This is a genomic window from Agrobacterium tumefaciens (assembly GCF_013318015.2).
GTDB lineage: Bacteria > Pseudomonadota > Alphaproteobacteria > Rhizobiales > Rhizobiaceae > Agrobacterium > Agrobacterium tumefaciens.
The window spans coordinates 2667057-2723322 of sequence record NZ_CP115841.1 but is presented as its reverse complement, the minus strand read 5'-3'; the positions used below and the strand labels follow the sequence as shown (position 1 = coordinate 2723322).

58 protein-coding genes and 1 tRNA gene (2 of these 59 only partly in view) are annotated in these 56266 nt (G+C 58.1%); 36 read left to right on the top strand and 23 right to left on the bottom strand.

Annotated features, from left to right (window positions below):
- Positions 1-534, top strand: partial view of a DMT family transporter gene (locus tag G6L97_RS13220; protein ID WP_003514586.1) — the 3' portion only. It extends 342 nt beyond the left edge of the window; only the last 534 of its 876 coding nucleotides appear in the window; its start codon lies off the left edge, out of view; it ends in the stop codon at positions 532-534.
- A gap of 11 nt (positions 535-545) precedes the next feature.
- Here G6L97_RS13220 and G6L97_RS13215 read toward each other — a convergent pair whose 3' ends face one another.
- The 4 genes from G6L97_RS13215 to G6L97_RS13200 all read right to left on the bottom strand — a co-directional run bounded on the left by G6L97_RS13215 (position 546) and on the right by G6L97_RS13200 (position 3382).
- On the bottom strand, positions 546-1643 hold the full coding sequence (locus G6L97_RS13215) for a glycoside hydrolase family 25 protein (protein ID WP_174002567.1): 1098 nt from the start codon (positions 1641-1643) through the stop codon (positions 546-548).
- 177 nt (positions 1644-1820) lie between these two features.
- Complete coding sequence (locus G6L97_RS13210) at positions 1821-2009, bottom strand: YegP family protein (RefSeq protein ID WP_111782890.1); 189 nt, start codon at positions 2007-2009, stop codon at positions 1821-1823.
- Between the two features lie 86 nt (positions 2010-2095).
- A complete protein-coding gene (locus G6L97_RS13205) occupies positions 2096-2794 on the bottom strand; it encodes a type 1 glutamine amidotransferase (protein WP_162686707.1) in 699 nt (232 codons plus the stop codon).
- 138 nt (positions 2795-2932) lie between these two features.
- A complete protein-coding gene (locus G6L97_RS13200) occupies positions 2933-3382 on the bottom strand; it encodes a DoxX family protein (RefSeq protein ID WP_003514571.1) in 450 nt (149 codons plus the stop codon).
- Between the two features lie 145 nt (positions 3383-3527).
- Between G6L97_RS13200 and G6L97_RS13195 the strand changes: the two genes are divergently transcribed.
- Positions 3528-3833, top strand: coding sequence for a SelT/SelW/SelH family protein (locus G6L97_RS13195; RefSeq protein ID WP_003514570.1), 306 nt, complete (start codon positions 3528-3530; stop codon positions 3831-3833).
- A 120-nt stretch (positions 3834-3953) separates the two neighbouring features.
- A tRNA-Leu gene (locus tag G6L97_RS13190) sits at positions 3954-4040 on the top strand.
- Between the two features lie 240 nt (positions 4041-4280).
- Here the strand turns inward: G6L97_RS13190 and G6L97_RS13185 are convergent.
- A complete protein-coding gene (locus tag G6L97_RS13185) occupies positions 4281-4664 on the bottom strand; it encodes a pilus assembly protein N-terminal domain-containing protein (protein ID WP_046205577.1) in 384 nt (127 codons plus the stop codon).
- A 445-nt stretch (positions 4665-5109) separates the two neighbouring features.
- Between G6L97_RS13185 and G6L97_RS13180 the strand changes: the two genes are divergently transcribed.
- The 9 genes from G6L97_RS13180 to G6L97_RS13140 all read left to right on the top strand — a co-directional run bounded on the left by G6L97_RS13180 (position 5110) and on the right by G6L97_RS13140 (position 14127).
- Entirely contained in the window at positions 5110-5298 is a 189-nt protein-coding gene (locus G6L97_RS13180) for a Flp family type IVb pilin (protein WP_019564496.1), read from the top strand.
- Between the two features lie 102 nt (positions 5299-5400).
- Complete coding sequence (locus tag G6L97_RS13175; protein WP_111782950.1) at positions 5401-5913, top strand: A24 family peptidase; 513 nt, start codon at positions 5401-5403, stop codon at positions 5911-5913.
- Positions 5914-6038: 125 nt separating this feature from the next.
- The gene (gene cpaB, locus G6L97_RS13170) at positions 6039-6845 is read left to right on the top strand and encodes a Flp pilus assembly protein CpaB (protein WP_003514566.1); all 807 of its coding nucleotides are present in this window, start codon (positions 6039-6041) and stop codon (positions 6843-6845) included.
- Positions 6842-8425 carry a type II and III secretion system protein family protein gene (locus tag G6L97_RS13165; protein WP_080799768.1) on the top strand — a complete coding sequence of 528 codons (1584 nt, stop codon included), beginning with the start codon at positions 6842-6844 and terminating at the stop codon, positions 8423-8425. The genes cpaB and G6L97_RS13165 overlap by 4 nt, the downstream gene beginning before the upstream one ends.
- A gap of 56 nt (positions 8426-8481) precedes the next feature.
- Positions 8482-9180 carry a CpaD family pilus assembly protein gene (locus G6L97_RS13160; RefSeq protein ID WP_041694292.1) on the top strand — a complete coding sequence of 233 codons (699 nt, stop codon included), beginning with the start codon at positions 8482-8484 and terminating at the stop codon, positions 9178-9180.
- 34 nt (positions 9181-9214) lie between these two features.
- A complete protein-coding gene (locus G6L97_RS13155; RefSeq protein WP_013635296.1) occupies positions 9215-10501 on the top strand; it encodes an AAA family ATPase in 1287 nt (428 codons plus the stop codon).
- A gap of 33 nt (positions 10502-10534) precedes the next feature.
- Positions 10535-12007 (top strand): CpaF family protein, encoded by a 1473-nt coding sequence (locus tag G6L97_RS13150; RefSeq protein ID WP_003514561.1) that lies wholly within the window; start codon positions 10535-10537, stop codon positions 12005-12007.
- 118 nt (positions 12008-12125) lie between these two features.
- A complete protein-coding gene (locus G6L97_RS13145; RefSeq protein ID WP_111782891.1) occupies positions 12126-13130 on the top strand; it encodes a type II secretion system F family protein in 1005 nt (334 codons plus the stop codon).
- 10 nt (positions 13131-13140) lie between these two features.
- The gene (locus G6L97_RS13140) at positions 13141-14127 is read left to right on the top strand and encodes a type II secretion system F family protein (protein ID WP_013635294.1); all 987 of its coding nucleotides are present in this window, start codon (positions 13141-13143) and stop codon (positions 14125-14127) included.
- Between the two features lie 99 nt (positions 14128-14226).
- Here G6L97_RS13140 and G6L97_RS13135 read toward each other — a convergent pair whose 3' ends face one another.
- Positions 14227-15051, bottom strand: a complete 825-nt coding sequence (locus G6L97_RS13135) for a tetratricopeptide repeat protein (RefSeq protein WP_111782892.1) — start codon at positions 15049-15051, stop codon at positions 14227-14229.
- A gap of 142 nt (positions 15052-15193) precedes the next feature.
- Between G6L97_RS13135 and G6L97_RS13130 the strand changes: the two genes are divergently transcribed.
- The gene (locus G6L97_RS13130) at positions 15194-16588 is read left to right on the top strand and encodes a leucyl aminopeptidase (protein WP_013635292.1); all 1395 of its coding nucleotides are present in this window, start codon (positions 15194-15196) and stop codon (positions 16586-16588) included.
- A 64-nt stretch (positions 16589-16652) separates the two neighbouring features.
- Here G6L97_RS13130 and pncB read toward each other — a convergent pair whose 3' ends face one another.
- The 8 genes from pncB to G6L97_RS13090 form a co-directional block, all read right to left on the bottom strand.
- Positions 16653-17957 (bottom strand): nicotinate phosphoribosyltransferase, encoded by a 1305-nt coding sequence (gene pncB, locus G6L97_RS13125; protein ID WP_003514549.1) that lies wholly within the window; start codon positions 17955-17957, stop codon positions 16653-16655.
- 158 nt (positions 17958-18115) lie between these two features.
- Positions 18116-18475: a hypothetical protein gene (locus G6L97_RS13120; protein ID WP_065703647.1), complete on the bottom strand. Its 360-nt coding sequence runs from the start codon at positions 18473-18475 to the stop codon at positions 18116-18118.
- 94 nt (positions 18476-18569) lie between these two features.
- The gene (locus G6L97_RS13115; protein WP_065703646.1) at positions 18570-19421 is read right to left on the bottom strand and encodes a C40 family peptidase; all 852 of its coding nucleotides are present in this window, start codon (positions 19419-19421) and stop codon (positions 18570-18572) included.
- A 17-nt stretch (positions 19422-19438) separates the two neighbouring features.
- Complete coding sequence (locus G6L97_RS13110; RefSeq protein ID WP_003514544.1) at positions 19439-19783, bottom strand: MarR family winged helix-turn-helix transcriptional regulator; 345 nt, start codon at positions 19781-19783, stop codon at positions 19439-19441.
- Positions 19784-20151: 368 nt separating this feature from the next.
- Complete coding sequence (locus G6L97_RS13105) at positions 20152-21258, bottom strand: DUF475 domain-containing protein (protein ID WP_003514542.1); 1107 nt, start codon at positions 21256-21258, stop codon at positions 20152-20154.
- A gap of 307 nt (positions 21259-21565) precedes the next feature.
- The gene (locus G6L97_RS13100; protein ID WP_003514540.1) at positions 21566-22486 is read right to left on the bottom strand and encodes a DMT family transporter; all 921 of its coding nucleotides are present in this window, start codon (positions 22484-22486) and stop codon (positions 21566-21568) included.
- Positions 22487-22602: 116 nt separating this feature from the next.
- On the bottom strand, positions 22603-23484 hold the full coding sequence (locus tag G6L97_RS13095) for a LysR family transcriptional regulator (protein WP_003514539.1): 882 nt from the start codon (positions 23482-23484) through the stop codon (positions 22603-22605).
- Positions 23481-23795, bottom strand: coding sequence for a putative quinol monooxygenase (locus G6L97_RS13090; RefSeq protein WP_065661492.1), 315 nt, complete (start codon positions 23793-23795; stop codon positions 23481-23483). Before G6L97_RS13090 ends, G6L97_RS13095 begins: the two co-directional genes overlap by 4 nt.
- A 175-nt stretch (positions 23796-23970) precedes the next feature.
- On the opposite strand from G6L97_RS13090, the gene G6L97_RS13085 reads away from it, so the two are divergent.
- Complete coding sequence (locus G6L97_RS13085; RefSeq protein ID WP_003514535.1) at positions 23971-25467, top strand: CoA-acylating methylmalonate-semialdehyde dehydrogenase; 1497 nt, start codon at positions 23971-23973, stop codon at positions 25465-25467.
- Between the two features lie 78 nt (positions 25468-25545).
- On the opposite strand, the gene G6L97_RS13080 is transcribed toward G6L97_RS13085, so the two are convergent.
- The gene (locus G6L97_RS13080) at positions 25546-26595 is read right to left on the bottom strand and encodes a Fe(3+) ABC transporter substrate-binding protein (protein ID WP_025592125.1); all 1050 of its coding nucleotides are present in this window, start codon (positions 26593-26595) and stop codon (positions 25546-25548) included.
- A 173-nt stretch (positions 26596-26768) separates the two neighbouring features.
- Here G6L97_RS13080 and rirA point away from each other — a divergent pair, with 173 nt between their 5' ends.
- The 7 genes from rirA (at position 26769) to G6L97_RS13045 (ending at position 33031) form a co-directional block, all read left to right on the top strand.
- A complete protein-coding gene (gene rirA, locus G6L97_RS13075) occupies positions 26769-27239 on the top strand; it encodes an iron-responsive transcriptional regulator RirA (protein ID WP_003514531.1) in 471 nt (156 codons plus the stop codon).
- A gap of 170 nt (positions 27240-27409) precedes the next feature.
- Positions 27410-28456: an AbrB family transcriptional regulator gene (locus tag G6L97_RS13070; protein WP_003514529.1), complete on the top strand. Its 1047-nt coding sequence runs from the start codon at positions 27410-27412 to the stop codon at positions 28454-28456.
- A gap of 141 nt (positions 28457-28597) precedes the next feature.
- The gene (osmF, locus tag G6L97_RS13065; protein ID WP_111782893.1) at positions 28598-29509 is read left to right on the top strand and encodes a glycine betaine ABC transporter substrate-binding protein OsmF; all 912 of its coding nucleotides are present in this window, start codon (positions 28598-28600) and stop codon (positions 29507-29509) included.
- 86 nt (positions 29510-29595) lie between these two features.
- On the top strand, positions 29596-30762 hold the full coding sequence (locus G6L97_RS13060; RefSeq protein ID WP_162686706.1) for an ABC transporter permease: 1167 nt from the start codon (positions 29596-29598) through the stop codon (positions 30760-30762).
- Positions 30759-31697: an ABC transporter ATP-binding protein gene (locus G6L97_RS13055; protein WP_003514521.1), complete on the top strand. Its 939-nt coding sequence runs from the start codon at positions 30759-30761 to the stop codon at positions 31695-31697. The genes G6L97_RS13060 and G6L97_RS13055 overlap by 4 nt, the downstream gene beginning before the upstream one ends.
- On the top strand, positions 31694-32434 hold the full coding sequence (locus G6L97_RS13050) for an ABC transporter permease (protein WP_111782894.1): 741 nt from the start codon (positions 31694-31696) through the stop codon (positions 32432-32434). Before G6L97_RS13055 ends, G6L97_RS13050 begins: the two co-directional genes overlap by 4 nt.
- Before the next feature lie 108 nt (positions 32435-32542).
- Positions 32543-33031 carry a gluconokinase gene (locus tag G6L97_RS13045; RefSeq protein ID WP_003514519.1) on the top strand — a complete coding sequence of 163 codons (489 nt, stop codon included), beginning with the start codon at positions 32543-32545 and terminating at the stop codon, positions 33029-33031.
- On the opposite strand, the gene G6L97_RS13040 is transcribed toward G6L97_RS13045, so the two are convergent.
- The 7 genes from G6L97_RS13040 to G6L97_RS13010 all read right to left on the bottom strand — a co-directional run bounded on the left by G6L97_RS13040 (position 33028) and on the right by G6L97_RS13010 (position 43150).
- The gene (locus tag G6L97_RS13040; RefSeq protein WP_019564508.1) at positions 33028-34329 is read right to left on the bottom strand and encodes an NAD(P)/FAD-dependent oxidoreductase; all 1302 of its coding nucleotides are present in this window, start codon (positions 34327-34329) and stop codon (positions 33028-33030) included. The two genes, G6L97_RS13045 and G6L97_RS13040, sit on opposite strands and share 4 nt — an antisense overlap.
- Before the next feature lies 1 nt (position 34330).
- A complete protein-coding gene (locus tag G6L97_RS13035; RefSeq protein ID WP_003514517.1) occupies positions 34331-35692 on the bottom strand; it encodes a glutamine synthetase family protein in 1362 nt (453 codons plus the stop codon).
- 235 nt (positions 35693-35927) lie between these two features.
- A complete protein-coding gene (locus G6L97_RS13030) occupies positions 35928-37175 on the bottom strand; it encodes an NAD(P)/FAD-dependent oxidoreductase (protein ID WP_025592115.1) in 1248 nt (415 codons plus the stop codon).
- 102 nt (positions 37176-37277) lie between these two features.
- A complete protein-coding gene (locus G6L97_RS13025) occupies positions 37278-38915 on the bottom strand; it encodes an ABC transporter ATP-binding protein (RefSeq protein ID WP_162686724.1) in 1638 nt (545 codons plus the stop codon).
- Positions 38916-38923: 8 nt separating this feature from the next.
- Positions 38924-40069, bottom strand: coding sequence for an ABC transporter permease (locus G6L97_RS13020; RefSeq protein ID WP_003514514.1), 1146 nt, complete (start codon positions 40067-40069; stop codon positions 38924-38926).
- On the bottom strand, positions 40069-41163 hold the full coding sequence (locus G6L97_RS13015) for a microcin C ABC transporter permease YejB (protein WP_003514512.1): 1095 nt from the start codon (positions 41161-41163) through the stop codon (positions 40069-40071). The genes G6L97_RS13020 and G6L97_RS13015 overlap by 1 nt, the downstream gene beginning before the upstream one ends.
- 142 nt (positions 41164-41305) lie before the next feature.
- Entirely contained in the window at positions 41306-43150 is a 1845-nt protein-coding gene (locus tag G6L97_RS13010) for an extracellular solute-binding protein (protein ID WP_111782895.1), read from the bottom strand.
- Between the two features lie 206 nt (positions 43151-43356).
- Here G6L97_RS13010 and mepA point away from each other — a divergent pair, with 206 nt between their 5' ends.
- The 4 genes from mepA (at position 43357) to dapB (ending at position 46878) form a co-directional block, all read left to right on the top strand.
- On the top strand, positions 43357-44406 hold the full coding sequence (gene mepA, locus G6L97_RS13005; protein WP_013635279.1) for a penicillin-insensitive murein endopeptidase: 1050 nt from the start codon (positions 43357-43359) through the stop codon (positions 44404-44406).
- 101 nt (positions 44407-44507) lie between these two features.
- Complete coding sequence (locus tag G6L97_RS13000; RefSeq protein ID WP_019564515.1) at positions 44508-44891, top strand: methylglyoxal synthase; 384 nt, start codon at positions 44508-44510, stop codon at positions 44889-44891.
- Positions 44892-44912: 21 nt separating this feature from the next.
- Positions 44913-45935, top strand: coding sequence for a glucokinase (locus tag G6L97_RS12995; RefSeq protein ID WP_003514502.1), 1023 nt, complete (start codon positions 44913-44915; stop codon positions 45933-45935).
- Between the two features lie 115 nt (positions 45936-46050).
- Complete coding sequence (gene dapB, locus G6L97_RS12990) at positions 46051-46878, top strand: 4-hydroxy-tetrahydrodipicolinate reductase (protein WP_174002566.1); 828 nt, start codon at positions 46051-46053, stop codon at positions 46876-46878.
- Between the two features lie 22 nt (positions 46879-46900).
- On the opposite strand, the gene phnF is transcribed toward dapB, so the two are convergent.
- Positions 46901-47638, bottom strand: a complete 738-nt coding sequence (gene phnF / locus G6L97_RS12985; protein ID WP_174002564.1) for a phosphonate metabolism transcriptional regulator PhnF — start codon at positions 47636-47638, stop codon at positions 46901-46903.
- Between the two features lie 82 nt (positions 47639-47720).
- On the opposite strand from phnF, the gene phnG reads away from it, so the two are divergent.
- The 11 genes from phnG to phnE (G6L97_RS12930) all read left to right on the top strand — a co-directional run.
- Positions 47721-48182 carry a phosphonate C-P lyase system protein PhnG gene (gene phnG / locus G6L97_RS12980; protein WP_003514497.1) on the top strand — a complete coding sequence of 154 codons (462 nt, stop codon included), beginning with the start codon at positions 47721-47723 and terminating at the stop codon, positions 48180-48182.
- Complete coding sequence (gene phnH / locus G6L97_RS12975) at positions 48182-48790, top strand: phosphonate C-P lyase system protein PhnH (protein ID WP_019564519.1); 609 nt, start codon at positions 48182-48184, stop codon at positions 48788-48790. The genes phnG and phnH overlap by 1 nt, the downstream gene beginning before the upstream one ends.
- Before the next feature lies 1 nt (position 48791).
- Positions 48792-49901, top strand: a complete 1110-nt coding sequence (locus G6L97_RS12970; protein ID WP_111782897.1) for a carbon-phosphorus lyase complex subunit PhnI — start codon at positions 48792-48794, stop codon at positions 49899-49901.
- A 133-nt stretch (positions 49902-50034) separates the two neighbouring features.
- Entirely contained in the window at positions 50035-50937 is a 903-nt protein-coding gene (locus G6L97_RS12965) for an alpha-D-ribose 1-methylphosphonate 5-phosphate C-P-lyase PhnJ (RefSeq protein ID WP_003514490.1), read from the top strand.
- Positions 50934-51710, top strand: coding sequence for a phosphonate C-P lyase system protein PhnK (phnK, locus tag G6L97_RS12960; RefSeq protein ID WP_003514488.1), 777 nt, complete (start codon positions 50934-50936; stop codon positions 51708-51710). Before G6L97_RS12965 ends, phnK begins: the two co-directional genes overlap by 4 nt.
- Positions 51711-51714: 4 nt before the next feature.
- A complete protein-coding gene (phnL, locus tag G6L97_RS12955) occupies positions 51715-52422 on the top strand; it encodes a phosphonate C-P lyase system protein PhnL (protein WP_111782898.1) in 708 nt (235 codons plus the stop codon).
- Positions 52419-53036, top strand: a complete 618-nt coding sequence (locus tag G6L97_RS12950) for a transferase hexapeptide repeat family protein (RefSeq protein ID WP_003514484.1) — start codon at positions 52419-52421, stop codon at positions 53034-53036. The genes phnL and G6L97_RS12950 overlap by 4 nt, the downstream gene beginning before the upstream one ends.
- A 237-nt stretch (positions 53037-53273) precedes the next feature.
- Positions 53274-54134: a phosphonate ABC transporter ATP-binding protein gene (gene phnC / locus G6L97_RS12945; RefSeq protein WP_003514481.1), complete on the top strand. Its 861-nt coding sequence runs from the start codon at positions 53274-53276 to the stop codon at positions 54132-54134.
- Between the two features lie 85 nt (positions 54135-54219).
- Positions 54220-55125 carry a phosphonate ABC transporter substrate-binding protein gene (gene phnD, locus G6L97_RS12940; protein ID WP_003514479.1) on the top strand — a complete coding sequence of 302 codons (906 nt, stop codon included), beginning with the start codon at positions 54220-54222 and terminating at the stop codon, positions 55123-55125.
- Positions 55126-55194: 69 nt separating this feature from the next.
- Entirely contained in the window at positions 55195-56181 is a 987-nt protein-coding gene (gene phnE, locus G6L97_RS12935; protein ID WP_013635271.1) for a phosphonate ABC transporter, permease protein PhnE, read from the top strand.
- A protein-coding gene (gene phnE, locus G6L97_RS12930) for a phosphonate ABC transporter, permease protein PhnE (protein WP_025592096.1) crosses the window boundary here: on the top strand, positions 56181-56266 show its start. It continues 1264 nt past the right edge of the window; only the first 86 of its 1350 coding nucleotides appear in the window; the start codon lies at positions 56181-56183; the stop codon falls past the right edge of the window. The genes phnE (G6L97_RS12935) and phnE (G6L97_RS12930) overlap by 1 nt, the downstream gene beginning before the upstream one ends.

Sequence of the window (56266 nt, the reverse complement as noted above, 5' to 3'; positions counted from 1 at the left end):
GGGGGAGAACGCCCTCGGCCCGCCTTCTGGTTCTTTTCCTGCCTGGGCAGCGTTCTCGTTGCCGGCTTTTCATTGTCGAATTCGCTGGCCTCCGGGCTCGGAGCATCACTTGCCGGCGATCTCTTGATGCTGGGCGCGATTATCGTCTGTGGGCTGGGATATGCCGAGGGTGCTGCCCTTTCCCGCAAACTGGGGGGCTGGCAGGTCATCTCATGGGCACTGGTGCTCTCCCTGCCTCTGATGCTGCCGCTTGCCTTTTTCACAGGGCCGCAAACCCTCGCAGGCATCGACCCGCAGGCCTGGGGCGGCCTCGCCTATGTCTCGCTGTTCAGCATGCTGATCGGCTTCATCTTCTGGTATCGCGGGCTGGCGCTTGGCGGCATTGCCGCGGTGGGCCAGCTGCAATTGCTGCAGCCGTTCTTCGGGCTGGTGCTTGCAGCAACCCTGCTTCACGAGGAGGTCAGCCCTGCGATGATCGCCATCACGCTCGTGGTGGTGCTCTGCGTTGCCGGCGCGCGAAAATTTTCGCGCTGACGCCCGCCCCGTCAACTCGAGCGGCGGTCTACCCAGCGATGCCAGGCATCCTCGCTGCCGTTGAAGACATTGAGATCGATGCGTCCATCGACACCATGCGACAGGCCGGAGCCGGAATATTGCCAGAACAACCACTTGCGGCCGGGATAGACCACGGACGGATGCTGGGCAACGGCGCGCAGCCAGAAGGGATAGTCCTGGAACTCGCCGGTCAGATTGTCCTTATAAAAATCGGGCGCCGTATAGATAATCGGACGCTGGCCGTAATGGCGCTCCAGCTTATCCATGAACACGCGCATCTTTTCCAGAATACGCTCACGGGAATGGCGCATCTTGCAGCTCGATTCGCCGTTATATTCCACGTCGATCACCGGCGGCAGCGCATCCGGATCGCGCGGTACGTTGCGCATGAACCAATCCGCCTGCTCGCCGGCCGACCGGCACCAGTAGAAGAAATGGTAGGCGCCACGACGGATGCCCGCTTCCTTTGCACGCTGCCAGTTGGTGCGGAACATCGGGTCAAGATGATCGCCGCCATCCGTCGCCTTGATGAAGGCGAAGTTGGCGCCGCGTGTGCGCAGCTGCGGCCAGTCTATATTGGCCTGCCAGCGCGAGACATCCACCCCGTGGACCTGAAAATGGCGCGGCTGGACCCTGCCGAAATTGATGGGTTTGGCATCGCTGAAGCTGGAGCGGAAAATGCGCGAACGGATCTGCGCACCGGCACTGGCCGCCGGGGCTGCAGCCATGGCCAATTGTACCGGACGCTCCATCGGACGCTCTGCCGGTCGTACCATTCCAGCCTGTGACGGTGACGGCAAACGGGTTTCAAGCGCGTTCTGCGGCACGGGCGCTCGTGGGGTAACGGCTGAAAAGGCCTTTGGCTCTTCGGGCACCGGCCCGCCCCATGCCAGAACTTCCTGTCGCGGCTGGGCCGTGATGGGTTGGCTGCCCACGCTTGCCTGCGGCACCGGCGCGGATGGCGTAACCGAGCTCGTGGTTTCCTTCGACGGCAGGCCGGCCATCAGGCTTTCCGGCCCGGAACTGGACGTACAGCCACCAAGCAGAAGGCAACCGAAGAGAAGTGCTGGCACAGCCGATGAACGCATGAGAACCCGTACGCAAAACAATCCAGGGGCACTCTGACGCCGCCCGGGAACCTCGAAATACAATTGCTAACGGAAGATTATCAAAAAAGACTGAATCTTATCTTTACGCCGACACCTTCCAACGCGCCCGTCATTTCTGGCAGGAGAATGCCTCGAGGTTTCGCGAAACGGAGAGCTTCAGGCGGTCATCGTGCTCAGATCGACCGTATCGGCGCCGGGGGAATTTTTCTTGATCGATTCGATGGCGTGGATGGCCGATGCCTTGGCCTTGTATCCTTCGGAGGAAAACATCGTTTCCCCGTTGGATGCTTTGAAGCGGAAGCGATATACCCCGGCCCTGTCCTGATAGATTTCGAATTTATACATGATCTTGGTGCCTCCTTGGCAAACGTCGGTGAAACACACTCAATTCTGAGCGGCCTTGGCCATATTCGCAACCGATAATTGCCAGATCAGACAAGCCGTACCCAGGCACGGGCAATTTCCAGACCGGTCGCATCGGCCACATCTGCACGCCCGCCACGGTGATCGTGGTAATTGTTCATCCAGCCGGGCGCCATTTTTTCGACGGAAGCCGGGAATGCCTCACACCATCCGTCTACCACGGCCGTGGATGCCTCAAAATGAAATTGCGTGCCATAGGCAGCGCGGCCAACGCGAAAAGCCTGATTTCGCGTTGCACCATTGGTCGCAAGTCTCGTTGCCTCGGGCGGAAGCGTGAATGTGTCGCAATGCCACTGAAAAATGGGAAATGTCTTGTCGAGCCCCGCCAAGAGCGGATCGGACACGCCCTCTTCCGTGAGGGATACGTCTTCCCAGCCGAATTCGGGCGGGCCGGCCAGAATATTCTCTCCGCCATAGGCGCGCGCCAGCAACTGGCTGCCGAGACAGACGCCCATCACGGCCTTGTCCGCATCGCCAAACGCTTTCATCAAAAGTGCGAGGTCTGGAAGATAGGGATAAAGCACGTCGTCAAGAGCGTTCTGCTCCCCGCCCAAAACGACGAGCGCATCGTGTGCAGCTGCATCGAGAGGAAGAGGCTCACCCGCATAGGCGCGGATGACATGCACGTCAGCCCCTGCCTCTTCCAGAGCGACGCCGATCTGTCCATGCGGCGTGCCCGCCATGTTTTCGATAATTGCAACGCGCATGGGGCCTCTTGCCGACAACGGGGAATTCGATCGGCCGGTATCGCCGATCGAATTCAGCTTCACCACGAGAAAAACGGATTTTCAAGAGGCGCAATATCGTCAGCAAGGCAATAAGCGGACAAGCCGGCCTGTGGCACCTTAAAATTCCCGCGACAGCTTCGCGTCGACGGAATGCCGGTTGCCGCCGCGGACAGCGAAGAACAGGAAAATGGCTGCCCAGAGAACTGATTTTTCCGCGCCACCCAGACCTTCCGCCTTTACGATACCGTGAAAATAGACCGTTACTAAAAGCACGATCATTGCGGCAAAGGATGCCGGCCGCGTGAACAGCCCAATGGCCACGAGAATTCCACCGAAAAATTCGGTGGCGGCCAGGAGAGGTGACCAGAATACACCCGGATAAAAGCCGAGGCTCTCCACCATGCCGACAGCCCCGAACGGATTGGCGATCTTGCCGAAGCCGTGGGTGACAAGAAGAAGCCCGGCCACGACGCGCAGAACGGTCTCCACCAGATCATGTGTCGAATTATAAAGAGGTGCGACCGCCGGAACGAAAAGACGCTGACGATTATTGTCGAACTGGGCCATGGGATCTCCGCGTTTTAGCCTTCGATGGCTTATCTGTTCGCAAAGCAGCATGATAAGAACAAGCATGCCGCAGGTAAAAACATGAGTGTCATAGTTGACATTATCGTGAGCATTATTGTCATCGGGCGCTGAAGGAGACGTGATCATGGCCGAGACCAAGCCCCGCATAACCATCCGCTACTGCACACAATGCAACTGGCTGCTTCGTGCGGGATGGATGGCGCAGGAGATTTTGCAAACCTTCGCTTCTGACATCGGCGAAGTCAGCCTCATTCCCTCAACGGGTGGCCTGTTCGAGATCACCGTTGATGGTGAAACCATATGGGAGCGCAAGCGCGATGGCGGTTTCCCCGGTCCAAAAGAGCTCAAACAGAGAATCCGCGATGTCATCGACCCGGAACGGGACCTAGGTCACGTCGACAGGACGAAGCATGAAGGGCTCGACAATTGACGCGGCAACATGTTTCAACAGCGTCTAACCAAGTTTTTTCCCTTTAAAATCAATGATCGTCATAAAAGTTCAAAAAGTCTGTTGACACCGGGCGGCTGCCCTCGTACATCGCTCTCCGTCGCCCAGATGGCGGAATTGGTAGACGCGCCAGCTTCAGGTGCTGGTACTCGCAAGGGTGTGGAGGTTCGAGTCCTCTTCTGGGCACCATTCCATTTTTGATCTTAGCCAGATCAAACACTTAGACGAAAAAACAGCAACATTCAGTCCTCCTGCAAAACGCAGGGGAACATGTTGCGGTTTTTCGTTTTGCTGGCGATCAACCCCGATTTTTCCCATAAAAATACTGCCCAGGACGAGCGCTAAGCCTTTGTCACTTTGACAAAATGCCAGCCATTCCCGCGCGCGGAATTCCGATATATTCAGACCTGGTATTGGGTTGCAGTTCGCTTAAGGCTGGGCGTCTTTGTCGCCACTGTTTTGCGAATGCTGTTCGCAATTCGGCGTACAGGAAAGCACGGTCCGTTCCGTCTGTCGAAAAACGCGAACCGTATTGCCCTCATCGATGGAGACGAGAATGCGCTCATCGACGATTGGATTGCCCTCGGCATCGAGAAGAACAAGATTCGTCGTGCCGAAACTGCGCCCGGTCAACACGATCGTGGTGGCATCGGCAACCGTCGCATCGGCGACTTTCGAGTTGCCGACAATAACCTTACTCACGGGGCGGTCGAGGCGAAGGACACGGGCGTGGTTCATCGAAACGCGCAATATGTCTTCCTGAGCAAAAACAGGCTGTAACGAACCCGATAGGATGACGGACAAGCCGACCACGATTTTCGCCAGTTTTCCGGATGACACGCGTTTCGCCCCTGCTCACTACCCGCACTTACTGTGCAGCAGAATGCGTGTTTTTAGTGAATGAAGCGTTAAATGATAGAGGCCCCTAATGTGAACGGTAACCATGCCTGACATGGCAACATTTTCGAGGTTCTCGCTGTCCCGCACCAAAACTGAACATCTATGTCTCACCGGAAGGACACTTTGCCGGAAATAAGAAACTGACAGTCTCTGGAATATATTTGTTTATCAGCAACTATAAAAATAGAGACAATACTTTTTTGTTTTGTTTACCAAGAGAAACTCATCCTGTCGTTTACTTTGGATTAATCCTCTTCTTTAAGCGCTTGGAAATCGCTCACCTGTAATTTGAACGCAACCGAACAACGGAAAACAGTTGTCGGCGTGCTGAACACAACACAAGAGTTAGGAGAGACCCATGACCAAGATTTTCGCTCGCTTCCTGAAAGATGAGTCCGGCGCAACGGCAATTGAATACGGCCTGATTGCTGCGCTTATTTCTGTTGCCATCATCGGCGGCGCCACGACGGTGGGCACGAAGCTCAATACCGTGTTCTCCAACCTTGGCACCAGAATTGGCAACAATACACCTTCCGCCACGAACTAAGCCTAGACGCGTGTAAATTAGATGTAAGTACGCCGCCAATAAGGCGGCGTACTTTTATTAAAAAACTTACGGTCTTGAACAGAAATGCCTTGGGAGGCGACCATGGTAATAGCTGCAATTTTCCTGATCGTACCCCTTTGTCTCGCCTTTGCCGCTCTCAACGATCTTTTCAGTATGACTATCCCCAACAGGATACCGCTTCTACTGCTCCTATCCTTTGCTGTGGTTGCCCCCTTTTCCGGCATGGACTGGCAGACTTATGTAATGAGCCTTGTTGCGGGTATTGTTGTATTGTTTTCTTGCTTTGCGCTATTCGCTACCAATGTCATGGGTGGAGGAGACGCAAAGTTATTGACTGCTGCAGCGGTCTGGTACGGCTTCAACATCTCCCTTATAGAATTTCTACTTTCGGTCACCTTCATCGGCGGTGTTCTAACGCTTGGAATCCTGCTTCTGCGATCGCGCTCGCAGGAAATCATGGCGGCCGGCATTCCCATTCCGGATTCCCTGCTGGTTGCGAAGAAAATCCCCTATGGCATAGGCATCGCCATTGCCGGGCTTTTGACCTATGGCGAAACACCAATTGTGAAAGCCGCCATCGCAAGTCTTTCCTGAGAAATCTGCGTTCACTGCAGGTTAAAGGCCTGTTAACCAGAAATCCAAGCATAATATTAACCATAATTATACCAATGACGGGCCATCCTGACGGGAGAAGAATCTGATTCCCTCAAGGATCGAGCATGAAACCGTCGCGTATCGTCATTCTGTCCGTTGCCCTGGTCGCCGCCGGTCTTGCCGGCATCGTTGCCATGCAGATTTCCGGCGCGAAGCAGGTCATCGAAAAAGCGGAAACGATCATAGAGAAGGAACCGACGGTTAACGTTCTCGTTTCCTCGGTCAACCTACCCGTTGGCAGCCGCCTGAACGATAGTTCGGTACACTGGACGCCCTGGCCCACTGGTAACGTCATCGACAGCTTCATAACGGAAGCGAAAAACCCGAACGCCATAACCGAACTATCCGGCGCTGTCGTGCGGCTGCCTTTGTTTCAGGGCGAGCCGGTACGGCCTGAAAAAGTGGTAGATTCCAGCACCCGCATCATGTCCTCGCTTTTGCCAGCCGGCAAACGCGCCGTCGCCACGGAAATTTCCGTCTCGACAGGTGCTGGCGGTTTCGTGCTGCCGAATGACCGAGTCGATGTCATCATGGTCCGCAAGGGCGATTCAGGTCATTTTTTAACTGAAAATGTTTTGAACAATGTCCGTGTTCTGGCGATCGACCAGCAGATCAAGGAAGGCGAGGACGGCACCTCAGCCGTCGTGGGCGCAACCGCAACGCTCGAACTCACGCCCGAACAGGCCAAAATCATCACCGTGGCGCAACAGATGGCGGATCGCCTTACGCTGGCTTTGCGCTCAGTCGCCGATGCGCAGGAAAACGACACGCTTTCAGCAGGTTACCTTCTCAACGGCGGCTCCGGGCAGCCGGAGATTCAGGTGATCAAATCCGGTTCGATCGTCAAAGCCGGACAGGGAGCATCGCAATGACCGGGGGTTCCATGGCAAAGCGCATTAAACAACACCTGCGTTCCTCGATGGCGGGCAGCCTTGCATTTTGCCTGGCTTTTTCAGGTATTCCGGGTCAGCACTCACCCGCGTTTTTGCGTATCAGCGAAGCCGAGGCTCAAAGCGCGAGCATCGTGCGGATCACCGAAAGCGGTAGTGGCATTCGCAAGCGCCTGAAGCTCGGTCTCAACAAGGCACTGGTCATCGATCTGCCGGAGGATGCCCATGACATTCTTGTCGCCGATCCGAGCCTTGCCGATGCCGTAACCCGTACGTCCAAGCGCATCTACCTGTTCGGAAAAACGGTGGGCCAGACCAATATCTTCATTTTCGGAGATGGTGGGCGCGAAATCGTCAGTCTTGATCTTGAGGTCGAGCGCGATATCTCCGGGCTTGAGGCCAATATCCGCCGTTTCATTCCCGAATCGGACATCAAGGTAGAGATCGTTTCGGACAACATCGTTCTCACTGGGTCAGTGCGCACACCTCAGGATTCGGCACGCGCTGTCCAGCTTGCCGAAGCATTTCTGAAAGGCGGCGAAGCCACCACCCGCAACATATCGCTGACGGGCGGTGACAATGGCGGTGACGCGGCTATATTTGCCGAAAACCGCCAGACATCGCAGATCGTCAATATGCTGACGATTGAGGGCGAAGATCAGGTGACGCTGAAAGTCACCGTTGCTGAAGTTAGCCGGCAGGTGCTGAAACAGCTTGGCTTCAATGGTTCCATCAGCAGCTCGACAAGCAATAACGGTTTCGAATTTTCAAATCCGTCCAATCTCGGAAATGCAATTAGCGGTGCGTCGCGAATAGCCAGTGGCGCGATTGGCTCCGGCTCGCTCAACTTTGCTTCCTATCTCAACGCCATGGAACAGGCGGGTGTCGTGCGCACTCTGGCCGAACCAAGTCTTACCGCCATCTCCGGCGAACAGGCCAAGTTCTACGTGGGGGGCGATTTCCGTCTGCCTGCAGAGCAGGAAGTTACCATCGACAAGGAAACGGGCCAGCCAACCATAACGCGTACCACCAACACGGTCGACTACGGCATCACGTTGAACTTCAGGCCCGTCGTGCTTTCACCGGGACGGATCAGCCTTAAAATCGAGACCAATGTTTCCGAGCCGACATATGAAGGCAACGTTGTAACCGGAAATGCGGGCCGCACGATCCCAGGCTCCACCTACATGTCGATCCGCAAACGTGAAACCTCGACAACAGTCGAACTTCCATCCGGCGGCTCGATTGTGATCGCAGGTCTGGTCCAGGACAATATTCGCCAGGCCATGTCTGGACTTCCCGGCATTTCCAAAGTCCCGATCTTCGGCACGCTTTTCCGCAGCAAGGATTTCATCCGCAACGAGACAGAGCTTGTCATCATAGCAACGCCCTATCTGGTACGTCCTGTTGCGCGCAACCAGATCGCCCGGCCGGATGACAACTTCAACCCGGAAAACGATGCCGCCATGTATTTCATGAACCGTGTCAACAAGGTCTATGGCCGCAAGGACCAGGTTCAGGCGGCTCCGTATCAGGGATCAGTGGGGTTCATCTACAAATGACGACACACGCACGAAATCTCGTCCTCAGAGCAAGCCCGGTCCGGGCAGGAAACGTCATGCAGGAAAACCCTTCTTCCTTTTCCTCAAGCCTGCCGGGCAGACGGGCAGGTCTCGTCGCCATGGTGACGGTGACGCTTGCCGCCGGCCTGTTGCAGGGTTGCGCACGCGACCCGATGACGACCAACGCCATTCCTGACGACTACCGCACGCGCCATCCGATCACCCTGTCGGAAGCCGAGCATTCGCTGGATATTCCGGTGTCAGCAGGCGATAGCCGGCTGACCACGGCAATGGCGGATAATGTCCGTGGTTTCGCCCAGAATTACGCCTCGATGTCGACGGGAATCGTCAATATCCAGATGCCATCGGGATCAGCCAACTCGGCAGCGGCTTCAAAAATGGCGAGACAAATCCGCTCAGCGCTTTCCGGCGCTGGTGTGCCCTCTGGCAAGATCATGGAAACACGTTACGCTGCATCCCCGAATGGCGACGCTGCCCCCATCCGCCTGAGCTATGTGGCCGTTACCGCCATGACCGGGCAATGCGGCCAATGGCCCGAAGACCTTTCCGACAATACCTTTGCCAACAAGAACTGGTACAATTTCGGATGTGCCTCCCAGAGCAATCTCGCGGCACAGGTTGCCAACCCCATGGATCTGGTTGGCCCGCGTGGCATGAGTCCGATCGACGCGGAGCGCCGAGCAGTGGTGATTGACGCCTATCGCAGCGGCAAAAACACGGCGACGCCAAATTGACGCGGTTCCAACAATTGTCAGGGCAGGAAAGACGATGAGCGCTGTAGAATACGATATCAAGTCAAGCGGCGACGCGGAAGCCGAACAGCCGGCGCTGCGTGCCTCGGATATGGATCGCCTGCGGCCCCTGCCCCGCATATCCGTCCATGCCTTCTGCGTCAGCGAAAACATGCAGCGCGTGATAGATGCCTTATCCAGTGACAGGCGGATGAGCAAGGTCACCCTGCGGGTAACCAAGGGCGACATCAACGCGGCGGCGACGATGTTTTCCGCTTCACCCACGCCCAATCTCATCGTTCTCGAAACAGCAAGCTCACCGGCTTCGCTGCTGGATGATCTCGCTCCTCTGGCAGAGGTCTGCGACCCCACCACCCGTGTCATCATCGTTGGCCGGCACAACGACATAACGCTTTATCGCGATCTCATCCGCAACGGCATTTCCGAATATCTCGTCGCACCGATCAACATGGCCGATCTATTGGCCTCGATCGCGACGATCTTCGTTGATCCGGAAGCGGAGCCGCTCGGTCGCAACATCGCCTTCATCGGCGCCAAAGGCGGGGTGGGCTCGTCGACGATCGCGCATAATTGCGCCTTCGGCATCTCCACCCTCTTCTCCACCGAAACCATTCTGGCGGATATGGATCTTGCCTATGGCACGGCCAACATCGATTTCGATCAGGATCCCGCTCAAGGCATGGCGGAAGCGGTGTTTTCGCCGGAGCGGCTGGACGAGGTGTTCCTCGACCGTCTGCTGACGAAATGTTCCGACCACCTCTCACTTTTGGCCGCACCCTCTCTCCTCGACAGGACCTATGATTTCGATCGTCAGGCGTTTCTGCCGATTCTTGAGGTTCTGCAGCGCAGTGCGCCCGTCGCCGTTCTCGACCTTCCCCATCAATGGTGTGACTGGACGCGGGCGGTGCTTGCGGAAGCCGACGAGGTGGTCATTACGGCGGTTCCGGATCTCGCAAACCTGCGTAATACGAAGAACCTGTTCGACGCGCTGATAAAACTGAGACCCAACGACAAGTTACCGCATCTCGTTCTCAATCAGGTCGGCATGCCGAAACGCCCGGAGATCGCCCCTGCGGATTTTCTCGACCCACTGGAAATCGAGCCGGTCGCCATCATTCCGTTCGACACCCAGCTGTTCGGAAATGCAGCCAACAGCGGACGCATGATCAGCGAGATGGACGAAAAATCCCAGATCGCGGAAACGTTCTCGCAAATTGCCCATACCATTACAGGCCGTACCATTCTGCGCAAAAACAAGCGCGGCGGTCTGGACAAGCTCAAGAATATTCTCAAGCGCAAATAGGCTCCCTTTCTGGGCCTTTAGACGGAAACGCCGATGTTCGGAAAACGCGGGCCAGAAGGCCCAGCCAGAACCATAAAGCCGGATTTTGTCGCGCCTGCCATACAGCAGGTGAAGGCAACACCTGAGCCGCGATCTCTGGCGATCGACACTTTGGAGCCCGGCCAATCGCCTGCAACGCGGCAGGCACAATCTCCCATGCAATCGCCGCAGAAAAAGCGTGCCCGCACGGAAGATTATTACAATACCAAGGGCCAGGTCTTTTCCGCGCTCATCGATACGATCGACCTTTCGCAGCTCGCCAAGCTCGACGCGGAGAGCGCACGCGAGGAAATCCGTGATATCGTCAACGATATCATAACGATCAAGAATTTCGCCATGTCCATCGCCGAGCAGGAAGAGCTGCTCGAAGACATTTGCAACGACGTTCTTGGTTATGGGCCGCTGGAGCCGCTTCTCGCACGCGATGATATTGCCGATATCATGGTCAACGGTTCCGGCCAGACCTTCATCGAAGTCGGCGGCAAGACCATCGAATCCGACATTCGGTTCCGTGACAATGGTCAATTGCTTTCCATCTGCCAGCGCATCGTCAGCCAGGTGGGCCGACGCGTGGACGAATCGAGCCCGATATGCGACGCCCGCTTACCCGATGGATCGCGTGTCAACGTCATCGCACCACCGCTCGCCATCGATGGTCCGGCGCTTACGATCCGAAAATTCAAGAAGGACAAGCTCACGCTAGACCAGCTGGTGCGTTTCGGCGCGATCACGCCTGAAGGCGCGACCCTGCTCAAGATCATCGGCCGCGTCCGCTGTAATGTCGTCATCTCTGGTGGTACCGGCTCGGGCAAGACCACGCTTCTCAATTGCCTGACGAGCTTCATCGACAAGGATGAACGCGTCATCACCTGTGAGGACACCGCCGAACTGCAACTGCAGCAACCGCATGTGGTGAGGCTGGAAACGCGCCCGCCGAATATCGAAGGTGAAGGTGAGATCACCATGCGTGATCTGATCAAGAACTGCCTTCGTATGCGGCCTGAACGTATCATCGTCGGCGAAGTGCGTGGACCGGAGGTTTTCGACCTTCTTCAGGCGATGAACACCGGCCATGACGGATCGATGGGAACGCTCCACGCCAATACGCCGCGGGAATGCCTCAGCCGTATCGAATCGATGATCGCCATGGGCGGGTTTACCCTGCCGGCAAAGACGGTACGCGAAATCATCTCGGGCTCTATCGATATCGTCATTCAGGCCCAGCGCCTTCGCGACGGCTCACGCCGGATAACGCAGATCACCGAAGTGATCGGCATGGAAGGCGACGTCATCGTGACCCAGGATCTGATGCGATACGAAATCGACGGCGAAGACGCGCATGGCAAGCTGATCGGCAAGCACGTCTCCACGGGCATCAGCAAACCCCATTTCTGGGATCGCGCGCGCTATTATGGCGAGGAAAAACGCCTGGCCACCGCGCTCGACGAGATGGAAAAGACATCCTAGAGCAAGTCTTGTTTAAACGGAATCGTCTGACGTGCTCTAACCCTTTGTTTCTACGAATTTTCCGGACGGAAAACCACTACGCAATTTTACTGGAAATGCTCTAAGGAAGGCGACTGCCATGGACCCCACAATCCTGTTACTGGCCGCACTTGTCGCTATTTCGGCAGGGGCGCTTGCTTATGCCTTCCTCTTCCAGCAGATCGAGGTCGAGAAAAAGACCACTAGTCGCGTCAAGCGGGTCAAGGCCGCCGAAACGGATCACGCAAACATCAAGGCCGCGCGGGACCGGGTCCAGGAACTTGGCAAACGCCGCAAGTCCATGCAGGACAGCCTGCGGGAAATGGAAAAGAAACAAAGCGAAAAGGCGAAGAAAGCAAAGAATGTCGGTCTGCGCGAAAAGCTGGTTCAGGCGGGACTGCAACTTTCTGTCCGGCAGTTCCACCTTCTGAGCGCAGGCGCGGCTGCTTTCTCCGTCGTCATTGCGCTTCTTTATGGCCTGTCGTTGCTTATCGCTCTGCTCATAGGAGCCGTCGTGGCCTTGGGACTGCCGAGATGGGTATTGGGATTTATACTCAAGCGCCGGCAGAAAAAATTCCTCGAGGAATTTCCAAATGCGCTGGATGTCATGTGCCGGTCGATCAAATCCGGATTACCGTTGAACGACGCCGTGCGACTGATTGCTTCAGACGGTCAAGAACCAGTCAAGACGGAATTCCAGCGCGTCATCGACGCGCTACAGGTCGGCATCGGCATTCCGCAGGGGATCGAGCGCATGATGCTGACCGTGCCGCTTTTCGAAGTGAGCTTCTTCAGCACCGTGATCAACATTCAGGCGCAGGCAGGCGGCAATCTTTCGGAGGCTCTTTCCAACCTTTCGAAAGTTCTGCGTGAACGCAGGAAAATGCGTGCCAAAGTCAACGCGTTATCGATGGAGGCGAAGGCCTCGGCAGTTATTATTGGCGCGCTGCCTTTCATCGTCATGCTGCTGGTGCACTTCACCTCGCCCGACTATCTGTCGGTGCTCTTCACCGACATGCGTGGGCACATCATTCTGGGGGTGTCGGGATTATGGATGCTGATCGGGATTTTCATCATGCGCCAAATGATCAATTTCGACATATGAGGGCACGACCATGACAGGAAGCCTCTTTTCCAGCCTGACGGACCCGCAAACGATCATTGCCATTCTCGTCACCCTTGCGGTTTTCGCAACCCTCTATACGCTCATCATGCCGCTCTTTGAGCGAAAAGACTTCGCCAAGCGCATGAAAGCCGTGTCATCGGAGCGCGATCTCATTCGCAGCCGCGAGCGTGAGCGCCTGGCCGCCGCCACCAGGGACGGCAAGGCCTCCCTGCGTGGCAATAATAATAAATCGGCGCGCCGCATCGTCGAAAAATTCAACCTTCAGGAAGCGCTTGCCGACAAGAACACGATGAACAAGCTGCGCGCTGCGGGTTTTCGTTCACAGAATGCGCTCAACACATTTCTTGCCGCCCGGTTCGTGCTGCCATTCGTTTTTCTAGCCCTGGCCTTTACCTGGGTTTTCGTTCTCGGAAACCTCGCCGATAAGGCTTTCGTCGTCCGGCTGATGGCAGTGCTCATTTTCGGTTATCTGGGTTTTTATGCACCCAATATCTATGTTTCCAACGCCATGAACAAGCGGCAGGCCTCGATCAGGCGCGCTTGGCCGGATGCGCTGGATCTGATGCTGATCTGCATCGAATCCGGTGTGTCCATGGAGGCCGCCATGCGTCGTGTTGCGGAAGAAATGGGTGAGCAGTCGCCCGAACTGGCGGAGGAAATGATGCTGACGACAGCGGAGCTCTCCTTCCTTCAGGACCGGCGCATCGCACTTGAGAATTTTGGCATGCGCACGCAGCTAGACGGCGTCAAAAGCGTGGTGCAAGCGCTTATCCAGGCGGAACGATACGGCACGCCATTGGCTCAGGCGTTGCGCGTTCTGGCCCAGGAAGGCCGCGACGAGCGGATGAACGAAGCCGAAAAGAAGGCCGCCGCCCTGCCGCCAAAGCTGACCGTGCCGATGATCATATTTTTCCTGCCGGTGCTCATCGCAGTCATTCTCGGACCAGCCGGCATTCGCGTCGCCGATACGTTCTGACACGCTAAACGCGACCGCACTGTAGGCGGTAGCGTGTGATGAGACGGAGCTGTGAATATTATCTGCGATCTGGTGTTGATGGACGTGCCTGAACCCGCATCAGCCTGCTGGCTTGTTGTCCTTCTTCGCCAGTTGCTGCCAGGAATTCTGCTGCGACAGCATTCCACGCAGATAACCGAGATTTGCCTGTGCCTGCTGTGGCGAAAGTTCCTGAACCGCGATGCGCTCAGCCTCGGCAAACCGTCCCTGAAGACCCACCACGAGCGCGAGGTTTTGGCGAACGCGGCTGTCGGCGCCCGGCTGGGCGATGGCCGATTGCAGATACGTCTCGGCGGTACGGGGATCGCTCGACAGGACATAGGACATGCCAAGGTTCGAGAGCACACTTGGATCGTTCGGTTTGAGATCGAGTGCCTGCCTGTATTTGGTGCGGGCCTCGTTCGACCTGCCAAGCTGGTCGAGCACGGCACCTTCGGCAGAATACAGCCGCCAGTCTGGACGATCAGGCGTCTGTGCTCTCTGGATGGTTGAAAGGGCCTGTTCGAGCTGGCCTGATGCTGCCTGCGCCTTGCCATAGGCGGCAAGCACCTCGCGGTCGGCCGGATTGGCGATGGCGATCTGCTGCATGACCGCGAGCGCCTGTGTGTTCTTGCCGGTCATCATCAGCACGTTGGCATAATTCATGCCGACTGACCTGTCCTTGGGGCTGCGCTCATAGGCCTTGCCGGCCGTCTCTTCCGCCTGCCGGAGCTGGTCCATGTTCATGTGGTCATAGGAGCGTGTGGTCGCAGGAATGGAGCCGGTGGACATGCGATCCGGCTTGTTAGTGCTCGCGCATCCGGAAACGGCGAAAACCAGCGCTGCGAGACATGCTCCCCGCAGTAAGCCTGTCCGACCTGTCTCGCTCAAAGAAAAAGCAGTCATGGCAGTGCTCCCGCCCAAGAATTATCGATCTTGCGCCCGACATACGACAGACTCACATGACGCAACTTTCGCTTAAGCAATAATCTGTTAACCCTAACAGAGCGTTAATCGCACCGATTCTCGACAGTTACGAAAGCAGACCATGGCGCCCTATCAGTTCATCGAACGCCCGACACCTTTCAGCTCCAAGGCTGGCAGCACCCTGCCGGTTTTCGCCGTGACGCCAGCCCATATCGAACAGGGTGCCATCGATCCTGTTGCTCTGGACTGGGCGAAAAAAGCGGGTTTCAAGGCCGAAGCAGGCGCCGTATTGCTTGTTCCCTCTTCCGATGGTTCGCTGGGTGGCGTTCTTCTCGGCCTTGGCGGCAATCCCTCAGAAATCCCGTTCATAACCGGAAAACTGGCCCGCGAGCTGCCCGAAGGCGAGTGGCATATTGAAACCGCGCCATTGACGGCCAATCGGCTGGCTCTCGGTTTCGGCCTCGGCAGCTACCGCTTCGACAAATACAAGACAACCAAAACCAGCGGGGCCAAGCTTCTCATTCCGCAGGATGCCGAAGATGGCGAGATCAAGCGCGTTCTGGCCGGCGTCTTCCTCGCCCGCGATCTCATCAATGTTCCGGCCAACGATATGGGACCGGACGAGCTTGAGATCGCCTTCCGCAGCCTTGCCGCACACTACAAGGCAAAGGTGGGCGTCATTACCGGCGACGATCTGCTGAAGGAAAACTTCCCGCTCATCCATGCCGTCGGCCGCGCCAGCGAAAGCGCACCGCGCCTTCTGGAAATGAACTGGGGCAAGAAGGGAAATCCCCGCCTGACCCTCGTTGGCAAGGGTGTCTGCTTCGATACTGGTGGTCTCGATATCAAGCCAGCCGCCTCCATGGCGCTGATGAAGAAGGACATGGGTGGTGCGGCCAATGTTCTCGGTCTCGCGCTGATGATCATGGACGCGAAACTGCCGGTCAATCTTCGCGTCCTGGTGCCCGCCGTCGAAAACTCCATTTCCGCCAACGCCTTCCGTCCCGGTGACATCTACAGGAGCCGCAAGGGCCTGACGGTACAGATCGACAATACGGATGCGGAAGGCCGTCTCGTTCTGGCCGATGCGCTGGCCTATGCCGACGAGGATGCGCCGGACCTGATGATTGACATGGCAACGCTCACGGGTGCCGCCCGCGTTGCTCTCGGCCCGGATCTGCCGCCCTTCTATACCGATGACGACGATCTGGCCCACGATATCGCGGAAGCCAGCATCGATACCGACGATCCCCTTTGGCGCATGCCGCTCTACATGGGGTACGACAAGGATATCCGCTCACGCGCGGCCGATATCACCAACGCGCCATCAGGCGGCATGGCAGGATCGATCACCGCCGCTTTGTTCCTGAAGCGTTTCGTCACCAATACGAAAAAATGGGCACATTTCGATATTTACGGCTGGTCCTTGAGCGAAAGGCACCATTCATCGATCGGCGGCGAGGCTCAAGGTATCAGAGCACTCTTCCATTACATCACACACCAGTTTGCGAAGTAAATCGGTACCACGGTTGATCTGACTTGCCCACGGGCGCTTCGTTAAGCGGAGCGCCCGGCCTTAATCAAACCAGAACCTTCTGTTCCTTGAGATCTTCCTCACCAAAGAACTTCAGATAACGCTCCACCTCGGATCGTTCGCCTGTCGCTTTTTGCGGATTATCGGAGAGTTTCACGGCTGGCCGACCATTGGCGTCGCTGACCTTGCAGACAATGGAAATCGGCTTCAAACTGGCGATGGTCTTCGGCGCGCAACCGGCGAAATCATTGGTCAGATTGGTGCCCCAGCCGAAGCTCATGCGCACCCGGCCTTCGAAATGCCTGTATGTATCGACGATGGCATCGACATCGAGACCATCTGAGAAAATCAGCATCTTCTTGCGGGGGTCACGGCCCATCTTCTGCCACCACTCGATGATCTTTTCCCCGCCTTCGATCGGCGGCGCGCTGTCGGGACGGAAGCCCGTCCAGTCCGCCACCCATTCCGGCGCGTTGCGCAGAAAGGCCGCCGTGCCAAAAGCATCGGGTAGCACGATCAGCAGGTTGCCGCCGTAAAGCCGGTTCCAGTCCTTCAGAACCTGATAGGGTGCTGCGGCCAGTTCCTCGTTGGTTTGCGCCAGCGCCGCAACCACCATCGGCAATTCATGCGCGTTGGTGCCGACCGCCTCAAGGTCTGAATCCATGGCGAGAAGGACGTTGCTCGTGCCGGTGAAGGCAGGGCCGATGCCTTCCTTCAGCGCCTCGACGCACCAGCGCTGCCACAGAAAACTGTGGCGGCGACGGGTGCCGAAATCGGAAATTCGCAGGCCCGGCAGTTCCCGCAACCGTTCGACCTTTTCCCACATCTTGGCCTTTGCGCGGGCGTAGAGAACATCCAGCGTGAAATAACCAAGCGAGCGCATTGCGCTGCGCGAGCGTAGCTCATTGATGATCGCCAGTGCCGGGATTTCCCAGAGTGTCGTATCCATCCAGCGGCCGTGGAAATTCAGCTCATATTGCCCGTCGCGCTTGAAAAGCTCGTATTCGGGCAGTTGGTAGCTCGAAAGCCAGGAGAGGAATTCAGGCTCGAAGATTTGCGAGCGGCCGTAGAAGGTGTTACCCGCAAGCCAGATGTTTTCCTTCTTGGAGAGGCGCAGGGTACGCGCGTGATCGAGCTGCTCGCGCAGTTCCATCTCGTCGATCTCTTCCGCCAGCCGCACCGTCTTCGTGCGGTTGATGAGCGAAAACGTCGCGTCGACTTCCGGATAGAGTTTCCAGATCATCTGCAACATCAGCAGCTTGTAGAAATCCGTATCGATCAGGCTGCGGACGATCGGATCGAGTTTCCAGGTGTGATTGTGGACACGGGTTGCTATATCGGTCTTCGTCATGCTTGCATTCCCCAGCATCGGCCCAGAACATCGGCAGGGCCGACGTCACCCCGCACCTCGGCAGGTATTATCAACCTGTCATGTCAAAGATTTATCTGAAAAAGCAACAACAAGTCCAGAGTGCGGGCGGCGCAAACGCCGCTTTAAGTCATATTACTTCAGAAGGTCGGGTCGACTGGATTGATGCCGGGATACCAGTCCTTGGAGATGGGATTTCTGCCACCGAAGCTGGAGATGCCGTTCTCATCGGTGCAGCGATAGCCCTGAACCGGCAGACCGCGACTACCGAAAACATCCCGGTATGGGCCGCGGGCATATCCAGTTACACCAAGTTCGCTATGGCAATTGTAACGCACCTTGGGCTGTAGCGTTCGCGGGTCCTTGACACCCGGCAGGTTCGCATAGGCATCTGGAGCCGGAGCAAAACCATTCTGAAAAACGGTCTGCGCCTGCGCGGAAGCGCTCATTAAAAGCGCTGCCAGCATCGTTGCCAATCGTGTTGCCATTTTTGTGTTCATCGATGCCGGTCCCGTACCATCATTCAACCGATGTAGGCTTTCGGCTGTGGTCGCACAAAGGGCGAGGCAGGCACAATTTCGTGAAGCCGCCGCCTCAGCCTTCCAAACGCCGGAAAGCCGTCGGCTTTTCGTAAAGCCAGCCGATGCGCTCGATGGCCTCATTGAGATTTTCGCGTGCAACATTCATCGTGTGGCCATTGGCATGCAGCAGCGTCTCTTCGTTTTCCATGAGCCCGACATGGCCCTTCCAGAAAACCAGATCGCCGCGGCGCAATTCATCGCGTTCTATTTCCACGCCGAGCGATTTCACCTGCATGTCGGTATCGCGCAGAACCCGTCGGCCCGTCATCGCCATGGACAATTGCACGAGGCCCGAGCAATCGATGCCAAAGCCGGAGCGGCCGCCCCAGAGATAAGGTGTCTCGATAAAGCGCAAGGCCACCGCAACATAGTCCTCTTCAAGAGCGGCATCGGCTGGTCGGCAATGGGCGGCGATAATGCCTTCGCCTTTTTCGGTCAGCAGATAGCGGGTGCCGCGTGTCTCGGCCTCACCAACGATCCGGACCATGCTGCCCATGGAAATGGCTGCGACCGGCGGTTTGCGCAATTCGGCGGAAGGATAGAGGAAAGTGCGTGGCGCAACCACCTGGTGGGTAACGGCAACGACATCGCCGATTGCCGTCTCCGGCACGTAACCGGCATAACCATCCGCATCCGCCTGCACCCAGGCGAAGCCATTCGCCCGGTCGAAAATGCGCACGGTTTCACCAAACAGCAGCTCCGTATCGATGCCGGCGGCAAGGTCAGGCGTTGGCCGCAGGCCAATAACCGGCACCGCGATCTGGGCGGGCGAACCGCTGACGAAACGCTCGGCCTGAACCACGCCTTGCAGTTTCTCATCGGCCAGATCGGAGCGGAAGACATTCAGGCGGCGGTCGAGCATCATGGTTTCACATCCAGAGGTTAGATCTTGCGTGCCTGATCAATAATCAGATCGCCGAATTTTTCCAGATAGAGCGCACCTGCCACGGTGCGTTTTATCACGACATTGCGCTTGTCCCGTTCGTCCCGCACCCTGTCAACCAGCCCGAGCGCTCCCAGACTGTCGAGTGCGCGGGTGATGACCGGTTTGGTCACGCCCAGCAAGGCGGCGAGGCCCCGGACTGTATGTGGCGGCGGCACGAGGTATATCTGCAGCAGGATTGTAGTCTGGCGCAAGGTCAAATCCGGCGCATCGGCCGTGACCTGCGCAGCAGATACGCGATGCCAAAGCCCCAAGGCCTCCGTAGGCGAAAGTTCTGCAGGCAAACCGGTAACCTTCCAGTCGTTATCCCACCGTTTTCATTCAACGGAGCGGAAAACTCAAGAAGCATACCGCACAAACAGAACCGCCGCGCCTTCGCAGATCATAAAAGATCGCGCGGCGCGGCGGTGTTGTTTAAACCCGTTTTTCGGGCCTCTAATGTCCCCTCTGGACTTGCAAGATGAGATGCAGGAAGCGTGCCAGTTTTACTGCAGCGCACAAATACGAGCAAAAACAGGTGCTTGGGGTATAACTTCGATGTTATGTTCAAATTTTCCGCAAGGCGGAAATAGCAACAAAAACAGGCAATCAGCAATTCAGTGCTTAAAAACTGCCTTCCGCCGTAACAGCGGAAGGCTGGGATCGGGATGGATCAGATTTCCGCACCGCGTGCGGCATCGGTCGCATCTGCATTGTGCCGCCGGTTATGTCGGATCGACGACCAGAGCGAAATGCCGATCAGGGTCGCGCCACCAAGGCCGGTGATGACCTCCGGAATGTGGAACATCGTCTGCACGTACATGATGACGGACAGGATGAGGATCGCGTAGAAAGCGCCGTGTTCCAGATAGCGGTATTCGGCGAGCGTTCCCTTTTCCACCAGCATGATCGTCATCGAGCGCACGTACATGGCGCCGATACCGAGGCCGATGGCGATGATGAACAGGTTCTGCGTCAGCGCAAAAGCACCGATGACGCCATCGAAGGAGAAGCTTGCATCGAGCACCTCGAGATAGAGAAACGCACCGAAGCCGCCTTTTGCAGCGCCTTCGAGCACTTCCTGGCTACGATCGAGAATACCGCCGACGACTTCCACCAGCAGGAAGGTCAAAAGACCCCAGATTGCCGCATGGAAAAAGGTGTTGGCCGCAACCGGACCAAGCTCCGGATTGTCGCTGGCGCCGATGATACGAGAGAAGGCCAGCATGACGACCAGCACGAAGGCGATCTCGATACCCTTGACGGAGGAATAGACCGCAGCCTTTTCCTCGATCCAGCGCACCCAGTGCACGTCCTTCTCATGGTCGAAGAAGAAGTTGAGACCGACCATCATCAGGAAGGTACCGCCGAAAGCAGCGATCGGCAGATGGGCGTCACGCATGATTTCTGCATAACGTTCCGGCTGCGTGGCCGCCATGACGAGCGCCGTCCAGGGGCCGACATTGGCGGCAACGACCACGATCAGCAGCGGGAAGACGATACGCATGCCGAAAACGGCTATCAGAATACCCCAGGTCAGGAAGCGATGCTGCCAGACTGGCGTCATCTCTTTCAGCTTGTTGGCGTTGACGATGGCGTTGTCGAAGGAAAGCGAAATTTCCAGCACGGCAAGCACCGCACAAATGAAGAAGATCGTCGCTGTTCCACTGACAGTTCCGGTCATTTCCCAGCCGAGATAGCCGCCAAGGATCAGACCGACGATGGTGACGATAAAAGCCCACTTGAAGTAGGAAAGTGTGGTTTTCTGGGCGGCGCTCATGTCCGGTTACCTCCGGTAACGAGAGCGATTGCGGAACGACGCAGGACGTCGGGCCGCACGCAGAAAGCACGCGCGCGAAGCACATTCAGGTTTTTCATAGTTTTTAATCCGCCGGCCAATTTTTGCAGGCGGTACCGACATCACGAGAGCGCCGTAAAACTCTCGCCAGAGGGGCCCGGCACCTTTGTTTCCTCTGCCCTTGCGAGACATATGATCGCAGGACCTTCTCTTACTCCTCGAAGATCACCTCTTCGTCAAGTCCCGTGATGATTTCGGCGGCAACATCACGGGTAAACAGAGGAAATGTCTAGTCCGCAGCCAGTATATCCACCTTTTCGCGACCGCGTTTGAGCGTATTTTCACGGAAGAAAATATAAAGGCCGGAAAGAACGATCAGGCCCGCACCGACGACGATACTGGTCTGCGGCACATCACCAAAGAACAGCCAGCCAAAGACCACCGCCCAGAGCAGCAATGTGTATTGCAGCGGCGCGACGGTCGCGGCGTCCGCGAGCTTCAGAGCGCGGTTGACCAGCACATGCGCCGCCATGGCGACCACGCCGAGCAGGCCGAGGAAAGCGAGATCGAAACCGGACTGGACCGGCAACCAGCCAGACGGCGTGACGAACACCGCAACGAGGCCCGCAAGCCCCGCACCGATGATCTGCCAGAAAGCGAGCACCGTATCGGGCGTGTTGCGTAGCTGGCGTCCGGACAACATCATGAAGGCGAAGGCGGCGCTGCCGAGAATGGAAAACAGTGCGGCCGAGGTGAGGCTTGCCGAGCTTGGCTGCAAGGCAATGAGAACACCGACGAAACCAATGGCGATGGCCGTCCAGCGACGCCAGCCGACCTTTTCTCCCAGGAGAAACGGCGATAGAGCCGCCACATAAATGGGGGCGGCGAGCCAGTAGGTCATCACGTCTGCCAGCGGCAGAGCAGCGACTGCGAAATAGAAACAGAAAAGCTCGGCGGTGGAGAAGAATACGCGCGCCACCTGGAGAGACGGTCGCTCGATTTTCATGAGGCCGGAAAGACCGCCTTTCCACACGATCGGAACCAGAATGACAAGGGCAGCGACGCTGCGGATGAGGATCACCTGCCCCTGGCTGTAGGTCGAAACTAGCCATTTTCCCATAGCGTCGTTCAACGCGAAAAGCAGCATTCCAAGCAGCATGACGGCCACGCCGAGGCCAGTCGGCGAAAGCTTTCGTAATATATTCGGCATGTCAGGTTCCGTTCTCTCCCAATGGCTGCATTGGTCGTTCAGCCAGCCCTCGTTTGTCAAGCCCGAAGCGGGAGGAGTCGCGTATTAATAGTACTAATAAATCGGCAATTTCGATGTCACGCGAACATGCGCTTCTCTTCGGCAACGAGTTCCTGGAGAAAATCGACCACCGTGCGCACGCGGACCAACTGACGGGCGGATTCGTGATAGGCCGTCCAATAGGACCGGCTTATGCTCATATGCGGCATGATCCGCAGAAGTTCGGGATATTGTCCGGCAATGTAATTATGCAGGATGCCGATACCGGCGCCCGAGCGCACCGCCTCGGTCTGACCGGTGGCGCTGGAGATTTCAAAGGCGGCGTCCCAGTCGCGCATGATCTCGCCGGTATAGTTCAGAGAAGGCGAGAAGATCAGATCCTCGACGTAGCCGATGCGCCGATGGCGCTTGAGTGTTTCCACATCCGCCGGCGTTCCATATTCGGAGAGATAGGACTTCGATGCGTAGAGCCCCAGCGAATAGTCGGTGAGCTTGGAAAACATCAGCCTACCCTGTTCCGGCCGCTCGATGGTGATGGCGATATCGGCCTCTCGCTGCGACAGGGAAAAGGAGCGCGGAACCGGCACGAGCTGGATTTTTAGGTCGGGATAACGCGCGGTCAGCCGGCCAAGCCGTGGCGCAAGAAAAGAAACCCCAAGACCATCGGGCGCGCCGATGCGCACCGTTCCCGCCACTGCCGTATCGACACGACCGAGATTTGCCTGCGCATTCAGCATTTCGGTTTCCATGCGCTCGGCGGCGCCCAAAAACAACTGACCTTCTTCGGTCAGTTCGCAACCGTTCGTCCGGCGGATAAATAATTGGGTCTTCAGTGCCTGCTCCAGCGACGTCAATCGCCGCGAAAGCGTTGCGTGGTTGAGTCCGAGCCGTTTCGATGCGGCAAGGATCTGCCCGGAGCGGGCAACGGCGAGGAAGATGCGGACGTCATCCCAATTCATGGTTTGCTGCGCAGCATTATGGGTTCGACGTCAAGCAAGGTCAGCGACGTCACCATTCCTGCCACACCCTCTTTGTATTTCAGAAAATGCGGCGTTTGCAGATGCGCTTCATATGCCGCCCGGTCCGCGTAGACTTCGAGGATGCGAATCTTTTCCGGGCTGCCTTTAATTGCCACCGCATTTAATGCAAGCACACCAATTTCCAGGCTGACCGAAGCTTCGATCTCTTCTGCAAGCAGTCTGCGATAGGCATCCAGCTGGGTTGGATCGATTTGGATTTCAGCCATCCGCACGACCGGTTCATCGCTCATCAAGCTTCTGACCTTCTGTTGAGCGGCGAACGTGTGGGTGTCGGAAATCCGCCGCTACCCTCAAAATGCTCGCCTTGCTTCAATTTACGCACAACGGTTTCTTATCTGAGTTCATTGATTTGTACAAATTCAAGTGCAATGCTGCACCCATCAAAAAATAGCGGAGGAAAGCCCCATGAGGGAAATCGGTCATTTCATCAACGGCAAGCATGTGTCCGGCACCAGTGGACGCACATCTAACGTCTACAACCCGGCAACCGGCGAAGTGCAGGCGACTGTCGCGCTTGCCAGCGACGCCGAGCTGCGCGCTGCCGTGGAAAGCGCAAAAGCGGCACAGCCGAAGTGGGCCGCCACCAACCCGCAGCGCCGCGCCCGCGTTTTCTTCAAGTTCGTCGAACTTCTGAACCGCGACATGAATGAACTGGCGGTGCTGCTCTCCAGCGAGCACGGAAAGACCGTCGAAGATTCCAAGGGCGATATCGTGCGCGGCCTCGAAGTCTGCGAATTCGTCTGCGGCATTCCGCATCTGCAGAAGGGTGAGTTCACCGAGGGCGCAGGTCCCGCCATCGACATGTATTCGATCCGCCAGCCGGTCGGCATCGGTGCGGGCATCACGCCGTTCAACTTTCCCGGCATGATCCCAATGTGGATGTTTGCGCCGGCAATCGCCTGCGGCAACGCCTTTATCCTCAAGCCTTCCGAGCGCGATCCGTCCCTGCCGATCCGCCTTGCCGAACTGATGATCGAGGCAGGTCTTCCGGCCGGCATCCTCAACGTCGTCAATGGTGACAAGGGCGCTGTCGACGCCATCCTGACGGATCCGGATATCGGCGCGGTTTCCTTCGTCGGCTCGACGCCGATTGCCCGCTACGTCTACGGTACTGCCGCCATGAACGGCAAGCGCGCACAGTGCTTCGGCGGCGCGAAGAACCACATGATCATCATGCCTGATGCCGATCTCGATCAGGCCGTGAACGCCTTGATGGGCGCCGGTTACGGTTCGGCCGGCGAGCGCTGCATGGCGGTGTCGGTTGCGGTTCCGGTTGGCGAAGAAACGGCCAACCGTCTCGTTGAAAAGCTCATCCCGCAGATCGAAGCACTAAAGATCGGCCCCTACACCGACGACAAGGCCGATATGGGCCCGCTCGTTACCAAGGAAGCGCAAACGCGCGTCAAGGGTCTGATCGACAGCGGTGTCGAGCAGGGCGCGAAACTGCTGGTCGATGGCCGCGACTTCAAGCTCCAGGGTTATGAAGACGGCTATTTCGTCGGTGGCTGCCTGTTCGACCACGTCACCCCTGACATGGACATCTACAAGACGGAAATCTTCGGACCTGTTCTCTCCGTCGTTCGCGCCAAGAACTACGAAGACGCGCTGGAACTGCCGATGAAGCATGAATATGGCAACGGTGTTGCGATCTACACCCGTGACGGCGATGCTGCGCGTGACTTCGCCAGCCGCATCAATATCGGCATGATCGGCATCAACGTTCCGATCCCTGTTCCGCTCGCCTACCACTCCTTCGGCGGCTGGAAGGCCTCGAGCTTCGGCGATCTCAACCAGCACGGAACGGATTCGATCAAGTTCTGGACGAAGACCAAGACGATCACCTCGCGCTGGCCGTCCGGCATCAAATCGGGTGCCGAATTCGTCATGCCGACGATGAAGTAAGCAATGCGTCTCTAAACAATCAACCGGCGGGCGATTGACCCGCCGGTATCCTAACCGGTCACAGGTGTGCAAACGGCGTCAATTGGTCGGGCCGTCGTTGAAACCCACTTCGTCCACCAGCTCGGATGCCTGTTTGCGGTGGGCGGCAATATCCGTCAGTGGCAGCTTGTCCGGATTGATGGGGCCGAAGCCCTTCACGACATCGGAAGGCTCCGCGCCGGGCAGCACCGGGTATTCGAAGACCTGCTTGGCATAGATTTCCTGCGCCTCGCGCGATGCCAAGAATTCCATCAGCTTCAGCGCATTGTCCTTGTTGGGTGCGTATTTGGTCAGCGCCATGCCGGAAATATTCACATGCGTTCCGCGATCTCCCGCATTGGGAAAGATCACCCGCACCGATCCCGCCCAGACCTTTTCCTCCGGCTCGCGGTCGTTGGTCAGCATCAGGCCGACATAATAGGTATTGCCGAGCGCGATATCGCATTCGCCGGAAAAGATCGATTTGGCCTGGCTGCGGTCTGTTCCATCAGGCTTGCGGGCAAGATTGTTCTTAAGGCCGGTCAGCCATGTCCGGGTATAATCGACGCCATGATGGGCGATCATCGAGGCGATCAGCGCGATATTGTAGGAATGCTGGCCGTCGCGAATGCAGATCTTGCCCTTCCATTTCGGATCGGCAAGCTCTTCATAGGTGATGTCTTTCTGGGTGACCCGCTCCTTCGAGGCATATACCACGCGGCCACGCGTCGTCAGGCCGAACCATTCGCCTTGCGGATCGCGCAGATTGGCTGGGATATCCTTTTCAATGACGGGATCGTTCAGCACCGGCTGTGTGACGCCGCCTTCTTTCGCCTCGACAAGCCGGGCGATATCGACCGTCAACAGCACGTCGGCCGGCGAATTGACGCCTTCTGCCTGAATGCGCTCCACCAGACCCTTGTCGAGGAAGAGAACGTTGGCCTCTATGCCCGTTTCTTTCGTGAAGGCATCGAGCAGCGGCTGAATCAACTCGGGCTGCCGGTAGGAATAGACGTTCACCTCGCCGTCCGCAAAAGCAGCGGGCGCGGCCGAGAGGATCGTCAGACCCGAAAAAACGGCAGCGGAAAAACACGATTTCAAGCTTGCCATTAAGAATGCCTCCATTACATTCAGATTCTTGACTTGTTTGTTCATGAATCATCAAAGCGGTCAACAAGGCTGTCCGAGAAATATCGGATCGCTGCCAGTTTTTTCAGTTTCTGGAATTGTTCTAAACTGAAAAAGAGACTATATAACTCCACATTGAGAGTTAGGAGACCAGCATGCGTTTGACCAAACAGACCAACTATGCCGTTCGCATGTTGATGTATTGCGCCGCAAATGAAGGCAAGTTGAGCCGCATTCCGGAGATCGCCAGGGCTTATGGCGTATCTGAGCTGTTCCTTTTCAAAATTCTGCAGCCGCTCAACAAGGCCGGTCTGGTGGAAACCGTGCGCGGCCGTAACGGCGGCGTGCGTCTTGGTAAACCCGCTGAGAAAATCAGCCTGTTTGACGTGGTGAAGGTGACCGAAGACAGTTTTGCCATGGCGGAATGCTTCGAGGACGGTGCTGTCGAATGTCCGCTTGTGGATAGCTGCGGCCTCAACTCGGCGCTTCGCAAGGCGCTCAATGCCTTCTTCGATGTGCTGGCGGAATATTCCATCGACGATCTCGTCAAGGCGCGGCCGCAGATCAACTTCCTGCTCGGCATCGACACGGAAATGCCGAAGATCGCCGCCTTGCCGGCCGCCTGATCATCCCATTGCCCAAGCAACAATTGCGCTAGCCCGTGTCCGCAGGTCACGGGCTTTTCTTTTATAGAATACTTCGGAAATGCAATATTTTTGGTCGAGCGTGTTGACGCCAGGAGACGAAGCGGCGCATTTGGTCGCGAGCTTTTTTGAAGCAATCAGCCAGCGTCGCAATGATCATCAAGCCTGAATTCCATACATTTGCACTTACCGCGCTCGTCGGCAGCATGGGTGCGCTGCTTGCCAGTCTCCTTAACGTTCCAGCGCCGTTTCTGTCCGGTCCGGCGCTCGCCGTGACGATTACGGGACTGGCGGGCGTGAAGCTTGGGATTCCCGCCTTCATCCGCAATGCCTGTTTCGTTGTGGTCGGCATTTCGATGGGAACGAGCGTAACGCCGTCGGTGATCGATGCCGCGAAGACATGGCCACTGAGCTTCGTCATCGTGCTCGTTGCAGTCGTCATCATGCTGTATGTCGCCTATTGGATCCTGCATTACGGCTTCGGATACGACAGGACGACGGCAATGCTGGGCGCTTCGCCCGGGCACCTCAGCTATATCATCAGCCTCGGCGCCGAGACGAAAAGCGACCTTGCGACCGTCAGCATCGTGCAAAGCGTGCGAGTGCTGGCGCTGACGCTTTCCGTGCCGCTGATTGTTGAATATTTCGATCTCGTCAGCACGGAACCGCTCATCGCCAATCCACCGATGGGCCTGTTCACACTGGCCCTGACCATTGGCGCGTCGCTTGCGATGGGATGGCTGTTCCTTCGCTGGAGATTTCCCGCAGCCCTGCTGCTGGGCGGCGTCGCGGTTTCCATCGGCACCCATATTACCGGCCTTACCGAGGGCGGTGTTCCGAGCTGGCTCAGCCTGCCGGTCTATGTGCTGATCGGCTGTCTCATCGGCACGCGCTTTTCGAATGTGTCGCTGATGGATGTGCGAAAAGGCTTTCTGGCAGGTTTCGTCGTCACCATCGCCGTGATGGTGATCGCCGGAAGTATCGCCTGGATGATTTCCAACATTACAGGCGTTCCGCTCAATGCGGTGATGATTGCCTATTCGCCGGGCGGTCTTGAAACCATGGCGGCGATGGCCGTGATGATGCATGCCGATACCGCCTATGTCGGATCACATCACGTTCTCAGACTTCTGTTCCTGTCGGTTCTCATGCCGCTGGTCATGGGCAAGGATGCGCGCAAGCGGGACGGCGAAATCTAAGCCGGGCCAGCGCGCTCGCCATTCAGGTAAAAAACGCCAATGGCGTTGCAACCATTTGTTCCTCTGGCCGTTCATGTTTCTCCGCAATTGCGGCGGCGATTTTTCGCGTGTTCGACAGGCTGACCCACCGGAGGACTATTCATGAACCGCTCGATGATGTTGACAGGCGCCGGATTTGCGCTCGCCCTTTCTGTTTCCTTCGCTCAGGCGCAGGTGGTGGTGTCGTCTAAGATCGACACGGAGGGCGGCGTTCTCGGCAACATCATCCTTGCCGTGCTGAACAAGAACAATATCGAGACGACGGATCGCATCCAGCTTGGCGCTACCCCGGTCGTCAGAAAAGCGATCACTGCCGGCGAGATCGACATTTATCCGGAATACACAGGCAACGCCGCCTTCTTCTTCTCCAAGGCGGACGACCCGCTCTGGAAAGATGCCGCCAAGGCTTACCAGGAAGCCAAGACACTCGACTATGACGCCAACAAGATCGTCTGGCTGACACCATCGCCCGCAAACAACACCTGGGCGATTGCGCTGCGCAAGGATGTTGCCGACAAGAACAATCTGAAGACGCTTTCGGATTTCGGCAAATACATTACCGGTGGCGGTGACGTGGTTCTTGCCGCCTCCTCGGAATTCGTCAATTCCGCAGCCGCCCTGCCGGCATTTCAGACCACCTACGGCTTCACCATGAAGCCGGATCAGCTGATCACGCTTTCCGGTGGCGACACGGCTGCCACTATCGCTGCCGCCGCAAATCAGACGAACAATGCCAATGCGGCCATGGTCTATGGCACCGATGGTGGCATAGCGCCGTCCGGTCTTGTCGTGCTTGAGGACGACAAGCATGTGCAGCCCGTCTACCAGCCTGCGCCGATCATTCGCGAGGAAGTTCTGAAAAAGAACCCCAATATCGAGACATTGCTGAAACCCGTTTTCGAAAAGCTGGATCTGGCAACCTTGCAGGAGCTGAACGCCCGCGTGCAGGTGGGGGGCGAACAGGCCAAGGCAGTTGCGACCGACTTCCTGACGAAGAACGGTTTCCTCAAGTAATTGCCATAGAACCGTTAGGGCGGGATATCGGAAACCATGTGAGGTTTTCACCATCCCGTCCGAACCTATGATCCGGGGAGCGGAATTTGACGAAATGGCCTGACAAGGTAGGCGTGCTGATTTCGTGCCTGCTTCTCTACGCGCTTGCAGCGTCCCCCTTCATGACATTCCGAGCTAACCGGATCATTCAGGGTGAAACGCGAACGATCTTCGAAGCGCTTCCGGTTGCTGCTGCTACCCTCCTCGTCGCCATCATTGTTGTCGCCGCCTTCATCGCCTTTTTCCGGTTTCCGGCGCGCCTGAAACTCGCCGCTGCGCTGGTCGGTCTCGCGGCACTGGCGATCTTCGTCGGGCAGGCGGCGTCTGCGCTGACACCCGAGGGCAACAGTTTTGCCCGCGTATCGCCCGCCAGCGGTTTCTGGTTGATGTTTGCAGGGCTTGCATTGCTCGCCGCCGATTGCATTGCACGTCTCCAGCCGAAACCCACTTTGCGGATTTTGCTGTTGCTGGTGGCAACCGGGACGCTTGCGGCGGTCCTGACAAGCGGCCTCTGGGACGATCTCTCCATCATCAAGGAATATAACGGCCGGGCAGATATCTTCTGGACCGAAGCACTGCGGCATGTGGAACTTGCCATCGGGTCGCTGGTTGCAGCCACCCTCGCCGGTATCCCGCTCGGCATTCTCTGTTACAAGGTCGAGCGTTTGCGCTCCGGTCTACTGAACGCTCTCAATATCGTCCAGACCATTCCCTCCATCGCGCTTTTCGGCCTCTTGATCGCGCCACTCGGATGGATGGCAGCCAATGTGCCGGGTGCGGCGAAGATCGGCATCGCCGGCATCGGCATGGCGCCGGCCTTCGTGGCGCTATTTCTCTATTCGCTGCTGCCCGTTGTCTCCAATACGGTCGTCGGCCTGTCCGGCGTTTCGCAGGCAGTGCGGGAAGCCGCGCGCGGGCTTGGCATGACGCCACTGCAAAGGCTGCTGCGGGTGGAGTTTCCACTCGCCATGCCCGTCATCCTCACCGGCATCCGTATCGTGCTGGTGCAGAATATCGGTCTTGCGACCATCGCAGCACTGATCGGCGGCGGTGGATTTGGCGTTTTCGTGTTTCAGGGCATAGGGCAGACCGCGATGGACCTCGTACTGCTCGGCACCGTGCCGACCGTTCTGCTCGGCTTCGCCGCCGCGATTACGCTCGACGCCCTTATCGACAGCAATCTCTTCAGCGCAGGCGGAAGGCAAAAGGCATGATCGAGATCGACACCATCACGAAACGATATGGCGATACGGTCGTGGTCGACCAGGTCTCCCTGACTGTGGCGCCGCGCACCGTCACCGTCATCGTCGGCACTTCCGGGTCGGGAAAAACCACACTGCTGCGCATGATAAACCGGCTGGTGGAGCCGACCTCCGGCACTATCCGCATCGACGGAGACGATGTGAGCACCATGCCGGGCTACAAGCTGCGCCGTCAGATCGGCTATGCCATTCAGGGCCATGGGTTGTTTCCGCATCGCACCGTGGCGGAGAATATCGCGACGGTTCCGCAGCTCATCGGCTGGGACCGCAAGCGCATCGATGCGAAAATCGACGCGCTGATGCAGCTCTTCCAGCTGGATCCGGCGCTTTATGCCAACCGCTTTCCGCATGAGCTTTCAGGCGGCCAGCAACAGCGTGTCGGCGTGGCGCGCGCGCTTGCAGCAGAACCGAACATTCTTCTGATGGACGAACCTTTCGGTGCACTGGACCCGGTTATCCGCGCCAAGGCCCAGAACGATCTTCTCGATATCCAGAAGAAGCTCGGTGTCACCATCGTTCTTGTCACGCATGATATGGACGAGGCCTTTCACCTGGCGGATCGTATTGCCGTTATGGACAAGGGCCGTATCGTTCAGGACTGCCCGCCGGCCGAGCTGGTGCTAAAACCGGCAACGAATTTCGTCCGCACCATGATCGGCGAAAACGAGCGCGCCCTGAAACTTCTATCCGTCCTGTCGGTTGCAGACGTCGTGGAGCCGGGAAGCGCCGAAGGCGAACCTTTGAATGAACATACCAGCCAGCGCGACGCCCTGTCTGCAATGTTGTGGGCGGGCTGCGATACCTTGCCGGTGCTGAAAGACGATGGCAAACCCGCAGGTATCGTGCGGCGCGACGTTCTGCTCCAGCGGGCTGCCGGAACCCCATGAAAAATGCCGCTTCGTTTTTCGCCCCCGGGGTTCTGGTGCTGGCGCTGATCGCCTTTCTCGCGGCGCCGCAGGTTTTCGCACCGATATTCCGCCCTCTTGTGCAGACCAATGCGCCGGCGATCTACACGCAGGCCAATCTGCTTTCCCTGACACTGTCGCATCTGACCATTGTCGCAATCGCAACGGGGCTGGCCACGCTGGTGGCGGGGGCCCTTGCGGTTCTCGTCACCCGCCCTTTCGGCGCGGATTTTCTGCCGCTATCGCGCAGCATCGTCAATATCGGCCAGACCTTTCCGCCGGTGGCGGTGCTGGCGCTTGCCGTGCCGATGATCGGTTTTGGCGAGAAACCGACGCTCATTGCGCTGTTTCTCTATGCGCTTTTACCGGTTTTCGAAAATACGCTGACAGGGCTGACCACGCTGCCGCCAACCGTCATGGATGCCGCAAAGGGCGCCGGCATGACCGGCTGGCAAAGACTTGTCAAAGTGGAGCTGCCACTTGCCCTTCCGGCGATCCTCGCAGGCATCAGGCTTTCGGCGGTGATCAGCCTTTCGACAGCAACCATCGGTTCCACGGTCGCGGCCCGCACGCTCGGAGAGGTGATCATCGCCGGCCTGCAATCCAACAATCTCGCCTTCATCCTTCAGGGCGGATTGATCGTCGCTGTGCTGGCAATCCTGATCCACGCCAGCTTTTCTGCACTGGAAAAGGCAGCGGCCCGCAAAACCGGGCACTGACAAATGCAAGCTCCTCATTTTTATGTTCCCGACATCCGCCGCGCATGTTAGGGGCTGACCGTCGAAACAGAAACATTCGAGGTTCGGGTGACAAAGGCAATCGTCGTGATGGGAGTGAGCGGCTCTGGCAAGTCCACGGTCGCAGAGGAACTGGCGGAAAAACTGGGCATTGCCTTTATTGAGGGCGACAAGCTTCACCCGAAATCCAATGTCGATAAAATGTCAGAGGGCATTCCGCTGACCGACGAAGATCGCTGGCCCTGGCTCGATCTGATTGGCGCAGAACTGCGCAAGGGAAACGAAAATAACGGTGTCGTCGTTTCCTGCTCGGCGCTGAAGAAAATCTATCGCGACCGCCTTCGCGAGGCTACCGGTGGCCCGCTCGCTTTCGTCTATCTGGACGGCAGCCTGGAACTTCTCAGCAGGCGTATGGGCGAACGCAAGGGGCACTTCATGCCGCTCTCGCTGCTCCAGACCCAGCTTGCCACGCTGGAAGTGCCGACCGGCGAACCCGGCGTCGTAACCGTCAGCATCGACGCCACGCCGGAGGAAATTACCGCAAACGCACTTTCGGGCCTGAAAGCGGTGATTTTTTAAAATCCGAGCCTGTCGCGCAGGCCGTACCACCATGCACCAAGCACGGTCAGCGGCACGCGGAACGTCTTACCGCCTGGGAACGGATAATTCGGCAGGGAACTCCAGACATCGAAACGCTCGGCGTGGCCTGCAACGGCCTCGCCCAATATCTTGCCGAGCAGATGCGTGGTGGTGACACCGTGGCCGCTGTCGCCATGCGAAAAATAGACATTGTCCGACAGTTTGCCCATATGCGGGATGCGCGTCAGCGTCAGCGCGAAATTGCCGCTCCAGGCAAAATCGATCTTCGTCTTTTCCAGTTGCGGGAAAGTCTTCAGCATATTCGGACGGATTACCCCGGTCAGATCCGCCGGATCGCTGCCGCCATAACCGATACCACCGCCATAAAGCAGGCGGTTGTCGGAGGTGCGGCGATAATAATCGAGAATATAATTGGCATCCTCGACGCAATAATTGGCTGGCAGGAGTTCCTCGATCAGATCGGCATCAAGCGGCTCTGTCGCCATGACCTGGCTTGAGACCGGCATCATCCGGTCGCCGATTTCCGGCAGCAGCTTGCCGAGATAGGCATTGCCGCAGACGAGAACATATTTCGCCTTCACGCTGCCCGTCGCCGTGCGCACGACAGGGTTTACGCCCTGCTCCAGCGAAATGACCCTCGAATTTTCGAATATGCGCGCACCGAGACTTTCGGCCGCCGCGGCTTCCCCCTGCACCAGATTGAGCGGATGGATGTGGCCGCCGAAACGGTCGATCATGCCGCCGGCATAACGATCGGTCCGCACGTATTTTCCAACATCGGCTTTGGAGACCATCTCAAGCCCGCCATGGCCGTGTTTTTCCCAATGGGCCTTATGGGCCTCCATCTCGCGAATCTGTTTCGTCGTGAAGGCCGCAAAGAAACCGCCATCGACGAGATCGCAATCGATAGCGTATTTCGAAATGCGGCTGCGGATGATCTCCCCGCCTTCCAGCGACATTTCGCCGAGTTTCACCGCCTTGTCGTGGCCGTAACGACTGGCGATTGTTTCGAGGTCGCGGCTATAGCCATTGACGATCTGGCCGCCATTGCGCCCCGACGCGCCGAAGCCGACCCGCACGCCTTCCAGCACGATAACGGAATAGCCGCGTTCGGAAAGTTCGAGTGCTGCGGAAATCCCGGTAAACCCGCCACCGATGACGCAGACATCCGCTTCCATTGCGCCTTCAAGCGTTGGCCGCACGGATTTGACATTGGCGGAGGCCGCATACCAGGAGGATGTGTGGCCGGGATTGGGAATAGTCGTCACCTCAGCCATCTCACACCGTCCTGATATAGGCGTCATATTCGACGTCGGTTACACGCAGGGAAAATTCGGAAAGTTCCTGCTGTTTGCAGGCAGAAAACAGCGTGCGATAGCGCTGGCCAAGCGTCGCATAGGCGAAACTCGAACGCGTGAAACGCTGCAATGCATAATCCCAGTTGGTGGGCAAAGGTTCGTGATTGATGGCGTGGCTGTCGCCGGAAATCGCGCCGCCCGGCTGGCGTTTTTCCTTCATGCCGGCAAGGGCAGCACTCAGGATCATTGCCACAACAAGATAGGGATTGGTATCGGCGCCGGCGACACGATGTTCGATGCGGGTTGCGGCCTTGCTGGCAGTGATAACGCGCACCGCCGCCGAGCGGTTGTCTATGCCCCAGGAGGCATAGGTGGGCGCATGTTCGCTGGGCGTCAGGCGGCGATAGGAATTGGCATGGGGAGCGAAGATCGCCATGCTCTCCCCCATGTTTTCCAGAAGGCCGCCGACCGAATGCATCAGCGCGTCCGATGGGCCGTTTTCCCCGGCGTAGATATTCCTGCCGTCACTATCGAGAACGGAAAAATGCACATGCATGCCATTGCCGGCCTGTAACCCGTACGGCTTCGCCATGAAGGTGGCGTCGAGATCGTGCCGCCGCGCCACACCCTTGACGATACGTTTCAGGAAAACAGCGAAATCGGCGGCCCGCAACGCGTCCGGCACATGATTGAGGTTGATTTCATATTGGCCAGGGCCGTTCTCCCGCAGCGTCGTATCGGCAAGAACACCCTGCGCCCTGCATGCGGTGGCGATATCATGGAAGACATCCTCGAAATCCTGCAATTCGGAAATCGACAGAACCTGTGTCTGGCCCGTGTGCCACCGGCCTTCGCGGCTGTGCGGCGGACGCACCGGATCGAGCGCAGAGCGAACCGGGTCGATCAGGTAAAATTCAAGTTCGGTCGCCACGACCGGCGTGAGGCCGGCCTTTTTGTAGGCTTCCAGCACCCTTGCCAGAACATTGCGCGGATCGCCATAAAACCCAGTTCCATCAGGATTTTTCATCGCGAGCAGGACTTGCGCGGTCGGCCGGCCGAGCCATGTCACCCGAGACAGCGTGCCGGGAACAGGAAAGCAGAACCCGTCCGGATCGCCCGTCCCTTCGGCGAGGCCTGCGGCATGCACATCGCGGCCCCAGATATCCAGCGCATAGACCGAGCGTGGGATCGCCATTCCCTTTTCAAGGACATCGATCGCCCTTTCGCGCGGAATCCATTTGCCGCGCGGCACGCCATTTGCATCTATGACGAAGGCTTCGAGAATTTCGATATCGGGGTTATCGTCGAAAAATTTCTTTGCTTTTTCAATATCATCCATCATGCACCAGCAGGCTGTTTCTCTTCTGTTTCGCGCGCAGAAGCGCTTCGCTAACGAAAATCGTCCTGCTGTTGATAGATGAGAAACCTCGCCGTCATGATGACGCTTGCCCCTTTTCCCTTTTTATAAGCCCATGTTACGTGGCCCGCCGCGGGAAGGCCAGCGGATTCGGCCATCAGAGCGGGATGGCGAAAAGTGTACACGGTTTTCGCCAGAGATGATTTCAGTTCATCAGGATCTAGGGATTGAACCTTTCGGGTCGATAGGCATCGATGGCGATGACCGGCGTTTCTCCCAGCATGGTTTCCGCCAGCACACGGCCAGTGATGGGCCCGAGTGTGAGGCCGTGATGGGCGTGACCGAACGAGAACCACAATGTCCTGTGGCGCGGCGCCTTGCCGATGATCGGCATCATATCCGGTGTGCAGGGACGCGCGCCCATCCAGGGTTCCGCATCCAGCCTGCCGCCCAGAGGAAAGACGGTGCGGGCGACCCGTTCCGCCCGCTCGATCTGCACGGGAGATTTCGGCGCATCGCGTTCGGCAAATTCCGCGCCGGTCGTCAGGCGGATGCCTTTGCGCATTGGCGCGAGGAAATAACCGCGCTCGGCGTCGATTAGCCAGTTGTTGAGCTTGGTTCCCTCCTGCGGCGCATAGTGCATGTGATAGCCGCGTTTCACGCCGAGCGGAAAGCGGTAACCGAGCCGTTCCGTCACCGTATCCGCCCAGGGGCCTAGTGCGACAACGGCATGTTCAGCCTCCACCGCCCCGGTCTCGGTGCGTACCGTCCAACCACTTGTCGTCTGGCTGAGCGTGGATGCATCACCCCGGACAAAGGTTCCGCCAAGGCTCTCGAACAGTTTGACATAGGCGAGCGTCAGCGCATGTGGATCGCGCACCGACCATGGATCATTCCATTTTAAACCGCCGACGAAATCGCGGCTGAGATGCGGCTCCGCCGCGGCGAGTTCCGCCCCATCGAGTTTCGTGTGGGAGATGCCGTGGTCGCGCGCCAGACGTTCGGCGAAAGCAAAGTCTGCATCCCGCCTTTCGGCGGTCCTGTAGGCCTCCATCCAACCGTTTTTCACGATTAGATCGCCGGCCTTGGCTTCATCGATCAGGATGCTGTGTTCGGAGACCGAGTGCTCGATCAGTGGCGCGTAGGCGCGGGCAATTGCTGCGTGGCGCGTGGCTGCGGAATTATACCAGTAGCGGCCAAGAAAAGGCGCGATCTTCGGCAGGGCCGAGAGATGATAACGGGCATCGATGCTGTTGTTCAGGGAATAGCGGAGAAGCCGGCTAACTTCCTGCGGGAAGGCGTAGGGAACGACACCCTCTCTCTGGATCAGTCCGGCATTGCCGAAGGAGGTTTCCTCACCCGGTCCCCGCCGGTCCACCAGCACCACCGATTTGCCCCTGCGGGCCAGTTGCAAAGCGACGGAGACCCCGATGATCCCCGCCCCCAAAACGATCACATCCGCTGCCATGGCATTCAATCCGTTTGCGTATCTCGTCCCCTCAACATGGGTCGGCATTTTGCGCAAAGCAACAGAAAAATCATCGTCTTAATAGAAACAGCAATGCGCCTGCTACTGGCTCACCGCTTTAGTTTCGACTGCCTCGATATTGAAAGCAGCAGCCAGCAGGGCCTTGGTATATTCCTGTTGCGGATCGGCGAATATCTCCGCTGCCGGGCCGCTCTCCACCACCTTGCCGTTGCGCATAACGATTACGTCGTTGGCAAGCGCTTTAACTACCTTCAGGTCGTGGCTGATGAAGAGATAGGCGAGTTCGTGGCGGGCCTGAAGATCGCGCAAGAGATCGACCACCTGTGCCTGCACGCTCATGTCGAGCGCCGATGTGGGCTCGTCCAACATGACGAAGCGGGGTTTCAACACCATGGCGCGGGCAATGGCGATACGCTGACGCTGGCCACCGGAAAATTCATGCGGATAGCGCCAGCGCGTCGCCGGGTCGAGCCCGACTTCTTCCAGCGCCTGGGCGACACGGGTATCCCGCTCATCGGCGGAAAGCTGTCGCTCGTGCACCTTCAGACCCTCGGCAACGATTTCGCCCACCGACATGCGTGGGCTGAGCGAACCATAAGGATCCTGAAACACCACCTGAAGCCGATTTCTGAGCGGCTTCATCATTTCATAGGAATAGCTGTCGATCGACTGACCGATAAAACTGATACGCCCCTCAGACGCTATAAGACGCGATAGGGCGAGACCGAGTGTCGTTTTGCCGGAGCCGGATTCGCCCACGACGCCAACCGTCTGTCCTGCGCGCAGGGTAATATCGATACCGTCAACCGCCTTCACGTGGTCGACCACCTTGCGCATCAGCCCCGCCTTGATCGGGAACCAGACTTTTATGTCGTCGCCCTGCATGACGACAGGTTTGCTGGCATCGGAAAGCGGCGGCTCGCCCTTGGGTTCGGCAGCCAGAAGATGGCGGGTATAGGCATGCTGCGGATCGGTAAACACCTGCTCCACCGTGCCGGTCTCGACGATCTTTCCCTTGGTCATCACGCAGACACGATCGGCAAACTTACGGACAATGCCGAGATCGTGGGTGATGAACAGCATGGACATGCCGTGCCGGTTTTTGAGGTCGCTCAGCAGTTCAAGGATCTGCGCCTGAACGGTTACATCGAGTGCGGTCGTGGGTTCATCTGCGATCAGCAGTTTCGGCCGGTTGGCAAGCGCCATGGCGATCATCACGCGCTGCCGCTGGCCGCCGGACAATTCATGCGGATAGGCCTTCAGGCGCTTTTCCGGCTCGCGGATGCCCACCTGCAATAACAGTTCCAGCGTGCGCGCCCGCGCTTCACCGCCGGTGATTGCCTGATGCAGCTCCAGAATCTCGCCGATCTGCCGCTCGATGGTGTGGAGCGGGTTGAGCGAGGTCATCGGCTCCTGGAAAATCATGGTGATGTCGTTGCCGCGAACAGCGCGCAACGCGCGTTCCGACAGGGTCAGCATATCCTTGCCGTCGAACAGGATTTTGCCCGAAGGATGGCTCGCCGCCGGATAGGGCAGCAATTTGAGAATGGAGTTCGCCGTGACCGATTTTCCCGAGCCGGATTCCCCGACTAGGGCGACAACTTCGCCCGGCATCAGGTCGAAGGAGACATGATCTACGGCGACGCTGGTCGCTCCACCCTGATGAAAGGCAACGGAGAGATCACGGACGGAGAGAAGCGGCTGGGTCTTTGTTTCCATCATGGCGATCACCGGAACGTCTTGCGTGGGTCGAAGGCGTCTCGCACCGCCTCGCCGACGAAGATCAGCAGCGACAGCATGATGGACATGGTGAAGAAGGCCGTGAGGCCAAGCCAGGGCGCCTGAAGATTGTTCTTGCCCTGCGCGATCATCTCGCCCAGCGACGGCGATCCCGGCGGCATGCCGAAGCCGAGGAAATCGAGCGAGGTCAAAGTGGTGATCGAGCCGGAGAGGATGAACGGCAGGAAGGTCAGTGTTGCCACCATGGCGTTTGGCAGAAGATGCCGGAACATGATTGTCCAGTTGCCGACGCCAAGGGCGCGGGCGGCGCGGACATATTCGAAGTTTCTGGCACGCAGGAATTCCGCCCGCACGATGCCGACGAAGCCGACCCATGAAAACAGCAGCATGATGCCAAGCAGCACGAAGAAACCCGGCGGCAGAATGGCTGCGATGATCAGCAGGATGTAAAGCACTGGCATGGATGACCAGATTTCAATGAAACGCTGCAACAGCAGGTCCGTCCAGCCGCCGAAATAACCCTGGATGGCGCCGGCAGTCACCCCAACGAGGGCGGAAGCGATCGTCAGCGTCAGGCCGAAAAGCACGGAAATACGGAAGCCATAGATCATCCGCGCCGTGACGTCGCGCGCTTGATTGTCGGTTCCGAGCCAATTGAGATTGCCGAGCGTACAGCCGGGATCGGCATTGCCCTGCGGATAGGCCGAGCAGCGGTCCTTTTCATCCATCAGCCAGAAGGGTGCCGTGGGGGCGGAATGCGGAATGTTGGAATTGACCGTCTGATAGGAATAGCGGATCGGCGGCCAGATCATCCAGCCATTGGCGTTGATCTCGTCCTGAATGAAGGAGGATTTGTAGTCAGTCTGGGCAAGGAACCCGCCAAACTTTTCCTCCGGATAATCGACCATGACCGGCACCAGAAATTCGCCCTTGTAAGAAGCGAAAATGGGTTTGTCATTGGCGATGAATTCCGCAATCAGGCTCAGGAAAAACAGGATCAGGAACAGCCAGAAGGACCAATAACCGCGCCGGTTTGCCTTGAAATTCTGCCAGCGGCGCTTGGTGGTTGGTGAAAACCACGGGCGCTTCGGCTTTACCAACGTTTCCGTTGCGGCGGTATGGGCAAGCGTCATCACACGTCCCTCCGCTCGAAATCGATTCGCGGATCGATCCATGTGTAGATAAGGTCGGATAGGAGGCTGACCACGAGGCCCATCAGCGAAAAGATGAAGAGCGTGCCGAACACGATCGGGTAGTCGCGATTGACGACCGAGAGATAGCCGAGGCGGCCTAGGCCATCCAGCGAGAAGATATTCTCGATCAGCAGCGAGCCGGTGAAGAATGCCGAGATGAAGGCGCCCGGAAAACCGGCGATCACGATCAGCATCGCATTGCGGAAGACGTGGCCATAAAGAACTTTGCGTTCGCTAAGGCCCTTGGCGCGGGCGGTCACGACATATTGCTTCTTGATCTCGTCGATGAAGGAATTTTTCGTCAGAAGCGTCGTCGTCGCGAAAGCCGAAAGCGATAGCGCGATCAGCGGCAGGGTCAGGTGCCAGAAATAGTCGATAATCTTCTGCCACCAGTTCAGCTGGTCAAAATTGTCCGATACCAGACCGCGCAGCGGGAACCAGTCGAAGAACGATCCGCCGGCGAAAAGCACGATGAGAAGAATGCCGAACAGGAAGCTTGGAACGGCATAACCGATGATGATGATGCCTGATGTCCAGATATCAAAGGTCGAGCCGTCGGAAACGGCTTTCTTGATGCCGAGTGGAATGGAGATCATGTAGGAGATGATCAGAATCCAGAAGCCGAGCGACATCGAGACCGGCAGCTTGTCGATGATGAGATCGATGACCGAGGAATTGCGGAAGAAGCTGTCGCCGAAATCGAAGCGTATGTAATTCCACATCATTTCGAGAAAACGGGTGAGCGGCGGCTTGTCGAAACCGAACTGTTTCTCGAGCTTGGCGATCAGCTCCGGATCAAGGCCCTGCGCACCGCGATATTTCGAGCCGCTTTCATCGAAACCGCCGGACTGGCCCATAAGATCGCCGCCGCCGGAGAGGCGGTCGGAGGCGCTGTCGCCCTGCCCAGTCAGTTGCGCGACGACCTGTTCCACCGGCCCGCCCGGCGCGAACTGGATGACAAGAAACGAAATGCCCATAATGCCGATAATGGTCGGGATCATCAGCGCCAGACGTCTGAGAATATAGGCGCCCATCAGCCTTTGCTCCCGGCTGATACGTCAGCGGTTTTCGTTTCTGTCAAACCCGGTCCTTTCCTGAAAGCGCTGCCTTGCGCGATCCAAGCGATTCGTCTCGCCCTATGTGAATCAAGCCTTCGGCGCGAAAGCAAGCGCGGCGTCAGTTCGCGGCCTGGCTGGACCACCATGCCTCCGGGAAACCGACGCCATATTGCGGCAGGTTTTCCGGACGGATGAGCGTGTTCCAGTAAGCGATGAACATCTCGCCGCGATAAAATTGCGGTATGACGTAGCTGTTTGCCAGAAGCACCCGGTCAAGCGCCCGCGCGGCGGCCACCTGCTCATCCCGGTTGGGCGCAAATATGACCTTCCTGACCAAAGCGTCGACGGCAGGGTTCTTGATGCCGGCGAGATTGTTGGAGCCCTGCCGGTCGGCCGCCGCCGAACCCCAGAAATCCGCCTGTTCGTTTCCGGGATTTGCCGACGTCGCCCAGAGCTTGACCGCAACGTCGAAATCGAAGCTGCGGGTACGGTTGGTATATTGCGAGGCATCGACGGTGCGGATGGTCGCATTGACGCCGATCTTCTTCAGGTTCTGGACATAGGGCAGGATGGTTCTTTCCATGCCGGAGGAATCGATCAGAAACTCCATATCCAGCGGCTGCCCGCTCGCCGCGTTGACCATGCGGTTGCCGCGAAGCTCATAACCGGCCTCCTTCATCAGCTTGACCGCCTCGCGCAGATTGTCCCGCTGTTTGGCGGGTTCACCCGCGACGGGATTGCTATATTCGGTGGTGAAGACCTCCGGCGGCACCTGATCCTTCAACTCCTGAAGAATTTCGAGTTCACGACCGGTCGGCAGGCCGGAAGAGGCGAGCTCGCTGCCCATGAAAAAGCTGTTGATGCGCTGAAACTGACCGTAAGCCAGCGTCCTGTTCAGCTCTTCGAAGTCGAAAGCATAGTTGAGCGCCTTGCGCAGTTTCGGGTTCTGGAACTTCTCCCGTCGCATGTTCGGCACGAAGGCCTGCATGATGCCGACGGCGCGATAGATGTTCGGCAATTCCTCCTTTGTGACGCGGCCCTCCTTGACGGCCGGAAAATCATAACCTGTGACCCAGCGGCTGGAAGAAGCTTCCTGCCGGAAATCGACTGTGCCTGATTTGAAAGCCTGGAACTCGACGTCCTGATCGGCAAAGAAGGTATAGGCGATTGTTTTGAAATTGTGCTGGCCGACATTCACATTGATGTCCTTGCCCCAATAGTCGTCACGTCGCTCATAGGTCATCGTCGATCCGGGAGACAGCGACGCTATTTTATAGGGGCCAGACCCCATCACCGGCTCCAGCGTGCCACGCGATATGTCGCGCGGCTTGCCATCCGGACCAACGCCCTCCCACCAGTGTTTGGGAACAATCAGCAACTGCCCGACGATCTGCGGCAATTCGCGATTGTTCTTTTCATCGAAGGTAAAGGTGATGTCCCTTTCACCCGTCACCTCTGCCTTGGTGACATGGGTGTAATAGGTCGCAAGCTGCGGGCTGAGATCTTTGGCTTTTTCAAAGCTGAAGACGACATCTTCCGGCGTCACTGGCTTGCCATCGGCCCATTTTGCTTCCGCGCGCAGCCGGAAGGTGGCTTTGGAGATATCGTCGGGATAGCTCACGCCCTCTGCCAGGAGACCGTAGGAGGCCGAGAGTTCCTCTTCCGTCGATTTCATCAGAGTGTCGAAAACCAGTGAAAGACCTGTGGCCGCCTCACCCTTGGCGAGCAGCGGATTGAGCGTGTCGAAGGTTCCGGACGTCGACAGGCGTAGCGTGCCGCCTTTCGGCGCCTTGGTGTTCACATAGTCAAAATGATCAAAACCATCGGGATGCTTCAATTCACCGACCGTCGAGATTCCCTTTCGCCACACATCCGCAGACTGTGCGGAGGCGGCCGCCGGCATCAGCATGGCGGAGGCCACAAGAGCGACGAGGAGTCGGGATTTCAGCGGTGCCAATTTCATTCGGGACGTTCCCTGTTTTCGTGTTTGTTGAAGAGAGCATAAAACAAACATTGGCAAAAAACAGATGCTCCGGCTCACAAGCTCTTTATTGAGGCCTTTATTCGCGTGCCTTGGTGCGGGCGGCTTGAAACATGGTTTCAACAAAATCCCGATCCAGTTTATCCTGAGGGGCGAGAGAATCATTTAGTCGGAACGGGCACGAATATATGACGGCGGGATCATCCAGAGTTTTCAAGGCGGCCATGCTGGCGATTTCGGTCGTTTCGGCGCTCCAGTTGCAGACGCAAATCGCATCGGCCGAGGACAGGCCCGCGAAAGAAGTATTCGGCCACATCGACCTGCCATCTGCGAATAGCTCCCAGCCGATCGGCTCCTATGCAAAGGGATGTCAGTCCGGCGCCATCGCCATGCCCGCAGATGGCCCGACGTGGCAAGCCATGCGCCTTTCCCGCAATCGCAACTGGGGCCAACCGCAGCTGATTTCCTTCCTCGAGCGGTTTTCGCAGGATGCACAGAAAATCGGCTGGCCGGGCCTGTTGCTTGGCGATATCTCACAGCCGCGCGGTGGACCGATGCTGACAGGCCATGCCTCGCACCAGATCGGCCTCGATGTCGATGTGTGGTGGCGGCCCATGCCGAACCCGAGGCTGACGGTGCAGCAGCGCGAGACGCTGCCTTTCATTTCCATGCTTGATAAGTCCAAGTTCCTGACGGTCGATGACCGCAAATGGTCGCCGCTCAATGCACGGCTGGTAATGATGGCAGCGAGCTATCCGCAGGTGGAGCGGGTCTTCGTGAACCCGGCAATCAAGCAGAAACTCTGCCAGACATGGACCGGCGACCGCACCTTCATGGGCAAGATCAGGCCAATCTACGGTCACGACGAACATTTCCACATCCGGCTGGAATGCCCGCCCGGCGCGCCCAACTGCAAACCTCAGGCCGAAGTTGGCAAAGGTGACGGTTGCGACAAGTCGCTGGCCTGGTGGTTCACCAAGGAACCATGGGCGCCGCCGAAGAAAGACCCCAATGCCAAGCCGGTGAAACCCCGTCAGGTCATGGTCTCCGATCTGCCCGCAGCCTGTGCCGCCGTGGCCGCCGCCCCATCCGCCAATACGGAAGGTTTTGCTGCGCAGGCATATTCCCCGGCCCAGGCCGTGCGCCAGCAAGGCGTGGAACAGATCATCCAGAACGCTCCGGCCATTCAGCCACCTGCGGATATTCCGCTTCCGACCCAGCGCCCGACATTGAACTGAAACAGAAATGCGGCATTAAACAGCTTCCCTTTTCAAATGGGGACAAGCTGTTATAGAAGGCTTCAAATCGATTTAATTCTTTACGGGAACAGGCTGGGGACATGGCAGAACAACGCTGTATCGCACTCATCGCTCACGACGAGAAAAAAGACGATATGGCGGATTTTGCGCGTCATCACCAAAAGGCGCTTTCCGGCTTCAAGATCGTCGCCACCGGCACCACCGGCGGGCGCGTTCAGGAAGCATGCCCCGGCCTCAGCGTCATTCGCCTCAAAAGCGGCCCGCTTGGCGGCGACCAGCAGATCGGTGCGATGATCGCCACCGGTGAGGTCGATATGCTTATCTTTTTCACCGACCCGCTGACGGCGATGCCGCATGATGTGGATGTGAAGGCGCTGACGCGGCTTGCCACGGTTTACGACATTCCCATGGCGCTCAATCGCGCCACCGCAGAAAACCTGATCGACTTCAACCTCGCCGAATGACGCGCCAACATGGAACAGGTAATGCCGAAGACGTCCGATACCGAATATCTTTCCTTTCCGATCCTTCTTGGCGACATCGGCGGCACCAATGCCCGCTTTTCCATTCTGATCGATTCCTTTGCGGAACCGGTGCACCTCACCACCGTGAAAACAGCGGAATATCCGACAATTGACGACGCCATCCAGCAGGCGGTTCTGGACAAGACCTCGCTTCAGCCCGTGTCGACCATACTTGCGATCGCCGGCCCCATCGAAGGCGACGAAATTCCGCTGACCAACTGCCATTGGGTCGTTAAGCCGAAAGATATGCTGGCCAAACTCGGCCTGAAGGATGTCATCGTCATCAACGATTTCGAGGCGCAGGCACTGGCTATTGCCGCGCTCGACGACGACAACCGCGAGTCTATCGGCTCCGGCAAAAAAGACATGCTGGCATCGCGCGTCGTTCTCGGACCAGGCACGGGCCTTGGCGTTGCCGGTCTGGTTTACGCCCGACATATGTGGTTTCCCGTACCCGGCGAAGGCGGCCACATCGATATCGGCCCCAGAAGCGCGCGTGACTATGCGGTCTTTCCGCATATCGAGACCATCGAGGGCCGTGTCGCCGGCGAACAGATCCTTTGCGGGCGCGGGCTGGTCAATCTTTACCGGGCCATCTGCACCGCCGATGGCATCGAGCCGATCTTTTCCGATCCGGCCGACATAACCTCGCAGGGGCTTTCGGGCCAGAACCCGCAGGCGAAAGAGACGCTTTCGCTTTTCAGCACCTATCTCGGCCGTGTGGCGGGTGACCTTGCCCTGATCTTCATGGCCAAGGGCGGTGTCTATCTCGCAGGTGGCATTTCGCAGAAAATCGTTCCGGCGCTGAAAAGCCCTGAATTCCGGGCGGCGTTCGAAGACAAGGCGCCGCACAGTGCCCTGATGCGCAGCATTCCCACCTTCGTCGTTACCCATCCACAGGCGGCCCTTTCCGGTCTCGCCACCTACGCGCGCACCCCTTCGGATTTCGGCCTTTCACTCGACGGGCGGCGCTGGAGAGCCTGATCTGCGCTTGGGACAGGCTTGCGAAGCGGGCGGGCGGTCTTTAACGTCGGTGAGGTATGGGTCAGTCAATTGAATGGCGACCTTGAACGGCAGGACGTGAAAAGTGAGTGAAGGCATGAGCGGCAGCGATATGAAACTGGTGGTGGTTGGTGCGGCGGGCCGCATGGGACAGGCGCTGATCCGCCTTATTCACCAGACACCGGGTGTAACGCTGCATGCCGCCGTGGCGCGCGAAGGGTCTGCTTTTGTTGGCCGCGATGCCGGCGAGATTGCCGGTCTCGGACCAATCGGCATCGAGATCACCAGCGATCCCTTGCAGGCATTCCTGCATGCGGAAGGGGTGATCGACTTCACCTCGCCTGCAACCAGCGTCACTTTCGCCAGTCTCGCCGCGCAGGCCCGCATCGTGCACGTCATTGGCACCACCGGTTGCTCACTGGGCGACGAGGAAAAATTCAAGGCAGCGTCACGCCATGCCCGCATCGTCAAATCGGGCAATATGAGCCTCGGCGTCAATCTGCTCAGCGTTTTGACGCAGCAGGCCGCCAAGGCACTGGATGCGCAGAACTGGGATATCGAAATCCTGGAAATGCACCACAAACACAAGGTGGACGCGCCCTCCGGAACAGCGCTGCTGCTCGGCGAAGCGGCGGCAGCGGGCCGTAAGGTCGATCTCGCCACCTCCTCCGTTCGTGTGCGTGACGGGCATACGGGTGTGCGCGAAGCGGGCACAATCGGTTTTGCGACGCTGCGCGGCGGCTCGGTGATCGGCGAACATTCGGTGATCTTCGCTGGCGAGGGAGAGCGCGTCGAGCTTTCCCACTACGCCGGCGACCGCTCCATCTTCGCACGCGGCGCGATTGCGGCGGCGGTCTGGGCCTTCGACAAGAAGCCGGGCTTCTATTCGATGCTGGATGTTCTCGGCCTTTCGCAGGCAGAATAACGCTTCAGTCTATGTCTGCGCCTTAATTTTCCACGGTAAACTCAACCGTATCGGCCGAGAACCGGCTGATGGCATATTGCACGGGAATGCTGTCCATATCCGCGTTCAGCGCCTGAGTGACGAGCAGTATTGCGCCCGGCGACAATTCGAGATCGGCCAGATCCTGCGTATCAGCGTGGCTCGCGGAAATGACGGTAGAGATGCGCACATAATCCGCGACGCCCAGCATTTCGAAGGCGGCGGTGATCGACCCACTTTTTTGATAGGCTTCCCCTATCCCTGAAAAACGGTCCGCCGGAAACCACGTGGTCGAGCGGGAAACCGGCCGGCTGTCGGCCTTTCGCAGGGTTTCCAGACGCACAAGCGGTGCACCCGGCTGTAATTGCAGCCGTGCCGCCAAGTCGGCATTTGCCGGCTCGGTGGTGTGGGAAAGAAGCAGCGCCTGCATATCCTTCACCTGATCGCTGATACCGGCCGTGAACCGTGTGCGCAGTGAAATCGGAAAGCTCAGTCGTTCCTTGCGCGCAATCATCGTGCCGCGCCCCTGCCTCGCCTCGAGAATGCCTTCGCTTGCCAGCGCGGCAATGGCGCTCCTGACGGTATGGCGGTTGACACCGAATTTTTCGGCCAGCGTCATTTCTGGCGGCAACATGCCGGTTGCGTCGTGATCGCCCGCTGCGATCTCGCCCCTGATCCTGTCGGCGATCTGTCGCCAGAGCGCCACGCCGTTCTTTCTTTTCATCGCTGCCGAAGGGCTCATGTCACACGCTTGTCATTCATCGACGTTAATTGTAACTTATATTGTATAGTTGTCTATATCAATATACATTAGAGGTCAAGCGATGAATAACGAAGCTGCGAATTCACATGCGGAAAGGAAACGGGTGGCAGCACTTCTTGCCCGCGCCACCGTTCAGGAACTTGAGGCCGTCTGGAGCCGGCAGGATGCCAGCCCGCAGACGGAAAACGTGCGGGGGCCTGAAACCGGCCTCGTGATGGTCAAGGGCCGTATCGGCGGCGGCGGTGCGCCCTTTAATCTGGGCGAAACCACCGTGACCCGGGCAACCGTGAAGCTTGCATCCGGCACCGTCGGCCATGCGCATGTGCTCGGCACCGGTCGCAAGAAGGCCTGGTACGCTGCGGTTTTCGATGCGCTCTGGCAGGAAAACCCGACACGCGGCTTTATCGAGACCGAGCTTCTTTCACCGGTCGAAAAAAGACTGGCCGAGGAGAAAGACCGGAAAACGAAAGAAACAGCCGCAACTCGTGTGGATTTCTTCACCATGGTTCGAGGAGAGGATTGATGGGCGTGAAAGCGGAAGCATTGACGGGCGGTTTTTCCGACGCCGTTTTCGATTCACAGCGAATCTTCAAGAAGCTCATGGACGGCATGGCCCGGCCAGGCACAGCGCAAACGATCGAAACAACAGTTGCCCCGCCGCTGCCGCTTGGTGCGGCCAGCGGCGCCGTTCTTCTTGCACTTTGCGACCATGACACGCCGGTCTGGCTGAGCGGCGCGCTACGCAAAACCACGGTGCCGGGATGGATCGGGTTTCACACCGGGGCGGTTACAACAGAGGAAAAAAGCGCGGCGCATTTCGCCGTCATTGAGGCGGGAAGCGCAATTGCCTCCTTCGGTCTCTTTGCCCAGGGCAGTCAGGAATACCCCGACCGTTCCACGACGGTCATCATTGAATTGCCCGATCTTGACGGCGGACGGGAACTGCTGCTGTCCGGCCCCGGCATCCGCCATATCAACATCATTAGCCCATCCGGCCTGCCGGACATATTCCCGAGGCTATGGGCGGAAAACAACGCCATCTTCCCGCGCGGCATCGACATCATCCTGACGGCTGGCGACAAATTCGTCTGCCTGCCACGCACAACGCGCATTCAACCCGTGGAGGCATAAGATGTATGTTGCTGTCAAAGGCGGGAAAACCGCCATCGCCAACGCCCACCGGCTTCTGGCCGACAAGCGGCGCGGAGACCGCGACCTGCCCGCCATGACGGTAGCGCAGATCGTTTCGCAGCTTTCGCTCGCCGTTGACCGGGTCATGGCGGAGGCTTCGCTTTACGACCAGTCGCTGGCCGCCCTTGCCGTCAAGCAGTCTCGCGGCGACATGATAGAAGCGATTTTCCTGCTGCGCGCCTACCGCACGACCCTGCCCCGTTTCGGCTATTCTGTTCCCGTGGATACTGCGAAGATGACGGTCGAACGGCGCGTTTCGGCAACCTACAAGGATTTGCCGGGCGGGCAATTGCTGGGACCGACCTTCGATTACACCCACCGCCTGCTCGATCCCTCGCTGCTGGAGAACGGAGCTGTCGAGATCCCTGCCATCCGTGAGGGCGAGACAGAATACGTCATGCGCGTATCCGACATTCTCGCCGAAGAAGGCTTGATCGAAAGTGACGGCGACATGCCGGATGACCACGTTGCCGGCGATCTGACACGCGAACCAATAGAGTTTCCGATGGCGCGCGACCTGCGCCTGCAATCGCTTGCACGCGGCGACGAGGGCTTTCTTCTGGCGCTCGCCTATTCGACGCAGCGCGGTTACGGACGCACACACCCGTTCGTCGGTGAAATCCGCATCGGCGAGGTGGAGGTCGAACTGGATGTGCCGGAGCTCGGTTTTGCTGTCTCGCTCGGCGACATCAAGGTCACCGAATGTCAGATGGTCAACCAGTTCAAGGGTTCTGCCAAGGCACCTCCGCAATTCACCCGCGGTTACGGTCTGGTGTTCGGCCAGAGCGAGCGCAAGGCGATGGCCATGTCACTGGTCGACCGTGCGCTACGCGCCGCTGAATTCGGTGAGGATGTGGTTGCCCCGGCGCAGGACGAGGAATTCGTCATCTCGCACGCCGACAATGTGCAGGCGACGGGCTTTGTCGAACATCTGAAATTGCCGCACTACGTGGATTTTCAGGCCGAACTGGGCTTGGTGCGCAAAATGCGCGCCGATTTCGACGCGACCGACACCGATGCCGGGGAATGGATGAGCGATGCCGCCGAATAAATCAGCGACTGTGCTGCTCGCCGAACCAATAGGCGCAAAAGACGGTCAATGCTGCAAAAGCGGCAAAGAACACGGCTGCAAGAATTCCAATCTCCATGAGCTTGTACTCCTTTTTTCGCAAGGTTAACGCGCAATGCTTAAAGAAGTTTCATTCGACGACGGGCTGGCTGCCTACAACTTCGCCTATCTGGACGAACAGACCAAGCGGATGATCCGCCGGGCGATCCTGAAGGCAATTGCCATTCCCGGTTATCAGGTTCCCTTCGCTTCCCGTGAAATGCCCATGCCTTACGGCTGGGGCACCGGCGGCGTGCAGGTGACCGCCGCCATCCTCGGTCCAGACGATGTCCTGAAGGTTATCGACCAGGGCGCCGACGACACCACCAACGCCGTTTCCATCCGCGCCTTCTTCCAGAAAGTCGCTGATGTCGCCGTCACCACCCGCACCAAGGATGCAACCATCATCCAGACGCGGCACCGCATTCCCGAAGAAGAACTGCATTCGGGGCAGGTCCTTGTCTATCAGGTTCCCATTCCTGAACCCTTGCGGTTCCTCGAGCCGCGCGAGACCGAAACCCGCGTCATGCATGCGCTGGAGGAATACGGCCTGATGCACGTCAAGCTTTATGAGGACATCGCCCGCAACGGCCGTATCTCCACCACCTATGCCTATCCGGTGAAGGTTGCGGGGCGCTATGTGATGGACCCCTCGCCAACCCCGAAGTTCGACAATCCGAAAATGCACCTGTCGGACGCCCTGCAATTGTTCGGGGCCGGGCGCGAAAAGCGCATCTATGCCGTGCCACCCTACACGGATGTCGTCAGCCTGGATTTCGAGGACCATCCGTTTGAAATCCAGAGCTTCGACAAGCCCTGCGCGCTGTGCGGCGGGGAGAATGTCTATCTGGACGAGGTGGTGCTGGACGACAAGGGCGGGCGGATGTTCGTCTGCTCCGACACCGACCATTGCGAAGACCGCCGCGCCCATGGCCACAAGGGCCATTTGCTGGCGGATGTGAAGGAGGCCGCAGAATGAGCGACGCACCGCTTCTGAAAGTCAGGGACGTTTCGAAATATTACGGCGACCGCGCCGGTTGCCGCAACGTCTCCTTCGAGCTTTATCCGGGCGAAGTTCTGGCAATCGTCGGTGAATCCGGCTCCGGCAAGACCACGCTTCTCAACTGCATTTCCACACGGCTCGTGCCGACGGCTGGCAGCGTGGAATATCGCATGCGCGATGGCTCGGTGCGAGACCTCTATCATATGGGCGAGGCCGAACGGCGTTTCCTGATGCGGACAGACTGGGGTTTCGTGCACCAGAACCCAGCGGATGGACTACGCATGGCGGTTTCGGCGGGCGCCAATGTCGGCGAGCGGCTTATGGCTGTCGGTAACCGGCATTACGGCAATATCCGGCAATCAGCCAGCGAGTGGCTGGAGCGGGTGGAAATCGGCACAGACCGCATTGACGACCAGCCACGCGCCTTTTCCGGCGGCATGCGTCAGCGTCTGCAGATTGCCCGCAACCTGGTGACCTCACCGCGCCTCGTCTTTATGGACGAACCGACCGGCGGCCTCGATGTCTCGGTGCAGGCACGCCTGCTCGATCTCGTGCGTGGTCTCGTCAACGATCTCGGCCTCGCCGTTATCGTCGTCACCCATGATCTGGCGGTCGCGCGGCTGCTTTCCCATCGCATGATGGTGATGAAGGGTGGTGACGTCATCGAACACGGTCTGACAGACCGGGTGCTGGATGATCCGCGCGAACCCTACACGCAATTGCTTGTTTCCTCCATTTTGCAGGTTTGACGCCATGCCGACACCCCTCATCGTTTCGGAAGTCTTCAAAAGCTTCACCATGCATCTTCGCGATGGCATCGAACTGCCTGTTGTCCGCGATGTCAGTTTCTCCGTGTCCGGCGGAGAATGTGTCGTGCTCGGCGGCCCGTCCGGCATCGGCAAAAGCTCGATCCTGAAAATGCTCTATGGCAATTATGCCATCGACAGCGGCCAGATCCTCATCCGCCACGAGGATCAGGTCATCGACATGGGCAGCGCCTCGCCGCGCACCATCCTCGAGATTCGCCATCGCACCATCGGGTATGTCAGCCAGTTTCTGCGCACCGTGCCGCGCGTTCCGGCGATCGACGTCGTCGCCGAGCCGCTTTTTGCGCGCAAGGTTGCCGCGGAAGAGGCCCGCAAGCAGGCAGCCGTTCTGCTTTCGAAACTCAACCTGCCGCGGGAACTGTGGTCGCTGCCGCCAGCAACCTTTTCCGGCGGCGAGCAGCAGCGCGTCAACATCGCACGCGGTTTCATCACCGATCACGCGATCCTGCTTCTCGATGAACCGACCGCATCCCTGGATGCCGCCAACCGACGGGTGGTCGTGGAGATGATCGCGGAAAAGAAGCGCAAAGGGACGGCCTTGCTCGGTATTTTCCATGACGAGGAAGTGCGGGAAGCCGTGGCCGATCGCGTTCTGGATGTCTCGCAATTCTCCCCCCGGAAGGCAGCGGCATGAGTGTGAAGGTCGGTCTCGAACCTGTTGTCCACGAAAGTGCCCGCGTCACCAATTCATCGATCGGCCGCTATACCGAAATTTCGGAACGCTGCCGCATCGAGGAAGTGGAGATGGGCGACTATTCCTATGTCATGCAGGACGGTGCGATCTGGTGCGCCACCATCGGCAAATTCGTCAACATCGCCGCATCCGTCCGCATCAACGCGACCAATCATCCGATGTCGCGCGCCACACTTCACCATTTCACCTACCGCGCCCGCAATTATTGGGACGACGCCGATGATGAAAATGACTTCTTCGCCGCCCGCCGCGCCAAGCGCGTGGTGATCGGCCACGATGTCTGGATCGGCCATGGCGCGACCATCCTGCCTGGCGTCACAATCGGAAACGGTGCGGTAATCGGGGCCGGTGCGGTCGTGTCGAAAGACGTTGCGCCCTATACCATCGTCGGCGGCGTACCCGCCCGGCTGATCAGGAACCGCTTCCCGGCGGACCTTGGCCAGCGCATGGACGATCTCAAATGGTGGGACTGGGACCACGCAACGCTGCGCGGCGCACTGGACGATTTCCGCACCCTCGCCGCCGAGGATTTCGTGGCGAAATACGCCGGGTAAAATCGCCCCACACCGAAGAAACTGCAGATTCCGGGGGCATGCTCCGGGGTCTCCCTAACCATGTCTGCGAGACACAGCGCGGGCTTCAAGCCCTTGGCACGACTACTAAAAGGTTCGCAGGCGACCACGCGCACGCCTTATCTGCGCATTCTGTAATATTTTCTTCATCAAACTGACATTCACGCTTCACGCACCGCTGTTAGGTCGAACCCCATCAGAAGAAGATTGGACGGGGAAATGAGCTTTCACCTGAAGCAAGTCACGCGCCGTTTCGGCAACCACACTGCGGTCGATTCCGTGAATGTGGAAATTCCGCAAGGCCAGATGGTTGGCGTGATTGGACGTTCTGGCGCAGGAAAGTCAACGCTGCTGCGCATGATCAACCGCCTCGTCGATCCCTCCTCGGGTTCCATTCATTTCAACGACACGGAAGTCTCTTCGTTGAAGGGTGCCGCCCTGCGCAACTGGCAGCGCGACTGCGCGATGATCTTTCAGCAGTTCAATCTGGTGCCGCGTCTCGACGTGCTTACCAATGTCATGCTCGGCCGCCTGAACCACCGTTCGACCGTGCTCAGCCTGTTCAACATCTTCACGGATGAAGAGCGCCTGATGGCGATTGCCGCCCTCGAGCGGCTCGGCATCGAGCACGTAGCCATGCAGGCGGCGGGCACGCTTTCCGGCGGCCAGCAGCAGCGCGTCGCTATCGCCCGGGCACTAATGCAGTCTCCGAAGATGGTTCTCGCCGACGAGCCGATCGCCTCTCTCGATCCCCTGAACGCCAAGATCGTCATGGACGCCCTGCGCGACATCAACGAGCGTGAAGGCATCACCGTCATCACCAATCTGCATACGCTGGATACGGCGCGCAATTATTGCGAACGCATCATCGGTATGTCGCAGGGTCGAGTCGTTTTCGACGGAACACCCGCCGAACTGACGGCGGCGGCGGTCACCGAGATTTATGGCACGGATTCACACGGCGCCGGCATCGACGAGACCATGACCTCGACCAGCATCAATATTCCCGGCGCGCAGCTTGCCGCGCGTCCGGTTCAGCAATCTGCCGGTCCCGAACCGCTGGCTCTCGCCGGGCTCTGAGGAACCGCTCAGCATCGTTTGCGCCCGCGTCAAGGGCCGATACTTCACAACAAACTCCGGCTCGCCGGGAAACAGGAGAAAGTCCATGTTGAAGAAAATCCTTCTTTCGGCAGTCGCCCTTGGCGTTCTGGCCGGTTCGGCCATGGCTCAGGACGTCAAGGTCCTGCGTATCGGCCTCGACGGTTCGGAAAATGAAGCCGACCAGATCCGCAACACGAAGTGCGTTGCCGATGGCCTCAAGGCTGCAACCGGCGTTTCCGAAGTTCAGGTTTTCCCGTCGCCGGACTATAACGGCGTTATCCAGGGCCTGCTCGGCGGCACCATCGACATTGCATCCATGGGCGCTTCTTCCTACGCCAAGATCGCCATTGCCGATCCCAAGGCCGTCGATCCGATCCTGACCTATACCGGCTCTGACGGTTCCAGCGGCTACTACACGATCATGGTTGCCCGCAAGGACAGCGGCATCAAGTCTCTGGCTGACGCCAAGGGCAAGAAGATCGGCTTCGCCGACCCTGACTCCACCTCGGGCTTCCTCGTCCCGAACGTATCGATCCCGAAGGAAACCGGCGTTCCGGTCAAGGAATATTTCTCCGAAACCGGCTTCGGCGGCGGCCATGAGAACCTCGTTCTCGCCGTTCTCGACAAAAAGTTCGACGTCGGCACGACATTCGGTTCGGGCGTCGGCAAGTGGGAAGAAGGCTACTCCGGCGGCAACCTTCACCAGATGGTCAAGAAGGGCAACCTCGACATGGACGATATCGTTCAGGTCTGGAAATCCCCGCTGATCCCGAACGGTCCGCTTCTCGTTGCCAACAAGATCGGTGACAGCATGAAGCAGAAGGTCGAAGACTTCTTCATGGAACTGCCGAAGAAGGATCTCGCCTGCTTCCAGGGTTACACCCAGGGCAAGAACACTGCCTACATCAAGGTCGACCCGGCTTTCTACCAGACGATCATCGACGCCCGTAAGTCCGTTATCGGCGGCTGATCCTCAGATTATATCCGGAAGCGGCGGTGCCTTGCGGCACCGCCGCTTTTGCCAATAAAGGAAAGCGGCATGGCGACCACACTGCAACATGGTACCCTCACGCCCGAGGGATTGAGCGCATCGTCCCGAACGGTGATGCGTCATTATCAACAGCAGCTTAGGACACGGCGGATTTATACCGTTATGTCGCTCGTTATCTTCCTCATCGTCCTTGCCGCCTCACTGAATTTCGCCAATGAGGCCAATTCGGGCAAGTTCTTCGAGCGCCTGCCATATTTTTTCGACTTCATGAAAACATTCGTGCCGGATAGCCCGCTCGAGGTCTTCCGGGCGATGTTCGACCTGCCGTCGCCCTATGACAACGGTTCGCTGAAATACAACTATGTCGCGGATCGCGTTTACATCACCAACGGTTTCTACATACCGCACTTCATCTATCAGCTGATCATCACGCTCAACATCGCGCTGGTCTCGACGATAATAGGCACGACCTTCGCATTTGTGCTGTGCTTCTTTGCCTCCACCAACCTTATCGGTGCCGGCCTCGTGCGCTGGGTTGTACGCCGGGTAATGGAGATCCTGCGCGCTTTTCCGGAGATCGTCGTCGCGGGATTGCTGACTGCCATCTTATCGATCGGGCCGATCGCGGCGATCATCGCGATTTCCGTGCACACCATCGGGGCTCTGGGAAAGCTATTCTTCGAAGTCGTGGAAAATGCCGACATGAAGGCGGATGAAGGCCTGCGTGCCGCGGGTGCCAACTGGCTGGAGCGGGTTCGCTTTGCCATCGTGCCGCAGGTCCTGCCCAATTTCGTGTCCTATGCATTGCTGCGTGCCGAAATCAATGTACGCGCCTCGACCATCATCGGCGCCGTTGGTGGTGGCGGTATTGGCGAGGTCTTCCGGCTGTCGATCGGTAACGATCACGCTTCCAAGACCTATGCCATCATCATCCTGCTGCTGATCACCATCATCGCCGTAGACCAGTTTTCCAGCTGGTTGCGCCGCAGGCTGATTGGCCATCAATCCTTCGAATTCGGACGGGGAGCGGCCTGATGTCGTCCAGCTTCATTCTCAATACCGCAGACCGCGAGAGGCTGACGGCCGCACATCCCGCAATTTTCAATCGCGGCTTCATGCA

Coding starts and splice junctions, on each gene's coding strand:
- G6L97_RS13215 (WP_174002567.1), bottom strand. CDS start 1,643: ATGCGTTCATCGGCTGTGCCAGCACTTCTCTTCGGTTGCCTTCTGCTT.
- G6L97_RS13210 (WP_111782890.1), bottom strand. CDS start 2,009: ATGTATAAATTCGAAATCTATCAGGACAGGGCCGGGGTATATCGCTTC.
- G6L97_RS13205 (WP_162686707.1), bottom strand. CDS start 2,794: ATGCGCGTTGCAATTATCGAAAACATGGCGGGCACGCCGCATGGACAG.
- G6L97_RS13200 (WP_003514571.1), bottom strand. CDS start 3,382: ATGGCCCAGTTCGACAATAATCGTCAGCGTCTTTTCGTTCCGGCGGTC.
- G6L97_RS13195 (WP_003514570.1), top strand. CDS start 3,528: ATGGCCGAGACCAAGCCCCGCATAACCATCCGCTACTGCACACAATGC.
- G6L97_RS13180 (WP_019564496.1), top strand. CDS start 5,110: ATGACCAAGATTTTCGCTCGCTTCCTGAAAGATGAGTCCGGCGCAACG.
- G6L97_RS13175 (WP_111782950.1), top strand. CDS start 5,401: ATGGTAATAGCTGCAATTTTCCTGATCGTACCCCTTTGTCTCGCCTTT.
- cpaB (WP_003514566.1), top strand. CDS start 6,039: ATGAAACCGTCGCGTATCGTCATTCTGTCCGTTGCCCTGGTCGCCGCC.
- G6L97_RS13165 (WP_080799768.1), top strand. CDS start 6,842: ATGACCGGGGGTTCCATGGCAAAGCGCATTAAACAACACCTGCGTTCC.
- G6L97_RS13160 (WP_041694292.1), top strand. CDS start 8,482: ATGCAGGAAAACCCTTCTTCCTTTTCCTCAAGCCTGCCGGGCAGACGG.
- G6L97_RS13155 (WP_013635296.1), top strand. CDS start 9,215: ATGAGCGCTGTAGAATACGATATCAAGTCAAGCGGCGACGCGGAAGCC.
- G6L97_RS13150 (WP_003514561.1), top strand. CDS start 10,535: ATGTTCGGAAAACGCGGGCCAGAAGGCCCAGCCAGAACCATAAAGCCG.
- G6L97_RS13145 (WP_111782891.1), top strand. CDS start 12,126: ATGGACCCCACAATCCTGTTACTGGCCGCACTTGTCGCTATTTCGGCA.
- G6L97_RS13140 (WP_013635294.1), top strand. CDS start 13,141: ATGACAGGAAGCCTCTTTTCCAGCCTGACGGACCCGCAAACGATCATT.
- G6L97_RS13135 (WP_111782892.1), bottom strand. CDS start 15,051: ATGACTGCTTTTTCTTTGAGCGAGACAGGTCGGACAGGCTTACTGCGG.
- G6L97_RS13130 (WP_013635292.1), top strand. CDS start 15,194: ATGGCGCCCTATCAGTTCATCGAACGCCCGACACCTTTCAGCTCCAAG.
- pncB (WP_003514549.1), bottom strand. CDS start 17,957: ATGACGAAGACCGATATAGCAACCCGTGTCCACAATCACACCTGGAAA.
- G6L97_RS13120 (WP_065703647.1), bottom strand. CDS start 18,475: ATGAACACAAAAATGGCAACACGATTGGCAACGATGCTGGCAGCGCTT.
- G6L97_RS13115 (WP_065703646.1), bottom strand. CDS start 19,421: ATGATGCTCGACCGCCGCCTGAATGTCTTCCGCTCCGATCTGGCCGAT.
- G6L97_RS13105 (WP_003514542.1), bottom strand. CDS start 21,258: ATGAGCGCCGCCCAGAAAACCACACTTTCCTACTTCAAGTGGGCTTTT.
- G6L97_RS13100 (WP_003514540.1), bottom strand. CDS start 22,486: ATGCCGAATATATTACGAAAGCTTTCGCCGACTGGCCTCGGCGTGGCC.
- G6L97_RS13095 (WP_003514539.1), bottom strand. CDS start 23,484: ATGAATTGGGATGACGTCCGCATCTTCCTCGCCGTTGCCCGCTCCGGG.
- G6L97_RS13090 (WP_065661492.1), bottom strand. CDS start 23,795: ATGAGCGATGAACCGGTCGTGCGGATGGCTGAAATCCAAATCGATCCA.
- G6L97_RS13085 (WP_003514535.1), top strand. CDS start 23,971: ATGAGGGAAATCGGTCATTTCATCAACGGCAAGCATGTGTCCGGCACC.
- G6L97_RS13080 (WP_025592125.1), bottom strand. CDS start 26,595: ATGGCAAGCTTGAAATCGTGTTTTTCCGCTGCCGTTTTTTCGGGTCTG.
- rirA (WP_003514531.1), top strand. CDS start 26,769: ATGCGTTTGACCAAACAGACCAACTATGCCGTTCGCATGTTGATGTAT.
- G6L97_RS13070 (WP_003514529.1), top strand. CDS start 27,410: ATGATCATCAAGCCTGAATTCCATACATTTGCACTTACCGCGCTCGTC.
- osmF (WP_111782893.1), top strand. CDS start 28,598: ATGAACCGCTCGATGATGTTGACAGGCGCCGGATTTGCGCTCGCCCTT.
- G6L97_RS13055 (WP_003514521.1), top strand. CDS start 30,759: ATGATCGAGATCGACACCATCACGAAACGATATGGCGATACGGTCGTG.
- G6L97_RS13050 (WP_111782894.1), top strand. CDS start 31,694: ATGAAAAATGCCGCTTCGTTTTTCGCCCCCGGGGTTCTGGTGCTGGCG.
- G6L97_RS13045 (WP_003514519.1), top strand. CDS start 32,543: ATGGGAGTGAGCGGCTCTGGCAAGTCCACGGTCGCAGAGGAACTGGCG.
- G6L97_RS13040 (WP_019564508.1), bottom strand. CDS start 34,329: ATGGCTGAGGTGACGACTATTCCCAATCCCGGCCACACATCCTCCTGG.
- G6L97_RS13035 (WP_003514517.1), bottom strand. CDS start 35,692: ATGATGGATGATATTGAAAAAGCAAAGAAATTTTTCGACGATAACCCC.
- G6L97_RS13030 (WP_025592115.1), bottom strand. CDS start 37,175: ATGGCAGCGGATGTGATCGTTTTGGGGGCGGGGATCATCGGGGTCTCC.
- G6L97_RS13025 (WP_162686724.1), bottom strand. CDS start 38,915: ATGGAAACAAAGACCCAGCCGCTTCTCTCCGTCCGTGATCTCTCCGTT.
- G6L97_RS13020 (WP_003514514.1), bottom strand. CDS start 40,069: ATGACGCTTGCCCATACCGCCGCAACGGAAACGTTGGTAAAGCCGAAG.
- G6L97_RS13015 (WP_003514512.1), bottom strand. CDS start 41,163: ATGGGCGCCTATATTCTCAGACGTCTGGCGCTGATGATCCCGACCATT.
- G6L97_RS13010 (WP_111782895.1), bottom strand. CDS start 43,150: ATGAAATTGGCACCGCTGAAATCCCGACTCCTCGTCGCTCTTGTGGCC.
- mepA (WP_013635279.1), top strand. CDS start 43,357: ATGACGGCGGGATCATCCAGAGTTTTCAAGGCGGCCATGCTGGCGATT.
- G6L97_RS13000 (WP_019564515.1), top strand. CDS start 44,508: ATGGCAGAACAACGCTGTATCGCACTCATCGCTCACGACGAGAAAAAA.
- G6L97_RS12995 (WP_003514502.1), top strand. CDS start 44,913: ATGCCGAAGACGTCCGATACCGAATATCTTTCCTTTCCGATCCTTCTT.
- dapB (WP_174002566.1), top strand. CDS start 46,051: ATGAGCGGCAGCGATATGAAACTGGTGGTGGTTGGTGCGGCGGGCCGC.
- phnF (WP_174002564.1), bottom strand. CDS start 47,638: ATGAGCCCTTCGGCAGCGATGAAAAGAAAGAACGGCGTGGCGCTCTGG.
- phnG (WP_003514497.1), top strand. CDS start 47,721: ATGAATAACGAAGCTGCGAATTCACATGCGGAAAGGAAACGGGTGGCA.
- phnH (WP_019564519.1), top strand. CDS start 48,182: ATGGGCGTGAAAGCGGAAGCATTGACGGGCGGTTTTTCCGACGCCGTT.
- G6L97_RS12970 (WP_111782897.1), top strand. CDS start 48,792: ATGTATGTTGCTGTCAAAGGCGGGAAAACCGCCATCGCCAACGCCCAC.
- G6L97_RS12965 (WP_003514490.1), top strand. CDS start 50,035: ATGCTTAAAGAAGTTTCATTCGACGACGGGCTGGCTGCCTACAACTTC.
- phnK (WP_003514488.1), top strand. CDS start 50,934: ATGAGCGACGCACCGCTTCTGAAAGTCAGGGACGTTTCGAAATATTAC.
- phnL (WP_111782898.1), top strand. CDS start 51,715: ATGCCGACACCCCTCATCGTTTCGGAAGTCTTCAAAAGCTTCACCATG.
- G6L97_RS12950 (WP_003514484.1), top strand. CDS start 52,419: ATGAGTGTGAAGGTCGGTCTCGAACCTGTTGTCCACGAAAGTGCCCGC.
- phnC (WP_003514481.1), top strand. CDS start 53,274: ATGAGCTTTCACCTGAAGCAAGTCACGCGCCGTTTCGGCAACCACACT.
- phnD (WP_003514479.1), top strand. CDS start 54,220: ATGTTGAAGAAAATCCTTCTTTCGGCAGTCGCCCTTGGCGTTCTGGCC.
- phnE (WP_013635271.1), top strand. CDS start 55,195: ATGGCGACCACACTGCAACATGGTACCCTCACGCCCGAGGGATTGAGC.